Genomic DNA, 56,296 nt, shown 5'->3' on the forward strand with positions numbered 1-56,296 from the left:
GCCGCGCCGCGCGCCGCTCGCGCTGCGCCACCGGGTCCGGCGTCGGCACGGAGGCCAGCAGCTCGGCGGTGTAGTCCATGTGCCGATCTCGATGCCAACTGCCGAACCAACGGGCGCACTGCCGAACCAGGGCGGGCCAGCTGCCGATCCGACGGGCGCACCCCACCTCATCCTGGCCGCCGCAAAAGGTCAAGGATCGGTAAGGCCGAAGATTTTCCCAGGCAATTGCGCACATGACAGGAATTGGCAATTGTGAAGATCACTGCGCTCCGGTTGCTTTTGTAAGCGACAGGCAGTGTGATTGTGTTCACAGCAAGTATTCAGGGCGGCAGGGACCGTGCCCTGGGGGTCGAAAAGGCGCAAGCCTGATCGACGGCGAGCGACGTGCACGGTCAACCCCGTCCAGCTGGTGAGAGCGGAACCCGGCTTGAGGATGCTCCCGGATTCCGTACTCGATAGGCCGAGATCTCGCCACCGCAGTGGCCGGGCCCTCGCACTTCCGGATCGCGAACGGAAATTGCGAGGAGCCCGGCCGCACGGCGAATCGTTTCGCGGAATGCACGCCGGCCGGAAAAGAATCACCACACCCGGCATTCTCCAGGCGTTGAAACGCCGTCAGCCGCGATTCCCGCCGTTTGCACAGCAGCCCTCACCGCCACTGCGCCCGCGAGTACTGCGGCTGCACCCCCACGCCGGCGTCCACGGGAACCGTCCCGATCTTGTCGCGCAGCGTGTGCGCCGCCCGCAGCGGCCAGTAGGGGTCGCGCAGCGCCTCGCGGCCGATCATGACGGCGTCCGCCGAGCCCTCCACGAGGATCTGCTCGGCCTGGACCGGGTCGCTGATCAGCCCCACCGCGCTGACCGGCAGGCCCGACACCTCACGCACCCGGCGTGCGTGCGGCACCTGGTAGCCCGGCCCCACGGTGATGTGCGCCGGCGCCACACCCCCGGTCGAGACATCCACGAGGTCGGCACCGAGCGTGCCGAGCCGGCCCGCGACGGCGGCGACGTCGTCCACCTCGAGCCCGCCCTCCAGCCAGTCGGTCGCGGAGAGCCGGACCAGCACGGGCAGGTCCTCGGGCCACGCGGACCGCACCGCGCCCACCGTCTCCTCGACGAGCCGCGAGCGCGCCTCGGCCGACCCGCCGTACTCGTCGGTCCGCGAGTTGGCGACTGGCGACAGGAACTGGTGCAACAGGTACCCGTGCGCGGCGTGCACCTCGACCGTGTCGAAGCCGGCCTCGCGGGCCCGGCGCGCGGCCGCCGCGAAGTGCTCAGGGACGTCTGCGACCTGCTCGGGGGTCATCTCCTCGGGCGTCGCGAACCCCGGGTAGGGCGTGGCGGACGGCCCGACGGTCGGCCAGCCGCCGTCGGCCGCCGGGACGCTGCCCTGCTCCGGTGCCCACGGACGGAAGGTCGACGCCTTGCGCCCCGCGTGCGCGAGCTGGATGCCGATCCGCGCCCCGCGCGCGTGCACGAAGTCGACGATCCGCTTCCACCCGGCGGTCTGCACGTCGTTCCAGATGCCGGTGTCCTGCGGCGAGATGCGCCCCTCCGGCACGACGGCGGTCGCCTCGGTCATGACGAGCCCGAACCCGCCGGCGGCCCGGGCGCCGAGGTGCACGAGGTGCCAGTCGTTCGGGAGCCCGTCGTCCGCCGAGTACTCGCACATCGGCGCCAGCCAGGCGCGGTTCGGCAGGGCGAGGTCGCGCAGGGCGATCGGTTCGAGGAGGAGGCTCACGCCAGCCCCTAACGTGGCCGGTCTCCGGGCAATTCCGGGGCATCGGCACGACGTCTCAGGAAGTGACACCGGTTTGTGAGGGGGGTCACCGTCCGGGACTACACTCACCGACCAGAGACAACGTCAAGGCAGCCCCAAGCACCTGCCCGAACGAACGCGAAGACGCGCACCGGAGGTCACCGTGACAGACACCAACCCGACGTCGGGCTCGGCATCCAGCCCCAGCCTCGAGAACCTTCTGCACGAGACCCGGAGCTTCCCGCCCAGCGCGGAGTTCGCGGCTCAGGCGAACGCACAGGCCGACCTGTACGAGAAGGCGTCGGCCGACCGCCTGGAGTTCTGGTCCGGCCAGGCCCGGGAGCTCGTGACCTGGAAGACGCCGTTCACCGAGACCCTGGACTGGAGCGGAGCCCCCGTCGCGCGCTGGTTCGCCGACGGCACGTTGAACGCCGCGTACAACGCGGTGGACCGCCACGTCGAGGCCGGCCACGGCGACCGCGTCGCCATCCACTTCGAGGGCGAGCCGGGCGACACCCGCACGGTCACGTACGCCGACCTGCAGCAGGAGGTGTCCCGCGCGGCCAACGCGCTCACCGCCCTGGGCGTGCAGACCGGCGACCGCGTGGTCATCTACCTGCCGATGCTCGTCGAGTCGGTCGTCGCGATGCTGGCCTGCGCCCGCATCGGCGCCCCGCACTCCGTGGTCTTCGGCGGATTCTCCGCGGACGCCCTGCGCAGCCGGATCGCCGACGCCGAGGCCACGCTGGTCATCACGGCGGACGGCGGCTACCGCCGCGGCGCGCCGTCGGCCCTCAAGCCGGCCGTCGACGAAGCACTCGCCCCCAAGGAGGGCGCCGACCCGACGACGGTGCGGAAGGTGCTCGTCGTGCGGCGCACCGAGCAGGACGTGGACTGGGTCGAGGGCCGGGACGTGTGGTGGCACGAGGCCCTCGCCGAGGCGTCCGACCAGCACGAGCCGGTGGCCGTCGAGGCGGAGCACCCGCTGTTCATCCTGTACACCAGCGGCACCACCGGGAAGCCGAAGGGCATCCTGCACACCACCGGCGGCTACCTCACGCAGGCCGCGTACACGCACCGGAACGTGTTCGACCTCAAGCCGGAGACCGACGTCTACTGGTGCACCGCCGACGTCGGCTGGGTCACCGGCCACTCCTACGTGGTCTACGGCCCGCTCGTGAACGGCGCGACGCAGGTCCTGTACGAGGGCACGCCCGACACCCCGCACCGCGGCCGCTGGTGGGAGCTCATCGAGAAGTACAAGGTCTCGATCCTCTACACGGCGCCGACGGCGATCCGCACCTGCATGAAGTGGGGCGACGACATCCCGGGCGGGTTCGACCTCTCGTCCCTGCGCGTCCTCGGCTCGGTGGGCGAGCCCATCAACCCCGAGGCGTGGATGTGGTACCGCCGCGTTATCGGCGGCGACAAGGCCCCGATCGTCGACACCTGGTGGCAGACCGAGACCGGCGCCATCATGATCAGCCCGCTCCCGGGCGTGACCGCGACCAAGCCCGGCTCGGCGCAGGTGGCGCTGCCCGGCATCGCCGCGACCGTGGTCGACGACGAGGCGCAGCCCGTGCCCGACGGCGGTGGCGGCTACCTCGTGCTCACCGAGCCGTGGCCGTCCATGCTCCGCGGCATCTGGGGCGACCTGGAGCGCTACAAGGAGACGTACTGGTCGCGGTTCGAGGGCCTCTACTTCGCGGGCGACGGCGCCAAGAAGGACGAGGACGGCGACATCTGGCTGCTCGGGCGCGTGGACGACGTGATGAACGTGTCCGGCCACCGGCTGTCGACCACCGAGATCGAGTCGGCGCTCGTGTCGCACGAGATCGTGGCGGAGGCCGCCGTCGTCGGTGCCGCGGACGACACCACCGGCCAGGCCGTCGTCGCGTTCGTGATCCTGCGCGGCAGCCACGCCGGCCGGGCCTCGACGCCGGAGGGCGCTGCCGAGGTGCAGAAGGAGCTGCGCGACCACGTGGGCAAGGAGATCGGCCCCATCGCGAAGCCCAAGAAGATCCTCGTGGTGCCGGAGCTGCCCAAGACCCGGTCTGGCAAGATCATGCGCCGCCTGCTCCGCGACGTCGCCGAGGACCGGGCCGTGGGCGACGCCACGACGCTGGCCGACTCCTCCGTGATGGACCTGATCACGGCGGGCCTGGCGGCGCCGTCGGCGTCCGCGGAGGACTGAGCTACCGGAGGGCCGAGTCCCAGGAGGACCGGACCGGCAGCCGCCGAGGTGGGACGACCACCTCGGCGGCCGTCGCCGTCAGCCCTCGGTGCGCTCCGGCCCGACCTCGTGGAACGTGCGGTCGAAGTGCACCAGCGCGCGCCCCTCGACGGACCCGGAGGCGTGCACCCGGACCACCCGCCCCAGGAGCAGCAGGTGGTCGCCGGCCTCGACCTCGGTCCAGGTCTCGCACTCCAGCACGTGCCGCGCGTCCTCGACGAGGACCGGTACACCGCCCTCACCCGGTCGGACGGCGAGGCCGGCGAACTTGTCCGGCGCCTTGGAGGCGAAGACCGCAGCCACGTCCCGCGCGTCGTGCGCGAGCACGTGGACGGCGAACCGCCGCGCCGCCCGCAGCGGTCCGAGCGTGCGGCTGGAGTGCGCGACCCCGACGGCGACCAGCGGCGGGTCCAGGCTCACGCTCATCACCGCCGTGGTCGTCAGGCCCGCGGGCACTCCGCCCGCCGCCGTCGTCACCACGCACACGCCGCTCGCCAGCCCGGCCATCGCGTCCCGGAAACCGTCGGCGACGGGATCGAGAGGCGATGTTGATGACATCAACATCTCTCCATCCTCCGCGCTCGATGTTTCGCCGGGATCACTCCGGCGCGTGGGTTCTGTTACGGCTGCGGACGAGCCCCGAAACGCGCCGCAACGCCACCGTCCGAGGGCCCGTCTCCCCTAGCATTCGAGGCATGGACGTGCGTATCGACGAGGCCACCGACCCTCTCGATCGATCGGTCACCCGCCTGGGGCAGAAGATCCGCGGGCTGCGCCATGCCCAGGGCCTGACCCTCGTCCAGCTCGCCGAGGCGACGGGCCTCTCGCACTCGTTCCTCAGCCAGGTCGAGCGCGGCCGGGCACGGCTGAGCATGTCGTCGCTGTTCCGCGTCGCGGACCGGCTGGGCACCACCCAGCAGCTCCTGCTCACCGAGGGCACGGCGCCCGCCGCGGGCGGCACCCCCGTGGTGCGCCGGACCGACGACGCTTCGGCCGCCTCGGCGGGCGGCGGCACCGTCCGGGCCCTCGCGCCGGCCGGCGACCGCCCGTTCGACCCGATGGAGTACACCGGGACGTCCCGCGAGCCGGGTCCGTACTGGGCGCACGACGAGGACGAGTTCGCCTACGTCGTGGAGGGGCACGTGCTGCTCGACCTCGACGGGACGCTGGAGAGCGCCGGACCGGGCGACTCCGCCTTCTACCGCGGCGGCACCCGCCACCGCTGGGCCAGCGCCGACGGCGAGCCCTACCGCCTGCTGGTCGTCAAGCAGCGACTCCCGCGAGACGCCGGCTGAGCCCACGCGCGACGTCGCGCTCGTCCGCCGTCACGAGGCGGCCGTCGCGGACGACCACCCGCCCGCCGACCACGACGTGGCGCGGCCTGCGCCCGGGCGCGGCCCAGAGCAGGCCGGCGACCGGGTCGGCCACCCCGGCGTCGGCGACGCCGCTCACGTCCCAGACGCACAGGTCCCCGGCCGAGCCGGGTTCCAGCCGGCCGAGCTCGGGCCTGCCGAGCCCGTCCGCCGACCCCGCGCCGGCGGCGTCCAGCAGCTCGCGCGCCGTGAGCTGGCGGCCGACCAGGGCGGAGACCTGCATGGCCAGCCGCGCGTCCGCGAGCAGGTGGCCGGCGTCGTTGGACCCGCCGCCGCTCGTGCCGAGGCCCACGGTGATGCCGGCGGCGAGCAGCCGCGCCACCGGCGCGACGCCCCAGCCCATCGGCACGTCGCACCCCGGCGCGTGCGTCGCGGACGCGCCGGAGGCGGCGAGGCGGGCGATCTCGTCGTCGGTGACGTCGCACAGGTGCGCGACCGTGACGTCGGGGGCCAGCCAGCCCCACTCGTCCAGCAGGTCCAGCGGGCGCCGGCCATAGCGCTCCAGTGCCGCGACCACGTCCACCTGCTCGTTGGCCTGGGTGCGACGGCGCAGCCCGCGCCGCGCCGCCACCTCGCCCAGCAGCCGGAACGTCTGCTCGCCGTCGCTGTGCACGCCGGCCGGGCCGACCGCCACCTGGACGCGGCCGTCGGCCCGCACGCCACCGGGCGCGTCGCCCACCAGCGCCGCGGCGATCGCGTCGGCGCTCGACGCCGCCGCCTCGGCGTCGTCGCCCGCGGAGCCGCGGACCAGCACGAGGCGCGCCCCGAGCTCGTCGGCCGCCCCGGCCGCCGCCCGGGCGAGGTCCACCGTCTCGGCGGTGGAGAGCCCCGCGGGCCAGGTCAGATGATGGTCGGCGACGGTCGTGACGCCGCTGAGCAGCGCCTCGGCGAGCCCCGCGCGTGCGGCGAGACCCACCAGCTCCGCGTCCACCCGGGCACGCGCGTAGGCGGCGGCCATCAGGCCGAGCCACTCGCGCATCGGGACGCCGCGGGTGCCGGGCAGCGTCCGGAAGGCCGTCTGGAGCAGGTGGTGGTGCGCGTTCACGAGCCCGGGCGTGACGACGCACCCGGTGGCGTCGAGCTCCTCGACGCCGCCCGCGAGCCCGCCGGCCGCGGACCCAGGGGCCGGACCCACGCCCACCACCCGGCCGTCCGCGCCCACCACGACGTCGCCGCCCGGCTCGCCCTCGACGGCGCCCGGCCCGGTGCGCACCGCGAGCGCACCCCGCACGACCAGCCCCGGCGCCGTCCGCGGCCCGCCGCCGACCTCGCCGCCCGCCCCCGCAGCGCTCACCCGCGGTCCCGCGGCGTCAGCCCCGCGGCCCCGTCGGCCGGGGTGGTGAACCGGGACGCCTCGACGAAGGTGCGTGCGAGGTGCTCGACCGCGTGCTCGAAGAGCTCCTTGCCCGCCTCGGCGGTGGCGGTCGTCGGGTCGCCGATGTGGCCGTCCGGGCCGAAGTCGCTCGACAGCCAGCCGAACGACGTCGACCGGCCGAACCCGATCTGCTCGTACGCGAGCAGGTCCTCCGGCACGCGCCGCTCGGCGCGGTCCATCCGGACCAGCTCCGGGCGCAGGTGCAGCATGAGCGAGGTCTCGCCGTGGCCGCCGTGCACGCCCAGCCCGTGCTCGGCGCCGGACGCCGGGGCGCCGCCCTGGTCGCGCGGCGTCGCGACGTGCGCGAAGAAGGTGCGCAGCCCGAACCGGCGGCGCAGCTCACGGTTCGCGACCTGGCCGAGCGCGGAGTTGCCGCCGTGCCCGTTGACGAACAGCAGCCGGGTGATGCCTGAGGCCGCCACGGACCGTCCGACGTCCACCAGCACGCGCATGAGCGTGTCCCACGACAGCCAGATCGTGCCGGGGAACCCGGCGTGCTCGTCCGACTTGGTGTAGGCGAGCGGTTCGAGCAGCACGACGGACGCCGTACCGGACGCCGTCACCGCCGCGGCGGCGGCCGCCGCGGCCTCCGTCGCCGTGACCAGGTCGGTGGACACCGGGAGGTGCGGGCCGTGCTGCTCGATCGCGCCGAGGGGCAGCACCGCCACCGTGTCGTCGGGCAGCGCCTCGATCTCCGGCCAGGTCAGGTCGGCGAACCGCGGGGCCCGGGCCGCGCCCATCAGCGCACCCCGATGTTCACGCGGGTGTCGACCGGCGGAGCGTCCACGAGCTTGCCCGGGTTGAGCAGACCCTTCGGGTCGGTGGTGCGGGCCGTCTCGCGGGCGAGGTCGACGTGCCGGTCCACGTACCACTGGTGCGGGGAGTGCACGCCCAGGCCGAGCGCCTCCAGGCGCTCGATCCCGGCGAGCGCCTCGGCCTCCGAGACGTAGTCGGCGACCACCATGGCGAGCGGGGCGGTGCCCATGAGCTCCAGGTGCAGGTGGACGTCGCCGTCGTAGACGGCCCGGACCTCGTCCTCACGCTCCCAGTGCGCCCGGCCGCCGGTCTCCATGTGGAACCATGTGCGCTCGGGGTGCGCCTGCTGCAGGTGGTAGACCGGGTGGTTGTACGACATCGACGACAGCTTGTCGGTCTCCGCGTAGTCCGCGAGGCTCGCGACCACCGCGCCGCCCGCCGCCACGATCCGCGCCTCGACCTCGGCCACGGTCGAGGCCTCTGCGATGACGCGCAGGCTGTACCGCTCGGGGTCGAGCGGCACGGTGGCGGGCAGGCTCGGCACCAGCGCGGGCGGGTCCGCGGACGCGAGCCGCGGCAGCACCGGCAGGTCGAGCAGCGAGCGGTGCACGCCCGTGAGCGACGCCCAGTCGGCGAAGGCCGCGTAGACGGCGACCCAGTCGCGGGCGGGGTCGGTGGCGATCTCCAGCTCCACGATCACGCCGGTGACGCCGTAGACGTGCACGTACGGCATGACGTCGGGGCCGGTCACGGTGAACGTGGTGCCGCTGCCGTCCATCGGGGCGACGGTGAGCGAGAGCACGAACCCGTCGGAGGTGGACCCGTGCTCGATCGTCCCTGTGCCGGCCGAGCCGCCGCCCACGAAGCCGCCGATCGTCGTCCCCTTGGTGGACGGGTAGATCCAGATGTCCCGTCCGGCGGCCCGGGCCGCCACGTCGATCGCGCTGATCTTCGCGCCCGCGCCCGCCGTCACCGTGCCCGAGTCGTTGACCCGGATCGTGTCGAGGCCGCGCAGGTCGAGCACGAGCCCGCCGTCGAACGGCGTCGCCTGCCCGTAGTTGCCCGTCCCCGACCCGCGCGGGGTCACCGGCACGTCGTGCTCGTAGGCGATGCGCAGCACCTGCGCCACCTCGTCCGCGGTGGTCGGGCGCACCACGGCGTCGGGCAGGTACCGGCCCGCGGGGACCTTCTCCCGCAGGATCGGCGACATGCGCGACCAGTCGGACGACGCCTTGAGCAGCAGCTCCGCCTCGACGGAGACGAGCCCGGGCCCGAGCGTGCGGGCGATCTCGGCCGCGGCCAGCGCGGACCGCTCTGCGGTGTTCGGAGTGTGGTCGGTCATCGGTGCTCGTCAGCTCCCCATCGAGATGGTGTCGTCGGTGAACTCGTTGGTGTACAGCGACTCGGGCTCGATGTCCGGGGACTCGATCTGGCCTGCGTCCACGAGGATCGGCGCGAAGGTGTCGACGATCTCGGTCATGCGGTCGGGGTCGATCCTGCCGAACACCCCGGAGGCCGGGTCGTCCACCACGAGGTCGAGGTCCTTCTGGGCCTGCACGGAGAAGTCGGCCACGCCGAGCGAGTAGGTCCACCCGGTCTGGTACTGGTCGACGAGGTCGACGATCAGCTCGTTGGTGGCCTGCGGGTCGTCGAGGTAGTCGATCTGGGCCTGCTGCATGATCGGCACGAGCTTGGCGAGGCAGTCGGCGTTCTCCTCGACCTTGTCGGCGCGCACGGCGAGCGCCTCCGGGTAGACCGAGTAGCCGACGTCGGCGAGGAGCTGGTACCCGACCGGCTTGCCCCACTGCGGGATCTCGTTCTCGTAGATGTACGGCTCGGCCGTGGCGAACCCCTGCTGCAGCACGGCCGGGTCGGAGACGAAGCGCTGCGGTGTGCCCTCGTAGCTGAGGTCGATCTGCGCGTCGTCGATGATGCCCTGGGCGGCGAGCAGGCGGGGGAAGACGTCGCCGGAGGACACCACGGGGTCGCCGTCCGCGGCGGCATCCTCGATCGTCTCGGCGCCGTCGTGGCTCTCCGGGTCCCACATCACGATCTGCGGGCTGGTGGTGAGCATCGAGGCGACGGTGACCACCGGGTTGTCGGCCAGCGCGGTGATCTGGACGTCGGTGGTCACCGCGCCGAGCAGGATCGAGTCGTCGAGGTACATGAGCGACGGGACGGGCTGGAAGTTCACGTTCGGCCCGCCGGGACGCACCTCGATGTCCACCCCGGTGTCGACGCCCTGGGCCACCAGGGAGCCGGTGACCGACTTGGCGTCGGTGTCCACCGTGAGGTCCGAGCCGACGAGCGAGTACATCGCCCCGTGCTCCGCCTCGGGCTGCCAGTCCTGCTGCATGACGACGGTCGCGGGACACACGTCGGCGAGGTCGAGGGGTCCGCCGGCCTCCGCCGCCGGCGCGTCGACCTGGCCGGTGCCGCCCGCCTGCGCGTCGGCGGTGCCGGTGCCGCAGGCGGTCAGGGCGAGGAGCGGGAGGACGGACAGCGCGGCGAACGCGAGGCGTCGCGGTCGGGACAAGGGCATGAGGGACAAGGGCATGAGGACTCCTGAGGGGGGAGGGGGCGAGGGGGGGACGCGCGGCGCTCAGGCGACGCCGCGGCCGTACCAGCGGCCGATGACGGCCCGGTCCAGCGCTGCGAAGACGGAGAACATCGCGACCCCGAACAGCGCGGTGAGGATGATGGCCATGAACAGGGCGTCCATGTTCAGGCGCAGCGTGTAGGTGCGCAGCAGGCCGCCGATCCCCGGCGAGCCCTGCTGGAAGAAGAAGTCGCCGACGATGGCACCGATGACGCTCAGGCCCGCCGCGTTGCGCAGGCCGGTGAAGATCGACGGGAGCGCCGCGGGGAACTGGAGCTTGAGGAGCCGCTGCACGCGGGTGGCGCGGTTCAGCGTGAACAGGTCGTGCGCGGCGGGACCGGCGGACTGCAGCCCGAACAGCGTGTTCGCGATCATCGGGAAGAGCGCGATGATCACGCACACGACGATGCGGGCGCTGAAGCCGTAGCCCAGCCAGATCCCGATCAGGGGCGTGAGGGCCAGGATCGGGATGGTCTGCAGGATCACGGCGTACGGGTAGAGGATCTTCTCCGCCCAGCCGGCCTGCGCCATGACCACGGCGTACCCGATGCCCAGCACCACCGCGATCGCCAGCCCGCACAGCGCCACCCCGACGGTCTGCCAGAGGGCGTCGAACATGGGGTTCATGACGTTCGGGTTGCCGAGCGTGTTTCCGAGCACCTCGTGCAGCGGCGGCAGCAGGAAGCGCCGCTCGGGTGCGAGCACGAGGTAGGTGACGCCGTACCAGACGGCGACGATGCCGAGCACGGCCGCGAGCAGCGGCCATGCGGCGGTCCCGGCGGACAACAGCCTGCGTCGGGCGGTGGTCGGGCGGGCGGTGATCGGTCGGGCGGTGCTCATGAGTGCTCCTCGAGGGCCGCCGAGACCTCGCCGGTGAGCGCCGCGAACTCGGGCTCGTACCGGAGCCGGGGCGGGCGCGGGTAGGACCAGGGGACGGGGATGTCGGCCACCACGCGGCCGGGGCGGCCGCTCATCACGACCACCCGGGTGGAGAGGTAGACCGCCTCCGAGACGGAGTGCGTGATGAACAGCCCGGCGAAGCCCTTGAGCGCGAACAGGCTCTGCAGCTCGGTCTGCATCCGCAGGCGGGTGATCTCGTCGAGTGCCCCGAACGGCTCGTCGAACAGCGCGAGGTCGGGTTCGGCGACGAGCGCCCGGGCGATCGACACGCGCATCCGCATGCCGCCGGAGAGCTGCCGGGGGTGCTGCTTCTCGAAGCCGGTCAGGCCCACGAGGTCGAGCGCCTCCTGCGCCCCCTTGCGGCGGTCCGCCTTCGCGGCGCCCCGCAGCTCGCCCGCGAGCTCGACGTTGCGCAGCGCGCTGCGCCACTCCAGGAGCGTGGGCTCCTGGAACACGTACGACGTCGAGGTGGCGTTCACCTCGATGTCGCCGCCGGTCACCTCGTCGAGCCCCGAGGCGAGGCGCAGCAGGGTGGACTTGCCGCAGCCGGAGGGCCCGACGACGGAGACGAACTCCCCGGCGGCGACCGTCAGGCTCACCCCCTCGAGCGCCACGGTGCCGGTCGGGAACGCCTTGGCCACGTCGTCGAGCACGAGGGTGCGCGTCATGGACCGGGGTCGCGGGGTCGTCGTGCTCACTGTGCTCACTGGGGTCACCTCACGAGCTGGTCGGGTTGCGGGGCCTCGGCCGCCGGGATGGCGGCCGGTCCGAGGGCGAGGGCGGTCTGCACGCGGGTGTCGGCCACGACGCGGCCGCCGGCGACGACCACGCGCGCGAGGGTCGCGCCGGCCAGCACGTCGCCGAACGGCACGTCGGGCACCAGCACGAGGTCGGCACGGTCGCCGACAGACAGTCCCGCGGCCGGGAGGCCGAGCACGGTGCGGGCGCCAGACGTCACGGCGTCGAGCGCTTCCCGCGCGGACAGGTGCGCCGCGGTCATGAGCAGCGACGTCGTCTCGAAGGGGTCGGCGCTGCCCGCGGGGTTGAAGGGGTCGCGCAGGTTGTCGGCCCCCGCGGCCAGGGGGACCCCCGCGTCCAGGAGGGCACGCACGGCGGTCAGTCCCCGGGGCGCGAGGTGCGTGCTGTCGCGGCCCTGGAGGTAGAGGTTGGTGATCGGCAGCGTCACCACGCCCAGGCCGGCCCGGGCGACGAGGTCGACGACGGGGCCGAGGCGGTCCGGCGGCAGCGACCCGAGCCGCACGGCGTGGCTCGCGGTCACGCGCTGGGTCAGGCCGCGCGCGATCACCTCGCGGGCGAGCGCCTCGACGTCGAGCACGCCGTCGTCCGGCAGCGCCGTCTGCTCGTCGGCGTGCAGGTCCACGGGCAGACCGGTGCGCTCGGCCAGGTCGAGCACCCGGGTGATCTCCGCGCGCGGGTCGGGGGCCAGGTGCGGGCACCCGCCGAGCACGTCCACCCCGCGGGCGGCCGCCTCGGCGAAGACCTCGGTGGGGGTGTGCCACCCGCCGAGGAGGCAGACCTGGAGCGTCACCGACCCCGCGAGCTCCTCGCGGAGGGTGAGCAGCGCGTCGAGCATGCGCAGCGGGTCGCCCTCCGCGGGGGCGTCCACGTGGGTCCGGACCGTCGTGATGCCCCGGCTGACGTAGCGCCCCACGGCGGCCCGGGCACGGTCGAGCACGTCGGCGCCGTCGATGTGCGGGGCGATCTCCCGCCAGCGCTCGATCGCGCCCACCAGGTCCTCCCCCGTCCCGGCGGGGATGCGCGCGGCGGTCAGCGCCTTGTCGAGGTGCGCGTGCGGCTCGCACGCCGCGGGGAGCGCGAGCCAGCCCGTCGCGTCCAGCCGCCCCGTGTCGTCGCCCAGGTGCGGCAACCGGCCGGCGGGCGCCACGGAGGTGACCCGGCCGGCGTCGATCTCGACGTCGACGAGCTCGCCGTCGACGGTGCGCACGCCGCGCAGGGCGGTGACGTGGGCGCCGGCGAGCAGCGCGGCACCGTCGGGACCACCGACGGGGAGAGGCGCCGACCTCGTGGTGCCGTCGTGCACGGCATCTCCTCTCCGCCGGCCCGGCCGGACAAGAATGTTGATCAGAGGAACATTCGGAACGCTAGAGGCGGCCTGTTTCCGCCGCGTGTCCGGTGCGGCGCGGCCGTGTGAAACGTCACCCCGCCCCGTGGAGCAAGATGGGTCCATGCGAATCGCCGCCCCCATCGAGATCGGCCCGCTCGACGCCGACGCCCAGCAGGCCGTCCGAGACCTGGCCGCGGCCGCGGAGGCGCACGACGGCGTCGCGCCGCTGTCCGAACAGCCCCTGCTCAACCTCGGCACGGACGCGGAGTGGATCACGCACGTCGTGGCGCACACCACGGCGGGCAGCACGGTCGGCTACGTGCAGATCGACCGGTCGGGCGAGACCGCGAGCGCCGAGCTGGTGATCCATCCGGAGCACCGCAGGAACGGTCACGGCCGGGTGCTGCTGCGCACCGCGGAGCGCGACGCCACGCTGCCGTCACGCTCGGGCGAGCCCGGCCAGCACGGCAAGCAGCTGCGCGTGTGGGCGCACGGCGACCTGGAGCCCGCCCGCGAGTTCGCGCGGGCGGCGGGGCTGCGGCCGGTGCGTGAGCTGCTCTTCCTGGCCCGCCCGCTCGCCGGGGCGGACGGCGCCCCGGAGGTGCCCGCCGCCCCTGCCGGCTACCGCCTGCGCACCTTCCGCCCCGGGGCCGACGACGCCGCCTGGCTCCGCGTCAACGCGCGCGCCTTCGCCACCCACCCGGAGCAGGGCCGGATGTCGCTCGACGACCTGCGCACCCGGCAGGCCGAGCCGTGGTTCGACCCGGAGGGCTTCTTCCTCCTGGTGCCCGACGAGGCGCCCGGCGTGGACGACGCCGACCCGGTCGCGTTCCAGTGGACCAAGACGGAGCCGGGCCAGCCGGACGGCGCGCGCGACGGCGAGATCTACGCGCTGGGCGTCGACCCGGACCAGCAGGGCAAGGGGTTCGGCCGGCTGATGACCGAGGTGGGGCTGGTCCACCTCGCACGATCCGGGGCCACGCGCGCCGTGCTCTACGTCGAGGGCGACAACACGCCCGCCCTCGCCACGTACGAGCGCGCAGGCTTCGCGCGGGCCGCTGTACACGTGCAGTATGCCCGCCCGTGACGGACGCTCTCCGGGAGCGTCACCCACTGTGTACCGAACGGTGACACCATGAACGACATGAAGGACAGCGTCGCGAGCAGCTCCGCCAGGACCCGGGACAAGAACGGTCGATTCATGAAGCAGAGCCCCCGTACCGCAAGCGTGGAGCCGACCGACGGCGAGTCCGTCCCGGTTCCGGCCGCCAAGGTGACCGACGGCGTGCCCGCCGTCGCCGCCGGGGCCGCGCGGCCGACCGCGCTAAGGTCCGCCCTCGTCGAGAAGCCTGCGCAGAAGCCGGCCGCGCCGAGGCCGGCCCCGCCGAAGCCGGGCGAGCCGGAGGACATCCTGGCGCCGCACTCCCTGGACCCGAGCCTGGCCGCGCACATCGCGGAGCACATCGCGGAGAACCCCGGCGGGACGAGCCTGCTCGACCCGCTGCTCGGCGAGCCGCTGCCGGTCGACCGGTTCGCCGACCGGGAGCTGAGCTGGCTCGCGTTCAACCAGCGGGTGCTGGAGCTCGCGGAGGACCCGCGCATCCCGCTGCTGGAGCGCGTGCGGTTCCTGGCGATCTTCGCGTCCAACCTGGACGAGTTCTTCATGGTGCGCGTGGCCGGCCTGCAGCGCCGCATCGCCACGGGTATCGCGGTCACGAGCGCCTCGGGGCTCAGCCCCCGCCAGGCGCTGTCGGCGATCTCCGAGGGCGCGCACACCCTGATGGCCCGGCACGCGCGCGTGTTCGAGGACGAGGTGCAGCCGGCGCTGGCCGCCGAGGGCATCACGCTGGTGCACTGGGAGGAGCTGGACACCAAGGAGCAGGAGCGGCTGCACAAGTTCTTCCGCAAGCAGATCTTCCCGGTGCTCACCCCGCTGGCGGTGGACCCGGCGCACCCGTTCCCCTACATCTCGGGCCTCTCGCTCAACCTGGCCGTGGTGGTGGCCAACCCGGCCACGGGCAAGGAGCACTTCGCCCGCGTCAAGGTGCCGCCGCTGCTGCCGCGCTTCATCGCGGTCGACGCGTCGGGCAAGCCGCGCCGCCCCGGCACCAAGAAGGCCGACCCGCAGCGCGGCCCGCTCTCGTTCGTGCCGCTGGAGGAGGTCATCGCCCAGCACCTCGACTACCTGTTCCCCGGGATGGAGGTGCGGGACAGCCACACGTTCCGCGTCACCCGCAACGAGGACGTGGACGTCGAGGAGGACGACGCCGAGAACCTGCTCCAGGCGATGGAGAAGGAGCTCCTGCGGCGCCGGTTCGGCCCGCCGGTACGCCTGGAGATCGCCAAGGACATCAGCCCGCGCATCCGCGACCTGATCGTCCGGGAGCTGGGCGTCAAGGAGGAGGAGGTCTACGAGCTGCCCGCGCTCCTGGACCTCACCGGCCTCAACCTCATCGCGGACCTCGACCTGACCTCCCTGCACTACCCGCCGTTCGTGCCGTCCACGCACCGGCACCTCGCGGAGGTGGAGAGCTCCAAGCCCACCGACGTCTTCGCCGCGATCCGGCGCCGGGACATCCTGCTGCACCACCCGTACGACAGCTTCTCCACGAGCGTGCAGACGTTCCTGGAGCAGGCGGCGGCCGACCCGAACGTGCTGGCGATCAAGCAGACCCTGTACCGGACGTCGGGCGACTCTCCGATCGTGGACGCGCTGATCGACGCCGCCGAGGCCGGCAAGCAGGTGCTCGCCCTGGTCGAGATCAAGGCCCGGTTCGACGAGGAGGCCAACATCTCCTGGGCGCGCAAGCTCGAGGAGGCGGGCGTGCACGTGGTCTACGGGATCGTGGGCCTGAAGACGCACTGCAAGCTGTCGCTCGTGGTGCGCCAGGAGCCCGACGGCTCCCTGCTGCGCTACTGCCACGTGGGTACGGGCAACTACCACCCCAAGACGGCGCGCCTGTACACCGACCACGGCCTGCTGACCTGCGACCCCGACGTGGGCCAGGACCTGACCCGCCTGTTCAACCAGCTCTCCGGGTACGCGCCGAAGTCGACGTTCCACCGGCTGCTCGTGGCGCCCCGCGCGGTGCGCTCCGGCCTGGTCGAGCGCATCGAGCGCGAGGCGGCCGCCGCCCGCGCGGGCCACGAGGCGTGGGTCAAGATGAAGATCAACTCGGTGGTCGACGAGACGGTGATCGACGCCCTGTACCGCGCCTCCCAGGCCGGCGTGAAGGTCGACCTGGTCGTGCGCGGCATCTGCGCCGTCCGTGTGGGCGTGCCGGGCCTGAGCGAGAACATCCGGGTGCGGTCCATCCTGGGCCGCTTCCTGGAGCACTCGCGCATCTTCGCGTTCGCCAACTCGGTGGGCCCCGCCCTCGCCGAGGGCCCCGCGACGGGCCCGGAGGTGTACATCGGGTCGGCCGACCTGATGCACCGCAACCTCGACCGCCGCGTCGAGACCCTGATCCGGATCTCCGACCCGACCCACATCGGCGAGCTGCTCGGCCTGCTGGACGAGTCCATGGCGGACACGACGGCGTCCTGGCACCTGCTGCCGGACGGCCGGTGGGAGCGCCCCTCGTCGGGTTCGGAGGGCAACGGCCTCCGCGACCTGCAGGCGGTCCTGATCCAGCGGCAGCGGCGCCGGCTCGAGCCCGTCCGGTGACGGGCCGGAGGTCGGTGGTGGGTACCGAGCCGACGACGGCGACCTCGCCGCCGGCGGGGATGCACACTCCCGTGGTGATGACGGCGGGCGGGATCGTCTGGCGTCGTCGGGCCGGCAACGTACAGGTGCAGCTGGTGCACCGCCCCCGCTACGACGACTGGTCGTGGCCCAAGGGCAAGCTGGAGACCGGCGAGACCTTCCAGGGCGCGGCGATCCGCGAGGTCGCCGAGGAGACGGGCAAGGAGATCGTGCTCGGCCGCCCTCTTCCCGGCCTGCAGTACCTGACGCCGGAGGGCCGCGTGAAGCGGGTGCACTACTGGGCATCCCGCCGGGCCCGCAGGGGCCGGGACACCGCAGGGCTCGCGGCCCGTGTGCCGGTGGCCCCGGTCGACCGCGAGGAGGTCGACACGGTGGAGTGGCTGGACGCCGCCGACGCCGTGAGCCGCCTCACCCGCGCGTCCGACCGCGGGCCGCTGAACGCCCTGCTCGCCGCCGAGGCCGAGGGCGCGCTGGACACCCGCGTGCTCGTGATCGCGCGGCACGGCCGGGCGGTGTCGCGCACCTCCTGGCACGGCGGGGAGCGCGACCGTCCTCTCACCCCGCTCGGGCACGGGCAGGCCGCCGCACTGGTACCCGTGCTGGCCGCCTACGGCGTCGAGCACGTGATCAGCTCCCGCTGGGAGCGCTGCGCCACGACCATCGACCCGTACGTGCGGGCCGCCGGCCTGCGCCCGAGCTACAGCGAGTACCTCACGGAGGCGCAGCACGAGCGGTCGCCGTCGCGCGTCGCGGCGACCGTGGGCGAGCTGCTCGAGGAGGCCACCGAGTCGTCGCTGATCTGCACCCACCGGCCCGTGCTGCCCACCGTGCTGGACGTGCTCACCCAGCATGCGGAGGGTGCCGTGGCGGACGGCCTGCCCCGGCAGGACCCGTTCCTCGAACCCGGCGAGGTGCTCGTCGCGCACGTCGCCGACACGCCCTCGGGACCGCGCGTCGTGGCCACGGAGAAGGTAAGTCCGCAGGTCTGGTGACCAGATCGACCAGGATCGTGGTGGACACACGTTTCATTTCGGCGCACTATCGGTCTCCATGAGCAGCGACCAACGACCGCCGAGACGGCCGGCCATGCTGGACCCCCGGGACGCCGACGCGCTACCCGGCGAGACGGACCCTGCCCTGCGTGACGAGATCGCCCACGCGACGGCCAGGGCCCTCGTGGACCGCGCCCGCACCACCGAGGACCCTGCCGTGGTGGAGCGGCTCATCCACCTCGTCGAGAACGAGGGCCTGGACACCGTCGCGGGCCTGTGGGCCGACGCCGCCCCCGTCTCCCTGCCGGGCGCGCTCTGGCGCCTGTACGTGCTGCGCGAGTGGGTGCGGCGGGACATGCCTACCGTCATGCTCAGGTATCGACTCGGTGTGGACGCCGCCCCGGTCCAGGAGGCCGTCGCGGGCGTGCCGAGCCCGCCGGAACCCGGTGACCTGCAGATACTCGCCGACGCCGTGCTGTCCGGCGTGTTCACCGGAGACCTCGCCGTCGCGCTCGAACGGGCGGGCGCGTTCTGCCGGATCCTCTCGACCGGCGCGGCCTTCGACGCGGACTCCCGCGAGGTCGCCGACCCCACCGGCGCCACCCGGATGACCCGGGGCGCCAGCTCGCTGCTGCGCACCGCGGAAGAGCTGGAAAGAGCCGGTGACCTGTGGAGAACCGGCTCCCTGGAGTAGGCCCGCACGCTGTCAAGCCCTCCGCGCGGGCGCGCCCTGTGACGTCCGACCCCCTTGGCAGATCCGCGTACGGGACTACGATGGTCCATGCGACGCCGGGCTGCGGTAGCCCCGGGCTCCACCTCAAGCCGCTACGAGCGGCCCCGCGCCGAGAGGCGCTCCCGGTTCGGCGTCGCCCAACTCTTCCCCCACATCCCGGCCTCCCGCGCCCTCCGTGGCGCCCCGGCACCGGCGCTGTGCCGTGTGTCACGAGTTGCCAAAGCATGACCTTGCAAATTGGCGATAGTCGGCAACAGCCCTACGCTGAGCAGGTTCCAGAGCCCTCAGAACGGGAGCCCTCGTGCGCCTTACTCCGCGCGACACCACGTACTTCGACCTTCTCGCCGCCCTGGCCCAGCATCTTGTCCGGGGCTCGTCCCTGTTGGCGGAGCTGCTCGGTGCGGACAGGGCGGGCCGCGAAAAGCTGGCCGACGAGATGCACGACGTCGAGCACCTCGCCGACGACGCCACGCACTCGATCATGCGGCGTCTCAACCAGACCTTCGTGACGCCGTTCGACCGTGAGGACATCTCCAGCCTGGCCTCGGCCCTGGACGACTGCATGGACGAGATGGACGAGGCCGCCGACCTCATCGTCCTCTACAAGGTCGAGGGCCTGCCGGACCGCGTCTCCGACCAGGTCCAGGTGCTGCAGCGGTGCGCGGAGCTGACGGCCGAGGCGATGCCGCGCCTGCGCTCGATGGACAAGCTCGCCGACTACTGGGTCGAGGTGAACCGCCTGGAGAACCAGGCGGACAAGCTGCACCGCAAGCTCATCGCCCAGCTCTTCGACGACCTGGCGGGCGACCCCGTCCAGCTCATGAAGCTGAAGGAGATCGTGGAGGTTCTCGAGAACGCCGCGGACAGCTTCGAGAAGGTGGCGAACATGGTCGAGACCATCGCTCTCAAGGAGTCCTGAGTTGGAGGTCGCCCTCGTCGTCCTCGTGGTCGCGCTCGCCCTGAGCTTCGACTACACGAACGGCTTCCACGACGCCGCGAACGCGATCGCCACGTCGGTCTCGACCCGGGCGCTGACGCCGCGCGTCGCCCTCCTCATGGCGGCGACCATGAACTTCGCGGGCGCCCTGCTGGGCACCGAGGTCGCGGAGACCATCGCCACCTCGATCGTCGACCTCACGGGGGCGAGCACGCACGCGGAGCTCGCCGTGGTGCTGTGCGCCCTGCTCGGCGCGATCACCTGGAACCTCATCACCTGGTGGTTCGGGCTGCCGTCGTCGTCCACGCACGCCCTCATCGGCGGGCTGGTCGGGGCCGGGCTCGCGGGCGGCATGAGCGTCTACTGGTCCGCGATCGTGGACAAGGTCGTGCTCCCGATGGTCATCTCGCCCCTGGTGGGCTTCGGCCTGGCCTTCGCCGTGATGATCGCCGTGCTGTGGATCTTCCGCAACGCCGCGCCGGCCAAGACCCACCGGCGCTTCCGCATCGCGCAGACGGCCTCGGCCGCCGCGATGGCACTGGGCCACGGCCTGCAGGACGCGCAGAAGACCATGGGCGTCATCTACCTGGCGCTGCTCACCGTGGGCTGGGCCAACCCGGACAGCGGCATCCCCCTGTGGGTCAAGCTGTGCGCTGCAGCGGCCATCTCCGCGGGGACGTACTCGGGCGGCTGGCGCATCATGCGCACGCTCGGCCGCAAGATCATCGAGCTCGACCCGGCCCGGGGCTTCGTGGCCGAGTCGGTCTCGGCGCTCGTGCTGTACGTCAACGCGTTCGTGCTGCACGCCCCGGTCTCCACCACGCACACGATCACCTCCGCGATCATGGGCGTGGGCGCCACCCGCAGGCTCTCCGCCGTGCGCTGGGGCGTGGCCCAGAACATCGCCGTCGCCTGGGTCCTCACCATCCCCGCCGCCGCCCTCGTGGCCGCGCTGGCGACGTGGGCGCTCTGGCCGTTCCTGACCTGACCAGACCCCCGGGCGAGCTCTCCGCGCGCGACTGGCCCGGGGGGCGACTTAGCATCGCAGCATGAGCACTGGTCACACCGTCCCGAACGCCTCCGCGCAATCGGCCCACCGCAAGGCGACGGCACTCGCCTTCGCCGCAGCGGTGGGCGGCTTCCTGTTCGGCTTCGACAGCTCCGTGATCAACGGCGCCGTGAACGCCATCGAGGGCCAGTTCTCGCTCGACCCCACGATCACCGGGCTCGTGGTGGCCGTCGCGCTGCTCGGCTGCGCGCTCGGCGCCTGGGCCGGCGGACGCCTCGCCGACCGCTGGGGCCGCACCAACGTCATGGTGCTCGGCGCGGTCCTGTTCTTCGTGTCGTCGATCCTCTCCGCCATCGCGTTCTCCGCCTGGGACCTCGCCGTCTGGCGGTTCATGGCCGGCGTGGGCATCGGCATCGCGTCGGTGATCGCGCCCGCGTACATCGCGGAGATCGCACCCGCCGCGATGCGGGGCCGCCTCGGCTCGCTGCAGCAGCTCGCGATCACCGTCGGTATCTTCGCGGCCCTGCTCTCCGACCAGATCCTCGCCGAGTCGGCCGGCGGCGCCGCGAACGTCCTGTGGCTCGGCTGGGAGGCCTGGCGCTGGATGTTCCTCGTCGCCGTGGTCCCGGCCGCCGTCTACGGCATCCTCGCCCTGCGCATCCCCGAGTCGCCGCGGTACCTCGCCGCGAAGGGGCGCGACGACGAGGCGCGGGCCGTCCTGGCCAGCGTCCTCGGGCCCGACGAGGACGTCGACGACCGCCTCGCGCAGATCCACCGCAGCATCGTGATCGACGAGACCAACGCCGCCGAGGGCTCGCTCCGGGGCAGCGCGCTGGGCCTCAAGCCGATCGTCTGGGTGGGCATCCTCCTGTCGGTGTTCCAGCAGTTCGTCGGCATCAACGTGATCTTCTACTACTCGAGCACGCTGTGGCAGGCCGTCGGTTTCGACGAGAGCCAGGCGTTCCTGGTCTCCACCATCACCTCGATCACGAACGTCGCCGTCACGTTCATCGCCATCGCGCTCATCGACAAGGTGGGCCGCCGTCCCCTGCTGCTCATCGGCTCGGCCGGCATGACCGTCTCGCTCGGCCTGATGGCCCTCGCGTTCACGCAGGCGACCGGCTCGGGCGAGGACATCTCGCTGAGCGGCCCGTGGGGCGTCATCGCCCTGATCTGCGCCAACGCGTTCGTCGTCTTCTTCGGCGCCTCGTGGGGCCCGCTCGTGTGGGTGCTGCTCGGCGAGATGTTCCCCAACCGCATCCGCGCCGCCGCCCTCGGCGTCGCGGCGGCCATGCAGTGGATCGCCAACTTCGCCATCACCCTGACGTTCCCGCCGCTGCTGTCCGCGTTCGGCGCCAGCGTGCCGTACCTGATGTACGCGGCCTTCGCGGCGCTGAGCTTCTTCTTCGTGTTCAGCAAGGTGCCCGAGACCAAGGGCATGGAGCTCGAGGACATGGGCGACGAGTCGCGCGCCGGGGCCTGACCCCGGCACACCGCACCAGCCGCGCACCAGCCGCGGCCACGGCGCCGCTCCCCACCCGGGGAGCGGCGCCGTTTCCATGTGCGCGGGCGGTGGACGGGCCGTGTCGCGCAGGTCACACCGCCGCCGTCGACCCCCCGGCCCGGAGACCCTTGCATTCGGCAACCATCCGGATATAGTTGCTTTAAGCAATCAAACGCGAGGCACCCATGACTTCCCACAGCAGCCGGACGCCGTCCGGCACCGAAGCCCCCGCCGTCGCCCTGATCACCGCGCTCCAGAGCCTGTCCCGCGCCCAGCGGGAGGCGGCGGCACGTATCGCCCACGAGCTCGACTGGCCCAGGGCCGGCGTCGCCGTGCTGCACCTGCTCGCCAAGTGCGGCCCGGTCTCCCTGTCCGACATCGCCGCGCGCCAGCGCGTCGACCTGTCGGTCGCGAGCCGCCAGGTCAGCACCCTGGCCGACGCCGGATACGTCGTCCGGACCGTCGACGACGAGGACCGCCGGGTCCGCACCGTCGAGCTGACCGATGCGGGCCGGGCTCTCGCAGCCGAGGCCACGGAGCAGTACAAGAAGCTCATCGACCGGGCGTTCGCCGCCTGGTCGCCCGAGGACCTCGACCAGGCGACCCGCACGCTGGACCGCCTCGTCGACACCATCAGTGCGGACATCCCGGACCGAAAGACGCCCCAGAACCAGCAGGAGTGTGCATGACCAGCCCCAACACCACGACCACGGTGGCCGAGCCCGACCACCTCCAGGGCGAACCACCCGCCATGACGCACACCGAGGTTCTCCGGGCGCTGTCCGGGATCCTCCTCGGCATGTTCGTGTCGGTCCTCGCGATGTCCGTCGTCTCGTCGTCCCTGCCGAAGATCATCACCGACCTCGAGGGCGGCCAGTCGGCCTTCACCTGGGTCGTGACGGCGACCCTGCTGACCTCGACGATCTCGACCCCGATCTGGGGCAAGCTCGCCGACCTCACCAACCGCAAGACCCTGATCCAGATCGCACTGGTCATCTCGGTGCTGTCGGCGGCCGCCGCCGGCTTCTCGCAGGACGTCGGCCAGCTCATCACGTTCCGTGCCTTCCAGGGCATCGGCGCGGGCGGCCTGCAGTCCCTGGCCGCCGTGCTCATCGCGGACATCATCAGCCCGCGCCAGCGCGGCCGGTACATGGGCCTCATGGGCTCGATCATGGGTATCGGCATGGTCGGCGGCCCGATCCTCGGCGGCTTCCTCACCGACGCCATCAGCTGGCGCTGGAACTTCTTCGTGGGCCTGCCGTTCGCGATCGCCTCGATCATCGTGCTGCAGATGACGCTCAAGCTCCCCAAGCGCCCCCGTGGCTCGGCCCGGATCGACGTCATCGGCGCCACGCTCATCTCGGTCGGCATCGCCACCCTGCTGCTGTGGATCACCTTCGCGGGCAGCAAGTTCGACTGGATGTCGTGGCAGACCGTGGCGATGGTCGGCGGCTCCCTGGTGATCCTCGCGATCGCGGTGCTCGTGGAGCTGCGGGTCAAGAACCCGCTCATCCCCATGTACCTCTTCAAGAACCGCACGCTGGTGCTCGCCGTCATCGGATCGGTCGCCGTGGGCGTCGCGATGTTCGGCTCGTCGGTGTTCCTGAGCCAGTACATGCAGCTCTCGCGCGGCAAGACGCCCACCGAGTCCGGCCTCTACACGATCCCGATGGTGGTCGGCCTGTTCCTGTCGTCCACGATCAGCGGGCAGCTCATCTCCAAGACCGGCCGGTACAAGCCGTTCATGGTCGCCGGCGGCGTGCTCCTGACGGGCGGCCTGCTGCTCCTGTCGACGCTCGACTACCACACCTCGTTCGTGCTGGTGTCGATCTACCTGTTCGTGCTCGGCGCGGGCGTCGGCATGCTCATGCAGAACATGGTGCTGGCCACGCAGAACACGCTGCACATCAAGGACTCGGGCTCGGGCACGTCCACCGTGACGTTCTTCCGCTCGCTCGGCGGCGCCATCGGCGTCTCCGCGCTCGGCGCGATCCTGGGGCACAGCGTGAAGGAGAACCTGAAGGAGGGCGTCACCGCGATCGCACCCGAGCTCGCCAAGCAGGGGATCGACCCGTCGGCGCTGTCCTCCGGCGGCGGCACGCTGCCCGATCTCTCGACGCTCCCGGCCCTGCTGGTCGAGGTCGTCGAGAAGGCCTACGCGAACGGCATCGCGGACATCTTCCTCGCCGCCGTCCCGCTCGCCCTGATCGCGCTGCTCTGCGTCTCCCTCATCAAGGAGGTGCCGCTGGGTCACCGGTCGGGCATCGACCAGCTCAAGGACCTCGACCCCGTCGAGGCGTAGGGCGATCAAGTGGGGGATTTCGTACCCCTGGGCTGTGATCCGAGCGCTTGACCCGTCATCATGGGCGCATGCTCTCGAGTAACGGCAGGTCCAGCACGGACACGTCCGAAGACGGTGCCGCCACCGGCAGGGGGGCCGGCGGCGGCACCGTCGACGACACGGGGACCGGGCCGGGGCCGTACGAGAGCCTGGAACGCGAGATCCGGCTGCTGATCCGCCGGGCGCAGTCCAACGGGGCGTCCATCGCCCAGCGGGTGCACCCCGAGCTCGACGCCAGCGCGTACCCGCTCCTGGCGCACATCGCCGAGCGGCCCGGCACCCGGGGCTCGGACCTGGCGGCCTACTTCGGCGTCGGGCGGGCCACGGTCTCGCGGCAGCTCAGCCGCCTGGTCGAGCTCGGCCTCGTGGAACGCACCGTCGACCCCGACGACAGCCGCGGCCAGCGCATCACCCTGACCCCCGACGGCAGCGCCCGCTTCGAGCAGGCACGTACCAGCCGGGTCGCCATGCTGGAGGGCGCGCTCACGACCTGGGAGACCGACGACGTCGCCCAGCTCGCCCGGCTCCTCAACCGCTACTCGGCGGACATCGTGGCGTGGAAGGCGAGCGTGCGCTGACGCGCTCTCCGGCGTCAGCGCACTCCGGGATCAGCTCTCCTCGAACGTGAGGCTCACCGAGTTCATGCAGAACCGGTCGCCCGTCGGGGTCTGCGGCGCGTCGTCGAACACGTGCCCCAGGTGGGAGCCGCAGGTGGCGCAGCGCACCTCGGTGCGCACCATGCCCAGCGAACGGTCCTCGATCAGCTCGACGGAGTCGCCGGCGAGCGGGCTGTAGAACGACGGCCAGCCGCAGTGCGAGTCGAACTTGGTGTCCGAGCGGAACAGCTCGGCGTCACACGCGCGACACCGGTAGACGCCGGTGCGCTTCTCGTCCAGCAGCTCGCCCGTCCAGGCCCGCTCCGTGCCCGCCTGGCGCAGCACCGCGTACTCCTGGGACGAGAGCTGCTCGCGCCACTCCTGGTCGGACTTCGAAATCTTGTACGTCATCTCAACACCTCCGCACAGAGCAACTTCCCGCTCGCCGCCGGTGTTCCAGCGGTGACGAACACGTAAGGCCTCCCGACCGGTCGACCGGTCGGAAGGCCCCACGAGTCCTGCTGTGGCCGCGTCAGCTCGCGGCGGACGCGTTCGCGTTGCCCGCGCCGCGGCCACGGCCGCCCCGCCGACGACGGCGGGGGGCGGCGCCGTCCGGCCGCGGGAAGTGGTCGGCCGCGGTACGCCCGCCGCCCGACGCCGGACGCGCGGCCCCGCGCTGCCCTGCCGCCTGGCCGGCGCCGCCGGTGCCCTGACCGCGCGACTGGCCCTGCCGGCCGCCGCCCTGCGCACCGCCCTGGCCGGAGCCCTGACGCCCGCCCTGGGCACCGCCCTGACCCGAGCCGCCCTGACCGGAGCGCGAGCGCCCACCCTGCCGCCGCGGCTGGCCCTGGCGGGCCGGCTGCTGCTGCGGGGCCGGCGGCACGTACTCGACGTACGGCGCGACCTCGCCGACCAGGCGGGTCACGGTGGCGTCGCCGGGGGCGACGTCCTGCGGGCGGGCGGTGATCTTCGCCTTGCGGGTCAGGTCACGCACGTCCCCGCGCTCCTCGGGGAGCATGAGGGTCACGACGTCGCCGCCGGACCCGGCGCGCGCCGTGCGGCCGGAGCGGTGCAGGTACGCCTTGTGCTCGGCCGGCGGGTCCACGTGCACCACGAGCTCGACGTCGTCGACGTGGATACCGCGGGCGGCGATGTCGGTCGCGACCAGCACCTTCACCTCGCCGGACGAGAACGCGGCGAGGTTGCGCTCGCGCGCGCCCTGGCCGAGGTTGCCGTGCAGGTCGACGGCGGGCACGCCCGCGGCGGTGAGCTGCTTGGCGAGCTTCTTGGCCTGGTGCTTGGTACGCGTGAACAGGACCCGGCGGCCGGTGCCCTGCGCGAGCTGCTGCACCACGTTCTTCTTCGCGTCCTTGTCGGCCACGGCGAGGATGTGGTGTGTCATCTGCGGCGGCGGCGCCGCGGCGTCGTCCACGGAGTGCGTGACCGGCTGGTGCAGGTAGCGCTTGACCAGCACGTCCACGCCGTTGTCGAGCGTGGCCGAGAACAGCAGGCGCTGCGTGCGCGGGCCCGTCCTGTCGAGGATCCGCTTCACGCCGGGCAGGAAGCCGAGGTCGGCCATGTGGTCGGCCTCGTCGAGCACGGTGATCTCGACGTCGTCGAGCGTGAGGTGACGCTGGCCGAGCAGGTCCTCGAGGCGGCCGGGGCAGGCGATGACGATGTCGACGCCCGCGTTCAGCGCGGTGACCTGACGCGACTGCGCCACGCCGCCGAAGATCGTGGTGGTCTTCAGACCGAGGGCCTGCGCCAGGGGCGCGACCGACTCGTCGATCTGGTTGGCGAGCTCACGCGTCGGAGCCAGGACCAGCGCACGGGGCCGGCCGGCCACCCGGCGCGGCTGGCCCGACGCGGCGGACCGGGCGCCGGACGTCGCGAGACGCGTCACGACCGGCAGCGCGAACGCGAGGGTCTTGCCGGAGCCGGTGCGGCCGCGGCCGAGCACGTCGCGGCCGGCGAGGGAGTCCGGCAGGGACGCCGTCTGGATGGGGAACGGCGAGGTGATGCCGCGGTCCGTCAGGACCTGCACCACGGGTGCGGGCAGACCGAGGTCGGCAAAGGTAGTCAAAGGAGTTGGGCCTCTCGGGCTCGGTGGCGGCGCGTACCGCGCCGGTGGTCCGCCGTGCTCACACCGGCGGGCGGGTTGCTCACCCGGGCCGGGGCCACGACGTCGGGCGGCCGATGCCGCCCACGACCGAACATTCTCGCACGTTCGCCGGCTCGTGACTGCGGCGCACGTCACGTTCCGTGTGGTTCTATGTGGCGCATGAATTCCGCACCGACCAGCCCCGCCGGCCCGCTCGCCACCATCGGCGACGTGCTCGGCACCATCTGGACGAACGCGGTCACCCCGGTCGACCCGCCGGCCGACCTGATGGTCCTGGCCATGGCGGCGATCGCGCTGGTCGTCGTGATCTTCCGGCCCCTGTGGCACCTCGCACGGCACGTGATCACCATCGCGCACGAGGCGTCGCACGGGCTGGGCGCCCTGCTGACGGGCCGCAAGCTGGAGGGCATCCGGCTGCACTCCGACACCTCCGGCCTCACCGTGTCGCGCGGCAAGCCCCGCGGGCCGGGCATGGTCATCACGGCGTTCGCGGGCTACGTGGGCCCGGGCCTCATCGGCCTCGGGGCGGCCTGGCTGCTCAAGCTCGGCTACGCCGTGGGCCTGCTGTGGCTGCTGGTGGCGCTGCTCGCGCTGCTGCTCCTGCAGATCCGCAACTGGTTCGGCCTGTGGTCCATCCTCGTGAGCGGCACCGCGCTCGTGTTCGTCACCTGGTTCCTGGCGCCCGAGGTGCAGAGCGCCGTGGCCTACGCCGTGACCTGGTTCCTGCTGCTCGGCGCGGTACGCCCGGTGTTCGAGCTCCAGGTGCAGCGCTCCCGGGGGCAGGCCCGGACGTCCGACGCCGACATGCTCGCCCGCCTGACCGGCGTCGGCGGCCTCTTCTGGGTGATGCTGTTCCTGCTCGTCACCCTGGGCGCGCTGGTGCTCGGCGGTTCGTGGATCCTCGGCGTGGCACTCTGACCCGTCCCCCGCGCACCGACGCCGGCGGGCGTCGTCGCACGGCGAAGGCCCCCGGGAACCACCTGGCAGGTGGTTCCCGGGGGCCTTCGGCGTTCGGCGCCCAACTCGGGGCGCCGGAAGGTCACGCCGTGGGCGTGAGCACGAATCCCGGACCCTCGGCGCGCGGGTCGGCGTCCAGGGTCAGCGTGTCCAGGGCAGGTGCGGCCTGCGCCTCGACGAACACGTTGGTGGAACCCGAGGCGTCGACGACCTGGTCGTCGGGCTGCGGGGCCGGAACCAGCGCGAGCTCGAAGTTCCCCGGCTGGTCGGAGGCCTGCGCGATGCGCAGACCGCCCTCGACCGGCACTCCGGCCTGCTGAGCAAGGTCCTGGACGGCGGTACGAGCGTTGTCAGTCACGGTGAGCACGATGAGCTCCTCACATTGGTTCTCGTGGTCCTGACCACCGAACCAAGCCCTCCCTCTCACCGCAAGCGTGAGACGCATTTAACCCGATATCTCCCACTGGGTGGGACAGCGTGTGACAGCCGCCGACAGAAGACGTAGGGTGCCCCGCTCGGAGGGCCGCACCACCATCAGGGAGCTGACCGGTAGGCTTTCTACTCGCGCCGCCCGGTCGCCGGGCACGCGGGCCTCTAGCTCAACTGGCAGAGCAGCGGACTTTTAATCCGCGGGTTCCGGGTTCGATCCCCGGGGGGCCCACCTCTCTCACCTGCGCACTCACCGTCCCCAGGACTCCCGCCCTGCGGTCCGCCCAGCGGATACGTAGCATCGAGGCGGACGCATCATGCGCAACGTGGCCCGCATTCTCACCGCGCTGGCCGTCCTGCTGGCGGGCGTCGCACCGACACCGGCAGCAGCGGCCGCTCGGTGCTCGCTGCCCGACGGCGGCAGCGGCGTCCACGTCTGGATCAAGTCTCCGACCACGCGCGCGCCCGACGGCTCACCCGCCGGCCGGACCAGACCCGCGGGAACCCGGCTGTGCCGGACCGTCACCTCCGGCGCGCAGGTCGTCTACGTCGAGGGCGCCACCGGACTGATCCTGGCCACCCGGCGCGCACCCGTGACCGGCGGTCCCTCCGGCTCCGCCGGGCGCGCGCACGGGGACGCCGCCAGGCAGCTCGCCGCCAGGTACGGGGTCGCCCTCCAGCTCTCGGCGACGGACGAGGGCGGCAGGCGCGGCTATGTCACCGCGACCAGGGCGCTGCTCACCGGGAGCTACACCCCGGGCGGCACGCTGGCCCCCGGCAAGGGGCTGATCCGGCTCGGCAACGGAGCCGACGACATGTCCGTGGCCGGCAGCGGGAACAACTGGTTCCGCAGGTACCTGCTGAACCAAGCCCGCCACGAGATCGCGCACGCGGAGATCGAGCAGCGCTGCGGCACCACCAGGCCGCCCGTCGCCGGAGCTCCCGGCGCCGTCCGCGCCTCCACCGGGAAGCCCGTGCACGAGCACGTCACCGAGGCGTACGCCCACCTGTACCTGCGGGCGACCACGCGCAGCCCCGGCGGATACGGCTACTCGACGGTCTGGGACGCGCCGCGGGCGAGGGCGATCCACGCGGGCCGCTGCTCCTGAGGCCGCTCCCACCGACTGCGACCGACAACACCAGATGCCATCCCTGCGCAAGATGTTTCCGGTGATACGCCTCCGCCACGCGAAAACCTCGCCCACGCACCTCCACCGAACGCTCTTACGCCGCGCCTACCCTGACCTGTACCGTAGTCGCCCACCCGATCGCCGAGGGGCCCACATGGCACAGCTAGACCGTCGCACCTTTCTGGCAGGCGCCGCCGTCGTCGCATTCGACCCGGCCGACTCCCGGTGGCTGAGCAGCCTCCCGGAGAACTCCACCGCGATTCAGCTCCCCCACCTCGACGGCGAGCTCGTCACCGACGAGGACGCACTCACCGAGGCCGCCACCGACTACGGGCACCTGAAGAACCACCGCCCCCGGGCCGTGCTGCGCCCCGGTTCGGTCGACGACGTCGTGACCCTGGTCCGGTTCGCCAACGAGCACGGGCTCGTCGTCGCCGTGCGCGGCCAGGGCCACTCGACGTTCGGTCAGGCGCAGGCCGACTGCGGCGTCGTGATCGACTCGCGCACCCTGGCAGCGATCCACGAGATCACACCCGACCGGGCCGTCGTCGACGCCGGGGTCCAGTGGCTCGACCTGGTCCGCGCCACGCTCGCCGTCGGCGTCGCACCCCCGGTGAGCACGGACTACCTGGGCCTCTCGGTGGGCGGGACGCTCTGCGTCGGCGGGATCGGCGGCGCCTCGCAGCACTTCGGGATGCTCGTGGACAACACGGTCGAGCTCCAGGTGGTCACGGGCGAGGGCCGCCTGGTCACCTGCTCCGCGGAACAGGAGCCGGAGCTCTTCGAGGCCGTGCTCGGTGGGCTGGGCCAGTTCGCCGTCATCGTGCGCGCCACGGTGCGTCTGGAGACCGCGCCCGCGATGGCGCGCGTCTACACGCTGACCTACCCCCGGATCACCGACCTGACGGCGGCCCAGCGGACCGCCCTCGCCGACGGCCGCTTCGACTACCTGGAGGGCCAGCTCGTCCCTACGGACGACGACGGCTTCGCCTTCGTCCTGGAGGGCGGCGCCTGGTACACGACCGAGCCGCCCGACGACGCTGCCCTGCTGGCCGGCATCGAACCCCCCGGCGTCGACCTCGTGGACGTGCCGTACTTCGAGTGGCTGAACCGGCTCTACGAGACCGTGGAGCAGATCGAGGCGCTCCGGCTGCCGGGACCGTGGCTCAACGCGTTCCTCCCGGACGCCGCCACCGACGAGATCGTCACGGAGCTCCTGACCACCCTCACCCCGGCCGACGCCGGCGGGGCCCTGCTCTACCCGGCCCGGCGGTCGCTCATCACCCGGCCGCAGGTGAGGGTCCCGGACGGCGAGGTCTTCTTCCTGCTCGCGCTCCTGCGCGCGGTCAGCCCGCCGGACGACGCCGAGGCCGAGCGACTGATCGCCGACAACGACGCGCTGTACGCCCGCGTCCTCGCCGCCGGCGGCACCCAGTACCCGGTCAACGCCCTGCGCCTGACGCCGGCCGACTGGCGCACCCACTACGGCGACCGCTGGCCCACCGTGCTGCGCGCCAAGGACCGCTACGACCCCCGCGGCGTGCTCACGCCGGGGCAGGGCATCTTCGAGCCGGTCAGCAGAGCTTCTCGTACTCCTTGAGCCCCTCGACGGTCGAGGCGACGTCGAGCTCGGTCTGGTCCTCCGTGCCGTCGTCGAGCGCCTTCTGGAGCTGGAGGAACGGGACCCGCATCTTCTCGACCGGGCCCTGGAACTCCTCGGGCACGCGCTCCTCGAGCCGCCCGAGCTCCAGCGCCATGGCGTGCATCTGGTCCGCCGATGCGGCGTCGAGCCCGTCGCTCGCGCCAACGAGCGCGATGCCGATGCGCTCCTCGAGCGTCTTGTCGCCCTTGACGTACATGGCGGAGCAGGCCTCGTTCGCGTCCAGGGGTGCGTCCGGGTCGGAGCTCGTGGTCGCGCTCGGGCTGCCCGACGGCGTGGCGCTCGCCCCGCCGTCGGCCTCGGACCCGGCGCCGTCGGCCGAGCAGCCGGTCAGAAGAAGGAGCAGCGTCGCGGTGGCGACGACGAGCGGTGCGGGACGGACCATGGCGCACATGAAACCACCAGGTCCTGGGAATCCGCGCATCCGGCGGGTTTCGCCGGGGTGACCGACGCGGCGCCCCCGGGGCCGGGCGGTGAACGCTCCTGGAACTCTCCTCGAATTCGCCCGACGGCGCCGGACGGACCTCCGCCAGCGGCTACCGTGGCGAGCAGAGCCGCAGATCCGGAGGTCAGCATGGCCGCTCGTCCCGCAGTCATCGCCCACCGTGGGTACTCCGCGGTGGCCCCGCAGAACACCCTCGCCGCCATCGAGGCCGCCTGCCACGCGGGCGTCGACTACGTCGAGATCGATCTCCAGCCCACCGCCGACGGCGTGGGCGCGGTGATCCACGACGAGACGGTCGACGCCACCACGGACGGCACCGGCAAGGTCGCCGCCCTCACCGCGCGGGAGGTGCTCGCGCTCGACGCCGGAGGCTACTTCGCCCCCGCCTTCTCGGGGCAGCGCGTCCCCACGCTCGACGACGTGCTCGCCGTGCTCGCCCGCCACCCCCGCACGGACCTGCTGCTGGAGCTCAAGGGCGCCTGGAACGCGGAACAGGTCGTGCGGGTCGTGGCGATCATCGACGCCGCCGGGTTCGACCGCCGCGTCCTCGTGCAGAGCTTCTGGCCCGGCACGGTGGCCACGGTGCGCGACGTCGCGCCGCACCTGCCGGGCGGTCTGCTCGTCTCCTTCGACCCGCCCGGCCTGCTGCGCCTGTGCGAGCGGCTGAACGTCGTCGCCTGCAACCCCTCCGTCGCCACGATCGCGGGCAGCCCGCGACTGGTGCCCCGCCTGCACGCGGCGGGACTGCGGGTCATGTCCTGGACGGCGAACGACCCGGAGGCGTGGACCACGCTCGTGACCGCCGACTCCGGGATCGGCGTCGACGGCGTGATCACCGACCGGCCCGAGCGGCTCACGGGCTGGCTCGCGGGCCGGGCCGACCAGGCCGCCGCCGCGCTGCCCGTGCCGGGCCGCGGCGGGATCCGGCTGCGTCGCCGCGGGCACGCCCCGGCGCCGCGACTGTCCGTGGGCCACGCGTAACCCAGGGGATCAGGTGCGGTGCAGCCAGCCGTGGAGCCGGCGGGTCACCCACGGCAGCACCCAGTACGCCATGATCGGCGTCAGGATCAGCGTCGAGATCAGCACCTTGAGCACGAGGTGCACGTCGCCCCACCCGGGCACCAGATAGGTGAACAGGGCCGTGAACACCAGGTTCACGGGGAAGAACCCGAGCCAGATGCTCGTGGCCTGCTTCCACCGCGGCGGCACGACGACAGCGGCGACGTCGGCCGGCTCGTCCACCCGTGTCGGGTCCTCGAACCAGCCCTCGATCCCCGTCCGCTGCTGGTAGCGCAGCTCCTCGACGAGCCCGGTGCCCTGCGCGAGCCAGTCCCGGCGCTCGGCGGACTGCTCCCAGGCGGCGAGCCGCTCGGCGTCGGCGAAGCGGTAGAGCATGTGCCAGTCGCGGGATCCCTCCGCGGCGCGGATCCAGCCTGATCCGAGGAACCCGTCCCAACGGTTGGCGAGGTTGACACCCGACTGCACCCAGCGGGTGACCTCCGGGACGTGGTCGGGGTGGACGATGCGGTGGATGGACACGGTCACGGGTTGTCCGGCGGGGGTGGGCACGGATCCGTTCGCGGCCTGATCGTGATGGGCCATGCCCGAAGTCTGATACACGGCCTCGAACGCCTCAATGTGAGCGCGCACACCCCGGGTTGTCCAGCCTTCACGGCTGGGTCACCGTCTCTGCTCGATTTTTGTGAGGCATGCCTCCCCCAAGGGGGTTACATGACTCTCGGACAGTCGTTCAACATTAAACGTCGTCGCGAGGAACGCATCCCCTGGGCCTTCGGGCCGTCGTTCTCCGCGGCGATCGCCATGGCCTGCGCGACCCCCTTGCGCGCCGTGGCCTGTCAGCAGCTTGAGCATTCTTCGCCGTCCCCCCGAGGGAAACTCCCCTCACGGTGTCGTCCGTGCCCAGCCGCAGAACGGAAGCCAGCGTGCCCCAGACGCCGAACCCCGTCGCGCACCGCACCATGTGCCTTGCCCTTGCCCCCGAGCACCGGGAGCGCCCTTGAGGCCCGGAGACCACGCCCTCGTCCTCCGTCGTACGCGACGGCCGGGCGCCCAGGGTGCCCACGCCGCCGTCCCCGCGGCGGGACACAGCGCGCTATCCGGCCGGATGCTGCGCCGCTCGTCCTTCGCGGTCGCGGCAGCGCTCACCACGGTCGCACTGAGCACCACCGCGGCGGTCAGCTTCACCGGGAGCGACGACGCCGCGAACAGCTCGACGACGGCCGCAGAGCCGGCCGTGCAGCCCGCGGCGGTCGCCATCACCAGCGCCGTCGTGACCGATCCCGACGTCCGGTCCGCCTCCGAGAAGGCGGACGCCGTCCTGACGGACGCCGACTACGTGACCCGCGAGGGCGACCTCACCGTCAAGGACCGCAAGAAGCTCCAGGCGGCCACCAAGGAGCTGCGGACCATGCTGGACCGGGCCCGCGACGCCGCCGTCACCGCCACCGGGCTGCGACAGAACACCGCCGCCTCCCGGAGCACCGAGCGCGCGTCGCTCGCCGAGCGTGCGGCCGACGTGTCGGCCGCCGCCGGGAGCGGGACCGCCGACGGCGACGCTCGGGGCACCGCGGCGGACGCCACCGATCCGACGAACCTGGCCGTCGCGGCCGCGGGCGTCACCCCGCTCGGCGGGCAGCAGGCCGAGAGCCTTCCGATCCTCGACACCCCGCTCGCGGACGCGGTCGTGAGCACCGCGGCGGCGAAGGAGTCGGAGCAGGCGGAGAACTCCGCCGACGCCGAGGACGCCAAGGCCACCGCGGAGAGCGCGGCGGCGGCAGCGCCGTCGGCCGACCGGATCGAGAAGGTGACGACGTCGCTCCAGCGGCTCATCACCAAGACCGACGGCGACGCCGTCGTGTCGGTCAAGCCGGGCCCCACGCCCGAGGAGATCGCCGCCGCGAAGAAGGCCGCCGAGGAGCGGCGCGAGGCCCGCGCCGAGCGCAAGGCCGAGCGCAAGGCCGAGGCAGCCCGTGAGAAGGCTGCGGCGCGCGCCAAGGAGATGGCCAAGGCCGCGAAGAGCTACGGCAACGGGCAGATCCCGTCGAGCGTGCTCTGCGGGCTGAGCTTCGCCTCGGGCGAGCAGCTGCGGTGCGACGCCGCGGTGGCTCTCGAGGACCTCAACCGCGCGTTCCGCGGCACGTTCGGCCGGAACCTGGACCTGACGGACGGCTACCGCTCCTACGGGGAGCAGGTGGCGGTCGCCGCCTCCCGGGGCGCCCTGGCCGCCGTGCCCGGCACGTCGAACCACGGCCTGGGCCAGGCCGTGGACCTGTCCGGCGGCATCGAGTCGTTCGGCAGCGCCGAGCACGCCTGGATGGTCGCCAACGCCGGGAAGTACGGCTGGAAGCACCCGGGCTGGGCGCAGGCCGGCGGCAGCAAGCCGGAGGCCTGGCACTGGGAGTACGGCACGAAGTACTGAGCCGCACGCCCGTGCCCGGTCCCGTACCGGGAAGCCCGACCACGAACCCCGGGTCGCGAAGCCTCGCTTCGCGACCCGGGGTTCGTCGGTTCCGGGTTCGTCGGCTCCCGGTGCGTCCGCGTCCGCCCGGGCTCAGTCCCAGCCGAGCTCGTGCAGGCGGTCGTCGTCGATGCCGAAGTGGTGGGCGATCTCGTGAACCACGGTCACCGCCACCTCCTCGACCACGTCCTCGCGCGTCTCGCAGATCGCGAGGGTCGGGTTCCGGAAGATGGTGATGCGGTCCGGCAGCGCCCCCGCGGCCCACATGTGGTCGCGCTCCGTGAGCGGCACACCCTCGTAGAGCCCCAGCAGCTCGGGATCCTCCGCGGGCGCGTCGTCCTCGACGAGCACCACCACGTTGTCCATCTGCGCCGCGAGGTCGGGCGGCACGAGGTCCAGCCCCTCGCTGACGGCCGTCTCGAAGTCCTCCCGCGTCATCTCCACCACGCACCCATCATCCCCGACGCGCGACACGTCCCGGACGCGACTCCCGACGTGCGGCGGGGCAGCCGAGCGCCTGTAGACTTGCCCGGTCTTGGCCCCCATCGTCTAGCGGCCTAGGACCCCGCCCTTTCACGGCGGTAGCACGGGTTCGAATCCCGTTGGGGGTACGGAGCGGCTCGCAAGAGCCGGTTTCGACTGCTGTGAGGCAGGTCATCTCCACCGAGCAAGGATCTGATTTCAGGTTCTGGCCCGCGGTGGGTTAGGGTACTCACGGCTCGAAACAAGCCCCCCGATCGCGGGTAGCGATCATGGCCCTGTAGCGCAGTTGGTTAGCGCGCCGCCCTGTCACGGCGGAGGTCGCGGGTTCAAGTCCCGTCAGGGTCGCGCGAGAGGCGCCCGGATTGTCGGTCTCGACTGTCCGGGCGTTCGCGCTAAGGCTCTGTAGCTCAGTTGGTAGAGCGTTCGACTGAAAATCGAAAGGTCACCGGATCGACGCCGGTCGGAGCCACAGCGAAAACCCCCGGAACCATTGCGGTCCGGGGGTTCTTCATTTCCTCCGAGCGATCAGCCGGGACGACCGGTCAGCCAATCGGTCGGCGAACTCGGCCACCCTGGCGAGCGCGACCGGGTACGGGTGTCCGTGGCGGCCCCGACTCTGGTTGGTCCGGCGGACTGGTAGTTTCCCGCCCATGGCTTCGCACACTCTCGACATTCCCGGCACTGCCGGACACGTCGAACTCGTTCCCGACATGTGGTGGGGACGTAGCTACCTGACCGTCGACGGCAACAAGGCGCCGAGCGCCGGCAAACGTGCCTTCACGCTGCAGGGCACGGACGGCCGCCCCGTGGTCGCGACCCTTGGCCGCACCGCCCTGTTCGCGGCGGTGCCGCCCGTCGAGGTGAACGGCGAGAGGTACCTCGCGGTCGATCCGCCTCCCGTCGTCGTGCGGGTCATCGGCATGCTGCCGATCCTCCTCGTCACGTTCGGTGGGCTCCTGGGCGCTCTGGTCGCGGTGATCGCGATCATCGTCAACTTCAGGGTCGCAGGGAGCCGCCTCCCGACGGGTGCGAAGGCTGGAGTCATGATCGCCGTGACCGCCGCCGCCTACGTGATCTGGCTGCTGAGCGCGGGCATCATCGCGGCGAGTCTCTGATCGCCCTGGGACCATCTCGACGGGCCGCACTTCTTCGGGAGTGCGGCCCACCGGCGTTTCCGGGGACTCGGGCACGGGTTCCCGGTAACCGCCTCTTCCCATCGCGCCACAAACATCGCTCGCCGGCGCCCCGAGATAATTCCTTCCAGCAATTGCGCATTGGCGAGTGATCCCCTTCATGCCTTTTACTGGAAGCCACGCCGCGCCAGGAATTGCCCCATGAGCTCTTGGCCTGTTGAGTTGTCTTCAGCGGCGCAGGCCGAAACCGGCGGCACGGGAGGGCAGATGATCGACGACGTGAAGATCGACGGCCAGGCAGGAACGGCAGGCAGCGGCCCGGAGAGCACGCCAGGACCCGAGAAGCCGGTCTCGCTGGGCAAGCTGGTCGAGCAGGTCTCCGAGCAGGCCTCACGCCTCGTCCGTGCCGAGATCCAGCTGGCCAAGGCAGAGCTCACCGAGAAGGCCAAGAAGTCCGGCATCGGCATCGGGCTGCTCGTCGTGGCGCTCCTGATCCTTGCCTACGCCGTTGGCGTGCTGCTCCTGGCGGCCGTGTACGGCCTGGGCACGGTCTGGCCGCTCTGGCTGTCGGCACTCGTCATCGGCGGCTTCATGGTGCTCGTCGTGATCATCCTTGCGCTCGTGGGTGCCCAGCTGCTGAAGAAGGCCACCAACCCACCCGAGAGCGTCCAGCGCGTCAAGGACGACATCACGTCGATCAAGGAGGGGATGCAGCGATGAGCACTCCGACACCGCCGCCCACGCCCAGCAGCCGCGAGCTCGAGGCCGAGGTGCTCCGCACCCGCGCGGACCTCGCCGCGTCCATCGACGAGCTGACCACCCGCCTCAGCCCGGGGTACCAGGCGTCACGGATCGCGCAAGAGGCCAAGCAGGCCGCGAGTGACGCCGGGGCCATGGCGGCCGGGGCGTTCGGGCACAAGAACAGCGAGCACAACAACGGCCCGGCGCAAGATCCGCGCCGGGCCCGCAACGCCAAGGTTGTGATCGGTGCCGCGATCGGGCTCGTGGCCATCGGCACCGCTGTGGTCGTGACCGCTGTGCTCAGGCGCGCGCGGGGCTGAGCTGGGGGGCAGCACCCGGCGCGCCTTCGTCCTACCTGCCGACCAATCCGTCAACGACGCCCGACTAGTTGTCGGTGTCGCCCGAGCTGTCCGCTGCCGCACCGAGCAGCGCCCGAACCTCGGACTCCTTGTAGCGGCGGTGACCGCCAAGTGTCCGGATCGACGAGAGCTTTCCCGCTTTTGCCCAACGCGTTACTGTCTTGGGGTCAACACGGAACAAGCTCGCTACCTCGGCAGGCGTGAGCAGGACCTCGGATTCTCCGTGGATGGACATCCCCGCACCTCCTCCGGAACGGTGCCGGCCTGGCCGTACCAGGCGGTTGACGACACCCGCTCTTGCACCATTGTTAGCAGCAAACGGGATTTAGGCGACTTGGGGACGGGGTTTATTCCCTCACTTTCTCCCCCACTCGCCACGCGCGCCCGTTTCGGGCGAGTCTCGGACACGTGCGACACGCCGACGCCGACATTTCGCCGCTCCTCGGGGCGGCACGCGGACCGCCCCGAGGGCACGTTCGAACGACGCCCCGACGCCCGCCAGGACTCGGCAAAGCGCCGGACCGGACCCTTGGGGCACCCGGCCCGGATCGCCCGGGAGAGGCCGGCCCGGGGGTACACCCGGCGCACCATCGGCCTCGATATCCCCATGACATGGTCAAGAGATAGCAGGTGGACGAGTTCGGGCGAGTCGGCAAGGGGCCGGAACGACTCCAATGTCACATCGGCGGATGGGACGAATCACGTCCACGGACTGGAAGAAACGCCGTACCAGCATGTAACGTTGGAACCTGGACAGACGAAACGCTACGGGGCCGCACGTCCATGCACGGTGCCGCCCCGCTCCTACGTTGAGGGGGGTCGGAGCCATGGGCCGCGGCCGTCAGAAGGCTAAGCAGACCAAGGTTGCTCGCGAGCTGAAGTACTACAGCCCGGACACCAATTATCACGCCCTCGAGCAGGAGCTCAGCGGAGACTCCCGCACGGATGTCGCGACACAGTCGCGGTGGGAATCCTCGGAGGACGAGGAGTACGACAACAGGTACTCCGACTGGGCAGACCAGGACGGCAACACGCGCTGAGGGTGCCGGCGCGTTTGCGCCGGCCCCAGGCCCGGCCCTCGGTCAGGTCCGCCCACCGCCTCAGCGGTAGTCGTTCACCAGCCTGACCGCGCCGCCGGACACACCCTTCGTCCCCGCGACCAGGTCTTCCTGTGCCGCCGAGGCGTCAAGGGTCGCCACGCTGCCCAGCGTCCATGCCGGCACGCCCAGCGCGGCCAGCCGCGCCAGTGCCGCGTCCGCGCCGTCGGCGCCCACCACGGCCACCATGCCGACACCCAGGTTCAGGGTGTTCTCCAGGTCGCGCCGCGGCACGTCGCCGAGGCTGCGCACCATCTGGAACACCGCGGGAACGTCCCAGGACGCGCGGTCGACCGTCGCCACGAGCCCCGCGGGGAGCACCCGCGCCAGGTTCGCCGCGAGGCCGCCGCCCGTCACGTGCGTGAACGCGTGCACCTGCGCCGCCTCGTCGGCGGCCAGCGCCAGGCAGTCCGAGGCGTAGACGCGCGTGGGCTCCAGCAGCTCCTCACCCAGGGCGCGCCCCAGGTCGTCCACGTGCCGGTCCAGCGCCCAGCCCGCGTGCTTGATCACGGCGCGCACCAGGGAGTACCCGTTGGAGTGCAGGCCGCTGGAGGCCAGCGCGATCAGCACGTCGCCGGGCTGCACCCGGTCCGGGCCCAGCACCTTGTCGGCCTCCACGATGCCCGTGGCTGCGCCGGCGACGTCGTACTCGTCCGGGTCCAGGAGGCCCGGGTGCTCGGCCGTCTCGCCGCCCACCAGGGCCGTGTCGGCCACCTCGCACGCCTGCGCGATGCCGCGCACGATGTCGGCGATGCGCTCCGGCACCACCTTGCCCGTGGCGATGTAGTCGGTCATGAAGAGCGGCTTGGCACCCATCACGACGATGTCGTCCACGACCATGCCCACCAGGTCGAACCCGATGGTGTCGTGCTTGTCCATGGCCTGCGCGATCGCGACCTTGGTGCCGACGCCGTCGGTGGACGTCGCCAGCAGCGGCGCACGGTACCCCTTGAAGGCCGACAGGTCGTAGAGGCCGGCGAAGCCGCCCACCCCGCCGAGCACGGCCGGGCCCTGCGTGCGCCGCACGGCGTCCTTCATGAGCTCGACGGCCTTGTCGCCCGCCTCGGTGTCCACGCCTGCGGCGGCGTACGTCAGGCCTTCGGAAGTCACGGGTGCTCCTGCGTCGTTCGGGTGGTGTACGTGGGTCACGGGTGGTCGAGCGCGGTCGAGCCGCCGGTGCTCACGGTGAGCTGCTTGAGCCCGTCCTCGGGCTGGCCGAGCGGCAGCTCCGCCTGCTCCAGGAGGTGCTTGCCCAGCTGGTCGTCCGGGGGCAGCTCGATCGGGTACTTGCCCGTGAAGCAGGCGGCGCAGAGCTGCGAGCTGGGCTGCTCGGTCGCGGCGATCATGCCCTCGGTGGTGATGTAGCCGAGGCTGTCGGCGCCGAGCGACTGGCCGATCTCCTCGACCGCCAGACCGTTCGCGATGAGCTCCGCGCGCGACGCGAAGTCGATGCCGTAGAAGCAGGGCCACTTGACCGGCGGCGACGAGATGCGCACGTGCACCTCGGCCGCGCCCGCCTCCCGCAGCATGCGGATCAGGGCGCGCTGGGTGTTGCCGCGCACGATCGAGTCGTCCACCACCACCAGGCGCTTGCCCTTGATGACCTCGCGCAGCGGGTTGAGCTTCAGGCGGATGCCGAGCTGCCGCAGCGTGTCGGACGGCTGGATGAACGTGCGGCCGACGTAGGCGTTCTTGGTGAGGCCCTGGCCGAACGGGATGCCGGACTCCGCGGCGTAGCCGACGGCGGCCGGCGTGCCGGACTCCGGCGTCGGGATCACGAGGTCGGCGTCGACCGGGTGCTCACGCGCCAGGGTGCGGCCCATCTCGACGCGCGCGGCGTGCACCGAGCGCCCGTTGATCGTGTTGTCCGGGCGGGCCAGGTACACGTACTCGAAGACGCATGCGGCACGCTCGGCCTGGGCGAAGCGCACGGAGCGCATGCCGTCGGCGTCGATGCAGATGAGCTCGCCCGGCTCGACGTCGCGCACGTAGGAGGCGCCCACGATGTCGAGGGCCGGGGTCTCGCTGGCCACCACCCAGCCGCGGTCGAGGCGGCCGAGCACGAGCGGGCGCACGCCCTGCGGGTCGCGCGCCGCGTACAGGGTGTTCTCGTCCATGAAGACCAGGGAGAAGGCCCCGCGGAGCCGCGGCAGCACCTCGAGGGCCGTGGCCTCGAGCGTGTGGTCGGCGTCGCCCGCGAAGAGCGCGGTGATCAGGGCCGTGTCCGTGGTGTTGCCGCGGGCGAGCTCGCCGCGGCGCTGCGCGCCGTAGCGCTCGGCCACGAGGTTGACGAGCTCGGCCGAGTTGGTCAGGTTGCCGTTGTGGCCGAGTGCCACCGTGCCCGACGCCGTCGCGCCGAGTGTCGGCTGGGCGTTCTCCCAGGTCACGCCACCGGTGGTGGAGTACCGGCAGTGCCCGACGGCGATGTGGCCGGTCAGTGCGTTCAGGGCTGTCTCGTCGAAGACCTGGGAGACGAGTCCCATGTCCTTGTAGACGAGGATCTGCTCACCGTTGCTGGTGGCGATGCCCGCGGACTCCTGTCCGCGGTGCTGCAGGGCGTACAGACCGAAGTACGCGAGCTTGGCGACCTCCTCACCGGGTGCCCAGACCCCGAAGACGCCGCATGCGTCCTGGGGGCCCTTCTCGCCGGGCATGAGGTCGTGGTTGAGTCGGCCATCTCCGCGCAGAGGCATGATCCGAGTATCCCATGCGGCCGGATGTCCGTGACCGGCCTCGCATGTGACCTCCGCGTCAGCGGCCGCGCAGGCTCCGGCGGTCCGCGATCACCGCGAACAGGCCGGCCAGCAGGGTGGTCACCATCGTGACGAACGCGGTCAGCACCGTGACGTAGACGCCGGGCTTCATCAGCCCGGAGCCCGAGGGCGAGCTGACCAGGTAGAACGACAGGAGCAGACCGAGCACGACGCCGACCAGCGCGCCGGTCAGGAAGAAGGCCTTGTACCGCGGGGCACGACGCACGGTCGCCGGGTCGACGACGTCGCGCACCTCCACGTCGTCGGCGGAGTCGCTGGCTGCCTGGGTCTCACTCACGCAACCCAGGGTACGCGTCCCGGACCCGCCGGCCGCCATGGCCACAAGGGAAAAGGCCGCCGGCCGGGTGTACCGAGACCTGGGTCTCGGCACACCCGGCCGGCGGCGGGCACGCTCCGGTCAGCCGATCAGCTTCCAGGGGCTGTGCTTCCCGACGCCCGGGATCTGGAGGATCGTCGGCCGGGTCGCCTCGTACACCTTGCCCCGGAAGGACACGGTGTCACCCCACCAGTAGAGCTTCCACGGCACCCACGCCGGAGCCTCCGGCTCCTCGGGCTCCGCGGCCTCGACGGTGATCGGCAGCCGGGCAGTGGTGCCCGACGGCGACGCCTGCACCACGAGCTGGTACTGCCCGGCGGCGGTGTTCGCCGGGACGGTGACCGACGTCGACGTCGCGCCGTTCGCCACCGTGCCGGTGCCGAGGGAGACGCCGTCCGCCGGCGCGCCGCCCGTCGGGACCAGGAACGTCTCGACGCCCGTGTTCTGCGGGGCGCCGAGCGAGGTCAGGTCCAGGCCGGACAGGCCGACCGTCGTCGCGGTGCCCGCCTCGACCGTGCCCGGCAGGGTCGAGGCGACCGTGCGGGTGCGGGCGAAGCTCGGCGTGACCGGGGCGGCGTCCTTGAGGTACGTGATCCAGGCGTCACGGTCCACGAGGCCCGAGTCCCGACCGTCCGTGCCCTCGGTGAAGGCCCGGAAGTTGTCTCCGCCCGAGATCAGGAACGAGAACGTCGCGATGCGGTACTCCGCGGCGGGGTCCACGGGAACGCCGTCGATCGTGATCGACGAGACGTTGTCGCCCGGCGTCGCGTTCGGGTCGGCCGTGGTCGTGGTGTACGACACGTTGTCGGACAGCCCCAGCGCCAGGTACGGGCGCGACGGCCGGTTGCCGTTGGCGTCCGTCTGCCACTGCTCCTCGAGCAGGGTGTCGAGCTGCGCACCGGTCAGCGTGATCGTCCACAGGTTGTTGACGAACGGCAGCACCGCGTTGGCCTCGGCGTAGGTGATGATCCCGTCCTCGCCGAAGTAGAGCTCGTTGCGCAGGCCACCGGGGTTCACGACGCCGATGTCGGCGCCGCCCCGCTCGTCCGCGGCGAGCGAGTCGCGCAGCGAGTTCGCCACGAGGTTGCCGAGCGCCGACTCCGACGCGCGGTCGTCCCGGTTGCCGCCGGTGTAGACGCCGTTCGCGTACGAGCCGCCCGAGAAGGCCGTCGTGACGTCGGCGGTCACCTTGCCGACCGGCTGCGCGCCGATCTCCTCGGCCTCGGCGAGCGCGGCGTCGACGATCGCGTCGACCTCGGCGACCGCCGGGTACGTCTCGATCAGCTCGGCGGCCGGGGTGGCCGTGCGCGCCACGTTCTCGACGGTGTAGTCGGTCACGTCGAACGACTCGGTATCCACCGTGAGCGAGACGTGGCCGAGGAACTCGCCGTAGTTGCCGGTCTGGATGATCGGCCGGGTCTCCCCCTCCGCGCCCGGGACCGGGGCGTCCCACGCGTACTGCTTGTGCGTGTGGCCGGTGAAGATGGCCGCGACGCGCGGGTCGGTGTCCTGCACCAGCGCGGCGAACGGACCGCCGGCGGCGATCTCCTCCTCCAGCGTGGCGCCGTCGGGCGTGCCCGCGCTCGCGCCGTCGTGCGCGAGGGCCACGACCACGTCCGCCTCGCCGTTCGCGGCGTCGCCGTCGAGCAGCTCGTCGGTGACGCGGTTCAGCGCCTCGACCGGGTCGCCGAACTCCAGGCCCTCGATGCCCGAGGGCGTGACCAGCGTGGGGGTCTCCTCGGTGACCACGCCGACGAAGCCGACGTCGACGCCGTTGACCGGGACCACCTGGTACTCGGGCAGGGCGGGCTCCCCCGTGGCCTCGTCGTAGACGTTGGCGCCGAGGTAGTCCCAGTCGGCGGCGTCGGTGACGCGGCCGGTGAGGTCGGACATGCCCTGGTCGAACTCGTGGTTGCCGACCGCGGAGGTCTTCAGGCCCAGCGCGTTCAGCACGTCGATCGTCGGCTGGTCCTGCTGCAGCGCCGAGGCGAACAGCGAGGCGCCGATGTTGTCGCCCGCCGAGACGAACGCGGTGCCCTCGGGGTTCTGGGCCCGCAGCTCCTCCACGGTGCCCGCGAAGTTCACGGTGTTGCCGTCGATGCGGCCGTGGAAGTCGTTGATGGCCACGAGGTCCAGGTCCACCGAGCCCGGCTCGGTGGTGGTGTCACCCAGGTCCAGGCCCACCAGGACCGGGTCGTGGTCGGACGACCGGAAGGGCGTCTCGTCGTAGAGGATCGTCGCGTTGTAGTTGTAGCGGCTGTACTCGTTCGCCACCGGCTCGTACGCGTTGATGTTCCAGATGTCCGTGCCCGACACGGCCTCGGCCGCGGCCGGGGAGGCCAGCACGTGGTCGAGCGAGCCGACCATGCCGTCGAAGTTGTACGAGTACTCGCCCGTGGTGGGGCCGAGGTCGGTGTAGCCGGCCTCGGTGAGGACCTCGATCGGGTCCTCCTGCTCGTACGAGTTGAAGTCACCGACCAGCAGGACCTTGTCGGTCCCGGCAGCGGCGGCCCGCTCCTCGGCGAACGTCACGAGGGACGTCGCCTGCCGGGTGCGGGACTCGTTCGACGCGCCCTGGCCGTCGCCCTGGTCGGCGTCGCCGGGCCACGGGCCGGCCGAACCCTTCGACTTGAAGTGGTTGGCGACCACCACGACGTCGTCACCGGCGTCGGCGGCGCCGTCCGCGGGCTGGAACGTCTGGGCCAGGGGCTGACGGGCGTTCTGGAACGCCTCGTCGCCGATCAGGATCGTCGAGTCGCCGACCGGCTCCGCGGTGGCGGTCCGGTAGATGAAGGCGTTGCGAATGACGTCCTCGGCCTCGGGCACCGCGGCCGGGGAGGCCACGTAGGCCCACGTGCCGGCGCCCTCGGCGGCGTTCAGCGCGTCCACCAGGTCGCCCAGGGCCTGGTCGCGGGGACCACCCAGCGCGGCGGTGTTCTCAATCTCCAGCAGCGCGACGACGTCCGCGCCGAGCGTCGAGATCGCCGCGACGATCTTGGTCTGCTGTCGCTGCAGGTCCTCCTCCTCGGCGGCGCCGCGGGCGTCGCAGCCGCCCGAGACGGTCACCGGGTCGCCGTCGCGGTCCGTGTAGTAGGTGCAGCCCGTGAGCTCGTCACCCGTGGTGCTGAAGTAGTTCAGCACGTTGAACGTCGCGACCTCGAGGTCGCCGCCCACCTCGGCGGGTGCCTCCTCGCGCGTGTTCTCGAAGGTCGCGGGCTGCACGGCGTCGGCGACGTCCGGGGTCAGCTGCGACGTCGGCTGGAAGCCCCACGCGTCGAACCGGTAGTCCAGCACGACCGGGCGGGTGAACGTGACGGCCGCGCCCACCCGCAGCGGTGCGCCGCCGGTCAGGTAGGGCAGCGGCTTCGACTTGTTCGCGGTCGAGTTGTAGTTCGTGGACGAGCCGTCGTCGAGCAGCACCGCGCGCGCCGCGTTGTCCGCGACCTGCGCGTCGTACTCCGCCGAGCCGGGCCGCCCCGCCGTGGTGGGCTGCACCAGCGGGCTGTCGCCCGCCGCCAGCCCGACCGTGCCGTAGTAGTTGGTGTCGTAGTTGTCCGTCACCGTGAACTCGCCCTGCGGCGCGAGGAGCATGCCCTCGAGTGCCTCGCGGCCTGCCGCGGTGGCGGGCCAGGCGGTCACGGTCGGCTCGACCGTGGCGGGCTCGTCCAGGACGGTCCAACCGCCCGACGACGGCGTGAGCTCCGTGAGGCCGTTGAACTCCGACACGACGCCGGTGACCTCCACGTGGTCGCCCGCGGAGAGGTCGGCGGCGGCCGCTGCCGAGAACACGAAGACGGCGTCCGACGCACCGGGCGTCGGGTCCGCGCCGCCGCCGGTACCGGCGGTCTGCAGGTACAGGCCGTTGAAGCCGCCGGTCGGGTAGACGGCGGTCACGACGCCCTGCGTCGTGACCGTGTCGCCGACCAGCGGGCTGGCGTCACCGGTGCCCTGGATCCCGGCGATCGGGGTGACCTCGCCGGGCTCGGTCGGCTCCGACGGGGTGGGGCTGGGCTCGGGCTCCGAACCCTCGCCGTTGGTGGGGGTCACCTCGGTGCTGAACACGAAGTCCGCCGAGTTGTCGCCCGCGTCGCCCGTGCGCTCCAGCGACCCGACCACGCCCGTGCCCTGGCCGGCCGGGCCCTGGGCGGTCTCGAACGTGTCGGCGGTGCCGTAGCCGAGCAGGTCGACGACGCCCGCGGCGCCCTCGGCCGGCACAGCGCCCTTGGCGGGCGTGACGGCGGTGGCCTGCGACGCCAGCGCGATGACGCCGGCCGTGCCGCTCGGGTTGAGGCTGCCGACGGCGTCGGGCGTGGGGAGGGGCTCACCGTTGGCGGCGTTCGAGCCGCCCTGCACCAGGTAGTGGCCGCCGGCGGCGATGGTGCCGCTCAGCGCCGTGATCCCCGAGAAGGACGCGCCGGTCGCGGACTTGTACTGGACCGACCAGCCGTCGACGCTGACCGGCTCGTCGGTCGGGTTGTACAGCTCCACGAACTTGTTCCGGTACGGCTGGCCGGAGCTGCCGCCCACGAGGTACGCCTCGCTGATGACGACGTGCCCGGAGTCCGGACCGTCCGCGGTGGCCGCGGGCGCGGCGACAGCCGCCGTCGCGGGCACGGTGAGCGCTGCGGAGAGTGCCACTGCGACGGCGGCTCTCCCACGGGGTCGGGGGTGCGGTCGCGGGGACCGCAGCGTGCTGGGACTCACGCTGACTCCTTCTGCAATAGCCGACCGATGGCCGGGGTGGAGTGCACTGCTGCTGGACGACGTGCTCGGCGGCATCGCCGCGGCCGGGCGCGCATCAGTTGCGCAGGCGGTCCGGCACGAGCGGCACCAACCAATCACTGCCTCGTGAACCGGCGGTTACGGTCGGACACCCGCCGGGAAAACTGAGGTCCCGGCACCGGGTGAACCTGCCCGCAGCCGAGCCACGAGATCGACGCCGAGGCTAGCGGGTGTCACCGACATCGGGGCCCGGTACACGCCGCCGGCGCCCGGTTCACCCGGGTACGGCCGGAGGCTCTGGCTCGCCGCCCGACCCGGACGCCGCCCGGCGCCCGGCCGTCAGCGGCAGCAGGTGCGAGATGTCGGAGCGGTCGCCCGAGGCGCGCACCCGCCCGTCCGCGACGACGTCCGCCCAGGTGAGGGCGCCCGTGGCCAGGCCGAGCCAGGTCTCCGGGTCGGTCTCGACCACGTTCGGCGGGGTGCCGCGCGTGTGCCGCGGCCCGGCCACGGCCTGCACCGCGCCCGCGGGCGGCACGCGTACCTCGACGGAGTTCCCGGGCGCGACGGCGGCGAGCTCCTCCAGCGTGAACCGCACGGCCGTGGTGACGTCCCGGCGCTCCGCCTCGCCCCGGGCCCAGACGGCGACGGCGGCGCGCCCGGCCACCGGGTCGGTCCGGCGCCGCGGCGGCACTACCGCACCGCCAGGAAGTCGCCGAGCCGCGTCCAGCCGGACTGCTCGAGGCTCGTGAAGTCGGTGCCGGGCACGACGAACATGGCCTTGCTCGTGCCGTTCGACACCTCGGTACCCGTCGGGTTGGGCGTCATGGTGCAGCTCGACACGCCCTCGCCCGCGGCGTCGTCGACCAGGACGAGACAGGTGGAGGCGCCTTCGTTCGACCGTGCGGCGTAGAAGGTGGCGTCGTCGTCCGCGGCCAGGCGGCGCATGGTGCCGCCGTCCACCGCGACGTCGTCGAGCACCGTGTCGGGCAGGACGTCCTCGGCGCGCTGCTCCTCGTCGAACAGCGCCTCCAGCTCCTGCACCCCGTCCGACGACGTGCAGGCGGTCAGCAGGGCCGCGCCGAACGCGACGACGGCACCCGCCCGCCAGGCGGCACCAGGAACAGCATTGGTCATGGAGTCAGTATTGCCGACCGTCGCCTCAGTACCGGTACACGTCGGGCGTCGGGCCCTCGACCGCGAGCAGGTCCGCCGCCACCACCATCGGCAGCTCACGCGAGGACACGGACGGGAACCGCGCCACCTGCACGACGCGCGGCAGACCACCCGTCCGCACCGCCGGCACGGGCTGCGACAGCGGCCCGGCGGCCGGCGCGTGCCGCGGCCAGGGTTCCGACAGCGGCATCTCGTCCCGGACCTGGGGCCGCACCGGCCGGGTGATCGGCGGGTAGTCCGCGCGCCGCACGCGGCGGGGGACCTCGGACACCGTCGGCCGGAACGCGGGCGGCTGGGGCTGCGGTGCGGGCGCGGGCCGGGGCTGCGGCGTCGGACGCGGCCTCGGGACCGGGCGGGGCTGCGGGCTGGGGCTGGGCTCCGGCTGCTGCCACGGCTCGGTGCCCGACACCGGCTCGGTGCCCACCACCGGCTCCGACCAGCGCCGGCGCTCGGCCCGCGACCGGAGCTGGGGCGCGGGACGGGGCGGCGGATCGGGCCGGAGCCGCGGTTCGAGCGACGGCTGAGGTTCGGACAGCGGCTGGCGCGCGTGCAGGGGCTGGGGCGCGAGCAGGGGCTTGGGCGCGAGCAGGGGCTCGGGCCGGCCCCACGGCTCGGGCTGGTGCTGCGAGCGCAGCACCGGGCCCGCGTGCTGCCCCTGCGCCGGGTGCGGTTCCGCCTGGGCGCGGGGCTCCGGTGCCCGAGGCGCCACGGCCGCCTCGGGCACGGGGGCCGGCCCGTCGGCCGGCGCCGCGAACGGCGTCGGCGCGGCGGCGTGGCCGCTCGTGCCCGCCGAGGCGCGCCGGGCCGCGCGCCGTCCACCCCGCTCGGGCGCTCCGGCCGCTCCCCCGGCCCGGTGCTCCGGACGCCCGGCGGCGTCCGCCGCCCGGCCCGCCAGCGGACCACCGAGAGTGAACGTCACGCGCCGCTCGGCGACGTCGGCCTCGGCGAGCTGGACCCGCACCTCGTCGCCCAGGGGCAGCGCGGGACCCACCACACGCGCGCGGACGGCCGGGTCGCGCAGCACGACCTCGCCCCGCTGCAGCTCCTTGTCCGGCTCGTCGACGTCGACCACCACGCCGTCGAACTCCTCGCCCAGACGGTCCGCGAGGAGCGAGGCCTCGACGATGTCCACGCACTCGCGCTCGAACGACGAGGCGCGGCGGCCGGTCTCGGCCATGACGCCGGGCAGGGCCGGCAGCGCCTCCAGCACCCACGGGGGCACGGGCCGGCCCGCGGAGACGGCGAGGCAGATCTCGGTCGCGTACCGGTCCACGAGGCGGCGCAGCGGCGCCGTGACGTGCGCGTAGTCGGCGGCGATGGCGGCGTGCCGGGTGTTCTCGGGCGTCGGCACGACGACGCCGTCGGGCCCTGGCATGCCGAAGGCGACGTACCCGGCCCCGCGGAAGAGCGTGGTCGCCTCGTTGAGGAACGCCGCGTGCTCGGGGATGCGCGAGACGAGCGTGGGGACGAGGCGCGCGTACGGGAGGTCGTCCGGCCAGTCGATGCCGAGCGCACGTGCGGTGCGGTGCAGCCGGGCCAGGTCGCGCGGGTCGGCCTCGGGGAGGGTACGCAGGATGCCCACGCCCGCCTCGCGCATGAGGTGCGCGGCGGCGATGCCCGTGAGCAGCGAGATCTGCGCGTTCCAGTCCTCGACCGGGAGGTTCCGCCGGAACGACAGCGTGTAGGTGCCGTCCTCGCGCCGCTCCACCTCCTGCTCGGGAACCGACAGCGAGACGCCGCCGCGCGCGAGCTCCAGCGACTGGCGCAGGCGGCCCACGTCGGCCAGGAGCTGCAGCGACTCGCTCGCCGTGCCCGCGTCGAGGGTCGACTGCACCTCGGCGTACGTGAGCCGCTCCCGGCTGCGCACGTACGCGCGCTCCAGCGCGGCGCCCTTGATGATGCCGCGCGCGTCGAGGGTCACCGTCCACAGCACGGCGGGCCGGTCCTCCTCGGGCAGCAGGCTCGCCGCGCCCTCGGACAGGACCTTCGGGTGGAGCGGCGTGCGGGCGTCCGGCCCGTAGACGGTCATGCCCCGGCGGTGCACCTCCGCGTCGATCGCGCCGCCCGGGACCACGAACGCGCCCAGGTCCGCGATGGCGTAGTGCACCACGTAGCCCTCGCCGGACTGCTCCACGTGGACCGCCTGGTCCAGGTCCTTGGAGCCGGGCGGGTCGATCGTGACGAACGCGATGTCGCGGTGGTCGGTCCGGCCCGCGGAGACGTCGTGCCCGGCGGCCGCGAGAGCCTCCTCGAGCACGTCCTGCGGGAACATCGCGGGCAGGCCGACCTCGGCGCGAAGAGCCGCGAGGGCACCACTCACTTCGTCGGTAGCGGCGGGCGCGAGGCGCATCTGACGGGTCGGCACAACTGCGAACATAAGCCGGTTCCGCGCTCCCCGCGCGGTGTCGCTGTGCTATTCGACGACGACGGTCGCCACCAGCGCCCGGTGGTCGGTCCCGGGGACCTGCATGGACACCACGTCGGAGACGGGCATGTCCTTCTCCACCACCACGTGGTCCAGCGCGAACAGCGCCGGCACCCGGCTGCCCTCCGGCCAGGTCACGGTCGGACCCGCACCCCACTCGCGGGTCGCGTCCAGGAAGCGCGAGCCGAGCAGGCCGCGGAACGTCACGTGGTCGTACGTGGCGTTGAAGTCGCCGGCCAGGATCTGCGGCGTCGGGTCCTCGTGGGCCTTCTCCGTGAGCTCGACGAGCTCGGTGCGCCACGTGGTGACGTCCGCCGGCATCGGCGGGTAGGGGTGCACCACGGTGACGCGGACGTCGGTGCCGCCGACGTCGACCAGGGCCGACGGCATGGAGAAGGTGGTGCCGCTCATCTGCTGCACCTCGGTCAGCTCGGTGGTCGACCAGAGCCCGCTGCCCGCGGGGCTGTCCTCGGCGGGGACGGTGAAGCTGTGCGCCAGCAGCTCGTCGAGGCCGGCGTCGGCGAGGGCCCGCTCGAAGTCGGGCGTGAGCTCCTGGACCGAGAGCACCTCGACGTTCTGGGACTTCACGAGCCCCACCACGGTCTTGGCGTCGGCCTGCCCGTACAGGGCGTTCACCGTCATGACGCGCAGCGTGCCCGCATCGTCCGGGTCGGCCGCCGTGGACGTCTCCGGCGGCACGAAGAAGGGCACCATCCAGTACAGGAAGCCCGCGAACGAGACCCCGAGCAGCGCGGTCAGCACCCAGCGCCGCGAGAACAGCGCGACGATCAGCAGCGGCAGCGCCGCGAGCGTGACCCACGGCGAGAAGGCGACGAGCTGGGGCAGGGGGACCACGTTGTCGAACGGGAGCACCCTGGCGAGCGCCACGAGGAGCAGGGGGATCGCGATGATCCAGAGCACGACGGTGATGAGGCCACGGACAAAACGCACTCCCGGACCCTACCGGCTGCCCGGAGGGGCTCTGACCAGGCGCTGAGATCTGGTGGTCGCGCCGAGGTCTGGTGGTCCGCCACCAGATCTCGGCGCGACCACCAGATCTCGACTGTTCGGCCCCGGCGTCAGCCGAAGATGCGCGGGAGGGTTTCCTCGTGGGCCGTGCGGGCCTCCGACAGCGGGAGCTCGAAGTGACCCTCGACCACCACGGCGTCGCCGCCGGTGGTGCCGAGCCGGAGCACCGGCACGCCGGCGTCCTCGGCCAGGTGGGTCAGCTCGCCCTCGTGCTCCGGGTCGACGGCGACGACCACGCGGCCGGTCGACTCCGAGAACAGCGCCACGAACGGGTCCACCTTGTCGCGACCCGTCACGCCCTCGAGCGCCACCGACGCGCCCACGCCGAACCGCAGCGAGGCCTCGATCAGCGTCTGGACGAGGCCGCCCTCGGACAGGTCGTGCGCGGCGGCGGCGAGGCCGGTACGCCGCGCCTCGACGAGCGCCGAGGCCAGCGCCTTCTCGGCGGCCAGGTCCACCTGCGGGGGCACACCACCGAGGTGCGAGTGCACGACGTCGGCCCAGGCCGAGCCGTCGAGCTCGTCCCGCGTGGTGCCGAGCAGGAGGAGCGACAGCCCCTCGGTCTGCCAGCCGGACGAGAGCGCGGTGCTCACGTCGTCGAGCACGCCGAGCACGCCGACCACGGGGGTGGGGTGGATCGACGAGTCGATCTGGCCCGGCTCACCCGTGCCGTTGTAGAGCGAGACGTTGCCGCCGGTGACCGGGACCCCGAGCTCCTGGCAGGCGTCCGCGAGGCCCTCGATCGCCTCGACGAGCTGCCACATCGAGTCCGGGTGCTCCGGCGAGCCGAAGTTCAGGCAGTCCGTCACCGCGAGCGGCGCGGCGCCGGTCGTGGCCACGTTCCGGTAGGCCTCGGCGAGCGCCAGCGCCGCACCCGCGCGCGGGTCGAGCTTGCCGTACCGGCCGTTCGCGTCGGTCGCGAGCGCGACGCCGAGGCCCGTGGTCTCGTCGACGCGCACGACGCCGCCGTCGTCGGGCTGGGCGAGCGCCGTGTTGCCCTGGACGAAGCGGTCGTACTGGTTGGTGACCCACGCCTTGGAGGCGAGGTTGGGCGAGGCCAGCAGCCTCAGCGCGGTCTCCCGCAGCTCCACGCCGGACGCCGGGCGGGCGAGGCCCGCCGCCGTCGTCGTGTCGGCCTGGAGGCCGTCCTGCCAGGCCGGACGGGCGTAGGGCCGGTGATACACGGGCCCCTCGTGCGCCACGGTCTTGGGGTCGACGTCCACGATCCGCTGGCCGTGGTGGTCGATCGTGAGGCGGCCGGAGTCGTTGACCTCGCCGATGACGGCGGTCTCGACCTCCCACTTGCCGGTGATCGCGAGGAAGGCGTCGAGCTGGTCGGGCCGGACGACGGCCATCATGCGCTCCTGCGACTCCGACATGAGGATCTCGCCGGCGTTCAGCGTGGGGTCGCGCAGCAGCACGTCGTCGAGGTCCACGTGCATGCCGCCGTCACCGTTGGAGGCGAGCTCCGAAGTGGCGCAGGAGATGCCCGCGGCGCCGAGGTCCTGGATGCCCTCCACGACCTTGGCCGAGAACAGCTCCAGGCAGCACTCGATGAGCACCTTCTCCATGAAGGGGTCGCCCACCTGGACGCTCGGGCGCTTGGCGGGGACGCCGTCCTCGAACGTCTCGGACGCGAGGATCGAGGCGCCGCCGATGCCGTCGCCGCCCGTGCGGGCGCCGAACAGCACGACCTTGTTGCCGAGGCCGGTCGCGTTGGCGAGGTGGATGTCCTCGTGGCGCAGCACGCCGAGGCAGAGCGCGTTGACGAGCGGGTTCCCCTGGTACGAGCCGTCGAAGACGAGCTCGCCGCCGATGTTCGGCAGGCCGAGGGAGTTGCCGTAGCCGCCCACGCCCGAGACGACGCCGTGCACGACGCGTGCGGTGTCGGGGTGGTCGACGGCGCCGAAGCGGAGCTGGTCCATGACGGCGACGGGGCGCGCGCCCATCGAGATGATGTCGCGGACGATGCCGCCCACACCGGTCGCGGCGCCCTGGTAGGGCTCGACGAACGACGGGTGGTTGTGCGACTCGACCTTGAAGGTGACGGCCCAGCCGTCGCCGATGTCGACGACGCCGGCGTTCTCACCGATGCCGACGAGGAGGTGCTCCTTCATCTCGTCGGTCACCTTCTCGCCGAACTTGCTCAGGTGCACCTTCGACGACTTGTAGGAGCAGTGCTCGCTCCACATCACGGAGTACATCGCGAGCTCGGCCGCGGTGGGGCGGCGGCCCAGGATGTCCTTGATGCGCTGGTACTCGTCCTCCTTGAGTCCGAGCTCGCCGTACGGCTGCACCTCGTCAGGGGTGGCTGCGGCGGCCTCGACCGTGTCCAGTCTCGGAACGGCGGGAGTCGGGCGGGAGGGTGCCTGGGACGCGGGCGCGGTCATGTAGTTCCTCGCGTGCGGGGTAGGTTTCTGGGCGCCGGAGCGCCCCGCCAGTCTACGACGTGGGCCCGCCATCACGTGTCAGACGTACAGGTCCCTCGTGTGACCTGTACGTCTGACACGGCGCTCAGGGGGTCAGCCCTGGTCGTAGACCCGCACGTAGTCGACGACCATCTGCTGCGGGAACTGCGTGGTGCCGTCGGGGTAGCCGGGCCAGTTGCCGCCCACCGCGACGTTCAGCAGCATGAAGAACGGCTGGTCGAACACCCACTGGTTGCCGCCCGTGTCCGCCGTGGTGCGGGTCTGGTAGACGTTCCCGTCCACCGACCAGGTGATGCGGCCGGGCGCGCGGTCCACCGCGAACGTGTGGAAGTCGTCGGCGAAGGACCAGCCCTGCGGGTGCGTGTACGCCGCGCCGATCCCGGCGCCGCCGGAATAGCCCGGTCCGTGGATGGTGCCGTGCACCATGTGCGGCTCATAGCCGACGTTCTCCATGATGTCGATCTCGCCGGAGTTCGGCCACGGCACCCCGGAGTCGATCTGGCCGCCGAGCATCCAGAAGGCGGGCCAGATGCCCTGCCCGCGGGGGATCTTGATCCGGGCCTCGACGCGGCCGTAGGTGGGCTCGACCTTGCCCGCGGTGGTCAGGCGCGCCGACGTGTAACCGCCGTTCCCGTCCTGGCGGGCCGTGATGACGAGGTTCCCGTTGCCGTCGAGCGCCGAGTTGTCCCGCGAGCTCGTGTAGGTCTGCAGCTCGTTGTTGCCCCAGCCGCCCCCGCCCGTCTCCAGGTTCCAGTTGGCCGGGTTGGGGGCGCCACCCGCGGCCCCGTCGAACTCGTCCGACCAGGTCAGGGCACCCACGGCGGCGGGCGCGGCGTCCCGCGCGGACGGGGCTGGACCGCCGTCGGGCGCCTTCTGCGTCGCCGCCGAGGCGACGAGCGAGGCGGACAGGACCAGGGTCAGGGCGGCGGTCGCCGTGACGGTACTGCGGATGGTGCGGTGTCTGGTGGTACGCATCGGTCGCTCCTTCGCGAACATGTGTCTCCCGTTGCCCGCGACGCTACTTTTCACCCGCTCCGTGGAACAAGATCGTGAAAGTACGTAGTCACGACGCGGCCACCGTTCAGCACCACTGAACAATCAGCCAGTGATACGCGATGGACGCACCGGGTCGGGGCGGCCGACGATGACGCCATGCCCCTGCGCCACTCGCTCCTCGCCGTGCTCGTCATGATCATCTGGGGCACCAACTTCCTCGCGATCGACGTCGGCGTCGACGACGTACCGCCCGTGCTCTTCCTCGCGATCCGCTTCGTGGTGGTGCTGGTCCCCGCGATCTTCCTGGTCCCCCGCCCCGCGGTGCCCATGAAGGACGTGCTGGTGGTCGGCCTGTTCCTCAGCCTCGGCCAGTTCGCGCTGATGTACACCGCCATCTGGCTCGACATGCCGCCCGGCCTCGCCTCGCTCGTGCTCCAGGCGCAGGTGGTCCTCACGGTCCTGTTCGCGAGCGTCGCCCTCCGCGAGCGCCCGACGCCGCCCCAGCTCGTGGGCGTGCTGCTCGGCGCGGTGGGGCTGGTGATCGTGGGGCTCGGCCGGTCGGCCGCGACGCCGGGCCTCGCGTTCCTGCTCACGCTCGGGGCCGCGGCGTCGTGGGCCACGGGCAACGTGATCGTCCGGCGCCTGGGCGCGGCGACGCAGGCGACCGGCGACCGGCCGACACCGCTGGCCGGTCTGTCGATGACGGTGTGGTCGGCGCTGGTGGTCCCCGTGCCGATGTTCGCGCTCGCGCTGGTGCTGGACGGGCCTGCCGCCGTCGGGTACTCGCTGACGCACCCGACGTGGGCCGCCGTGCTGTCCACGCTCTACACGGCGTGGCTCGCGAGCCTGGTGGGCTACGGCATCTGGAACACGCTGCTGGCGCGGCACCGGGCGAGCGCGGTGGTGCCGTTCACCATGCTCGTGCCGGTGTTCGGCATGACGGCGGCCTGGCTGGCGCAGGGCGAGGTGCCGAACACGGCCGAGGTCGGCGGCGGGGTGCTGCTCCTGCTCGGCGTGGCGATCACGTCGGGGCTGCTGCGGTGGCCGGGCAGGCCGCCGCACGGCGCGGGCGCCTAGCCGCTACAGGTCGAGCGTGTAGCAGAGCAGGTCCACGCCGGGCACGGGGGTCCAGTCCCGGGCGGGGTCGCGCACGAAGCCGAGGCGCTCGTAGAGCCGGTGCGAGCCGTGCGCGACGGTGTTGGTGGAGAGCACGACGCGTCGCGTCCCGGTGGCGTGGCCGCCCGCGGCCCGGGCGAGACACTCCCGCATCAGCGCGGTCCCCGCGCCCCGGCCCTGCGCGTCCGGCGCGACGCCGAGCATGCGGATCTCCGCCTCGCCGTCCCGTGCGATGTCGGCCATGGGGCCGCCGTGCGGCACGTACGTCACCGCGCCGACGACGACGTCGTCGTCGAGGGCGACGATGACGTCGGACGCCGCCGCCCGGCCGGCGACGTCGTGCAGGACGTTCCGGTAGAAGACGGAGTCCGGGGCCTCGAGCT

The 56,296-nt window shown here is 72.5% G+C and carries 50 protein-coding genes and 4 tRNA genes (1 of these 54 cut by a window edge); 26 read left to right on the forward strand and 28 right to left on the reverse strand.

The annotated features are described in order from the left end of the window. A partial coding sequence (locus AB0I29_RS24380; RefSeq protein WP_357486545.1) for a hypothetical protein occupies positions 1-235 on the reverse strand: 235 nt, incomplete at its 3' end. Between the two features lie 414 nt (positions 236-649). Next, positions 650-1,741 (reverse strand): NADH:flavin oxidoreductase/NADH oxidase, encoded by a 1,092-nt coding sequence (locus tag AB0I29_RS24385; protein WP_357486547.1) that lies wholly within the window; start codon positions 1,739-1,741, stop codon positions 650-652. Between the two features lie 181 nt (positions 1,742-1,922). Here AB0I29_RS24385 and acs point away from each other — a divergent pair, with 181 nt between their 5' ends. Further along, a complete protein-coding gene (gene acs, locus AB0I29_RS24390) occupies positions 1,923-3,953 on the forward strand; it encodes an acetate--CoA ligase (protein WP_357486549.1) in 2,031 nt (676 codons plus the stop codon). 78 nt (positions 3,954-4,031) lie between these two features. Here the strand turns inward: acs and AB0I29_RS24395 are convergent, their stop codons facing one another. Continuing rightward, entirely contained in the window at positions 4,032-4,550 is a 519-nt protein-coding gene (locus AB0I29_RS24395; RefSeq protein ID WP_285107572.1) for a flavin reductase family protein, read from the reverse strand. A gap of 137 nt (positions 4,551-4,687) precedes the next feature. Between AB0I29_RS24395 and AB0I29_RS24400 the strand changes: the two genes are divergently transcribed. Beyond that, positions 4,688-5,287: an XRE family transcriptional regulator gene (locus AB0I29_RS24400; protein WP_285107570.1), complete on the forward strand. Its 600-nt coding sequence runs from the start codon at positions 4,688-4,690 to the stop codon at positions 5,285-5,287. Here the strand turns inward: AB0I29_RS24400 and AB0I29_RS24405 are convergent. Genes AB0I29_RS24405 through AB0I29_RS24435 form a run of 7 tightly spaced genes read right to left on the reverse strand, consistent with a single transcriptional unit; the run spans position 5,256 to position 13,057 of the window. Continuing rightward, on the reverse strand, positions 5,256-6,659 hold the full coding sequence (locus AB0I29_RS24405) for an amidohydrolase family protein (RefSeq protein WP_357486552.1): 1,404 nt from the start codon (positions 6,657-6,659) through the stop codon (positions 5,256-5,258). The two genes, AB0I29_RS24400 and AB0I29_RS24405, sit on opposite strands and share 32 nt — an antisense overlap. Further along, positions 6,656-7,480 (reverse strand): creatininase family protein, encoded by an 825-nt coding sequence (locus AB0I29_RS24410; RefSeq protein ID WP_285107567.1) that lies wholly within the window; start codon positions 7,478-7,480, stop codon positions 6,656-6,658. The genes AB0I29_RS24405 and AB0I29_RS24410 overlap by 4 nt, the downstream gene beginning before the upstream one ends. Then, the gene (locus AB0I29_RS24415; RefSeq protein ID WP_357486554.1) at positions 7,480-8,838 is read right to left on the reverse strand and encodes an FAD-binding oxidoreductase; all 1,359 of its coding nucleotides are present in this window, start codon (positions 8,836-8,838) and stop codon (positions 7,480-7,482) included. The genes AB0I29_RS24410 and AB0I29_RS24415 overlap by 1 nt, the downstream gene beginning before the upstream one ends. Before the next feature lie 9 nt (positions 8,839-8,847). After that, a complete protein-coding gene (locus tag AB0I29_RS24420) occupies positions 8,848-10,053 on the reverse strand; it encodes a hypothetical protein (RefSeq protein WP_357486556.1) in 1,206 nt (401 codons plus the stop codon). Between the two features lie 45 nt (positions 10,054-10,098). Continuing rightward, entirely contained in the window at positions 10,099-10,935 is an 837-nt protein-coding gene (locus AB0I29_RS24425) for an ABC transporter permease (protein ID WP_357486558.1), read from the reverse strand. Further along, the gene (locus tag AB0I29_RS24430; RefSeq protein WP_357486560.1) at positions 10,932-11,702 is read right to left on the reverse strand and encodes an ABC transporter ATP-binding protein; all 771 of its coding nucleotides are present in this window, start codon (positions 11,700-11,702) and stop codon (positions 10,932-10,934) included. The genes AB0I29_RS24425 and AB0I29_RS24430 overlap by 4 nt, the downstream gene beginning before the upstream one ends. A gap of 5 nt (positions 11,703-11,707) precedes the next feature. Next, a complete protein-coding gene (locus tag AB0I29_RS24435) occupies positions 11,708-13,057 on the reverse strand; it encodes an amidohydrolase family protein (protein WP_357486562.1) in 1,350 nt (449 codons plus the stop codon). A 145-nt stretch (positions 13,058-13,202) separates the two neighbouring features. On the opposite strand from AB0I29_RS24435, the gene mshD reads away from it, so the two are divergent. The 10 genes from mshD (at position 13,203) to AB0I29_RS24485 (ending at position 24,881) form a co-directional block, all read left to right on the forward strand. Further along, positions 13,203-14,168 carry a mycothiol synthase gene (gene mshD / locus AB0I29_RS24440; protein WP_357486564.1) on the forward strand — a complete coding sequence of 322 codons (966 nt, stop codon included), beginning with the start codon at positions 13,203-13,205 and terminating at the stop codon, positions 14,166-14,168. Positions 14,169-14,225: 57 nt separating this feature from the next. Next, on the forward strand, positions 14,226-16,748 hold the full coding sequence (locus AB0I29_RS24445) for an RNA degradosome polyphosphate kinase (RefSeq protein ID WP_285107704.1): 2,523 nt from the start codon (positions 14,226-14,228) through the stop codon (positions 16,746-16,748). A gap of 14 nt (positions 16,749-16,762) precedes the next feature. Beyond that, entirely contained in the window at positions 16,763-17,779 is a 1,017-nt protein-coding gene (locus tag AB0I29_RS24450; protein ID WP_357486566.1) for an NUDIX hydrolase, read from the forward strand. Between the two features lie 94 nt (positions 17,780-17,873). Then, on the forward strand, positions 17,874-18,473 hold the full coding sequence (locus AB0I29_RS24455) for a hypothetical protein (RefSeq protein ID WP_285107551.1): 600 nt from the start codon (positions 17,874-17,876) through the stop codon (positions 18,471-18,473). Positions 18,474-18,813: 340 nt separating this feature from the next. Beyond that, positions 18,814-19,431: a DUF47 family protein gene (locus AB0I29_RS24460; protein ID WP_285107549.1), complete on the forward strand. Its 618-nt coding sequence runs from the start codon at positions 18,814-18,816 to the stop codon at positions 19,429-19,431. Position 19,432: 1 nt separating this feature from the next. Next, positions 19,433-20,437, forward strand: a complete 1,005-nt coding sequence (locus tag AB0I29_RS24465; RefSeq protein ID WP_357486569.1) for an inorganic phosphate transporter — start codon at positions 19,433-19,435, stop codon at positions 20,435-20,437. A 61-nt stretch (positions 20,438-20,498) separates the two neighbouring features. Beyond that, positions 20,499-21,941, forward strand: coding sequence for a sugar porter family MFS transporter (locus tag AB0I29_RS24470; protein ID WP_285107546.1), 1,443 nt, complete (start codon positions 20,499-20,501; stop codon positions 21,939-21,941). 206 nt (positions 21,942-22,147) lie between these two features. Continuing rightward, positions 22,148-22,651 carry a MarR family transcriptional regulator gene (locus AB0I29_RS24475; RefSeq protein ID WP_285107544.1) on the forward strand — a complete coding sequence of 168 codons (504 nt, stop codon included), beginning with the start codon at positions 22,148-22,150 and terminating at the stop codon, positions 22,649-22,651. Beyond that, complete coding sequence (locus tag AB0I29_RS24480) at positions 22,648-24,264, forward strand: MDR family MFS transporter (protein ID WP_357486572.1); 1,617 nt, start codon at positions 22,648-22,650, stop codon at positions 24,262-24,264. The genes AB0I29_RS24475 and AB0I29_RS24480 overlap by 4 nt, the downstream gene beginning before the upstream one ends. Before the next feature lie 68 nt (positions 24,265-24,332). Further along, positions 24,333-24,881, forward strand: a complete 549-nt coding sequence (locus AB0I29_RS24485) for a MarR family winged helix-turn-helix transcriptional regulator (protein ID WP_285107540.1) — start codon at positions 24,333-24,335, stop codon at positions 24,879-24,881. A gap of 30 nt (positions 24,882-24,911) precedes the next feature. Here the strand turns inward: AB0I29_RS24485 and msrB are convergent, their stop codons facing one another. Next, the gene (msrB, locus tag AB0I29_RS24490; RefSeq protein WP_108495362.1) at positions 24,912-25,310 is read right to left on the reverse strand and encodes a peptide-methionine (R)-S-oxide reductase MsrB; all 399 of its coding nucleotides are present in this window, start codon (positions 25,308-25,310) and stop codon (positions 24,912-24,914) included. Between the two features lie 121 nt (positions 25,311-25,431). Then, positions 25,432-26,982 carry a DEAD/DEAH box helicase gene (locus tag AB0I29_RS24495; RefSeq protein WP_357486575.1) on the reverse strand — a complete coding sequence of 517 codons (1,551 nt, stop codon included), beginning with the start codon at positions 26,980-26,982 and terminating at the stop codon, positions 25,432-25,434. A 198-nt stretch (positions 26,983-27,180) separates the two neighbouring features. Here AB0I29_RS24495 and AB0I29_RS24500 point away from each other — a divergent pair, with 198 nt between their 5' ends. After that, the gene (locus tag AB0I29_RS24500; RefSeq protein WP_350224620.1) at positions 27,181-27,939 is read left to right on the forward strand and encodes a M50 family metallopeptidase; all 759 of its coding nucleotides are present in this window, start codon (positions 27,181-27,183) and stop codon (positions 27,937-27,939) included. A gap of 121 nt (positions 27,940-28,060) precedes the next feature. Here AB0I29_RS24500 and AB0I29_RS24505 read toward each other — a convergent pair whose 3' ends face one another. Beyond that, positions 28,061-28,345, reverse strand: a complete 285-nt coding sequence (locus AB0I29_RS24505; RefSeq protein ID WP_285108667.1) for an iron-sulfur cluster biosynthesis family protein — start codon at positions 28,343-28,345, stop codon at positions 28,061-28,063. A 221-nt stretch (positions 28,346-28,566) separates the two neighbouring features. Here AB0I29_RS24505 and AB0I29_RS24510 point away from each other — a divergent pair. The 3 genes from AB0I29_RS24510 (at position 28,567) to AB0I29_RS24520 (ending at position 31,137) form a co-directional block, all read left to right on the forward strand. Beyond that, a tRNA-Lys gene (locus tag AB0I29_RS24510) sits at positions 28,567-28,639 on the forward strand. 94 nt (positions 28,640-28,733) lie between these two features. Further along, positions 28,734-29,516 carry a hypothetical protein gene (locus tag AB0I29_RS24515; protein WP_357486576.1) on the forward strand — a complete coding sequence of 261 codons (783 nt, stop codon included), beginning with the start codon at positions 28,734-28,736 and terminating at the stop codon, positions 29,514-29,516. Between the two features lie 175 nt (positions 29,517-29,691). Continuing rightward, positions 29,692-31,137, forward strand: a complete 1,446-nt coding sequence (locus AB0I29_RS24520) for an FAD-binding protein (RefSeq protein WP_357486578.1) — start codon at positions 29,692-29,694, stop codon at positions 31,135-31,137. Here AB0I29_RS24520 and AB0I29_RS24525 read toward each other — a convergent pair. Then, a complete protein-coding gene (locus AB0I29_RS24525) occupies positions 31,112-31,582 on the reverse strand; it encodes a hypothetical protein (RefSeq protein ID WP_357486580.1) in 471 nt (156 codons plus the stop codon). The two genes, AB0I29_RS24520 and AB0I29_RS24525, sit on opposite strands and share 26 nt — an antisense overlap. 189 nt (positions 31,583-31,771) lie before the next feature. Here AB0I29_RS24525 and AB0I29_RS24530 point away from each other — a divergent pair, with 189 nt between their 5' ends. Next, the gene (locus AB0I29_RS24530) at positions 31,772-32,623 is read left to right on the forward strand and encodes a glycerophosphodiester phosphodiesterase (RefSeq protein WP_357486582.1); all 852 of its coding nucleotides are present in this window, start codon (positions 31,772-31,774) and stop codon (positions 32,621-32,623) included. Between the two features lie 9 nt (positions 32,624-32,632). Here the strand turns inward: AB0I29_RS24530 and AB0I29_RS24535 are convergent, their stop codons facing one another. Then, the gene (locus AB0I29_RS24535; protein ID WP_357486584.1) at positions 32,633-33,244 is read right to left on the reverse strand and encodes an antibiotic biosynthesis monooxygenase; all 612 of its coding nucleotides are present in this window, start codon (positions 33,242-33,244) and stop codon (positions 32,633-32,635) included. A 415-nt stretch (positions 33,245-33,659) separates the two neighbouring features. On the opposite strand from AB0I29_RS24535, the gene AB0I29_RS24540 reads away from it, so the two are divergent. After that, positions 33,660-35,081 carry a M15 family metallopeptidase gene (locus AB0I29_RS24540; RefSeq protein WP_357486586.1) on the forward strand — a complete coding sequence of 474 codons (1,422 nt, stop codon included), beginning with the start codon at positions 33,660-33,662 and terminating at the stop codon, positions 35,079-35,081. 132 nt (positions 35,082-35,213) lie between these two features. Here AB0I29_RS24540 and AB0I29_RS24545 read toward each other — a convergent pair whose 3' ends face one another. Beyond that, entirely contained in the window at positions 35,214-35,558 is a 345-nt protein-coding gene (locus AB0I29_RS24545) for a metallopeptidase family protein (protein WP_285108696.1), read from the reverse strand. 100 nt (positions 35,559-35,658) lie between these two features. On the opposite strand from AB0I29_RS24545, the gene AB0I29_RS24550 reads away from it, so the two are divergent. The 6 genes from AB0I29_RS24550 to AB0I29_RS24575 all read left to right on the forward strand — a co-directional run bounded on the left by AB0I29_RS24550 (position 35,659) and on the right by AB0I29_RS24575 (position 37,797). Further along, a tRNA-Glu gene (locus AB0I29_RS24550) sits at positions 35,659-35,731 on the forward strand. A gap of 143 nt (positions 35,732-35,874) precedes the next feature. After that, positions 35,875-35,948 (forward strand) — tRNA-Asp (locus tag AB0I29_RS24555). Positions 35,949-35,999: 51 nt separating this feature from the next. Then, positions 36,000-36,072: transfer RNA gene (locus AB0I29_RS24560), tRNA-Phe, on the forward strand. A 181-nt stretch (positions 36,073-36,253) separates the two neighbouring features. After that, positions 36,254-36,718, forward strand: a complete 465-nt coding sequence (locus AB0I29_RS24565) for a hypothetical protein (protein ID WP_357486588.1) — start codon at positions 36,254-36,256, stop codon at positions 36,716-36,718. A gap of 285 nt (positions 36,719-37,003) precedes the next feature. Then, a complete protein-coding gene (locus AB0I29_RS24570) occupies positions 37,004-37,456 on the forward strand; it encodes a phage holin family protein (RefSeq protein ID WP_285108680.1) in 453 nt (150 codons plus the stop codon). Continuing rightward, complete coding sequence (locus AB0I29_RS24575) at positions 37,453-37,797, forward strand: DUF3618 domain-containing protein (RefSeq protein WP_357486590.1); 345 nt, start codon at positions 37,453-37,455, stop codon at positions 37,795-37,797. Before AB0I29_RS24570 ends, AB0I29_RS24575 begins: the two co-directional genes overlap by 4 nt. A 64-nt stretch (positions 37,798-37,861) precedes the next feature. Here the strand turns inward: AB0I29_RS24575 and AB0I29_RS24580 are convergent, their stop codons facing one another. Continuing rightward, the gene (locus AB0I29_RS24580) at positions 37,862-38,071 is read right to left on the reverse strand and encodes a BldC family transcriptional regulator (RefSeq protein WP_026365760.1); all 210 of its coding nucleotides are present in this window, start codon (positions 38,069-38,071) and stop codon (positions 37,862-37,864) included. A 592-nt stretch (positions 38,072-38,663) separates the two neighbouring features. Here AB0I29_RS24580 and AB0I29_RS24585 point away from each other — a divergent pair. Then, on the forward strand, positions 38,664-38,876 hold the full coding sequence (locus AB0I29_RS24585) for a DUF3073 domain-containing protein (RefSeq protein ID WP_182620269.1): 213 nt from the start codon (positions 38,664-38,666) through the stop codon (positions 38,874-38,876). A gap of 60 nt (positions 38,877-38,936) precedes the next feature. Here the strand turns inward: AB0I29_RS24585 and purM are convergent, their stop codons facing one another. From purM to AB0I29_RS24635, 10 genes are all read right to left on the reverse strand, one after another. Next, positions 38,937-40,043 carry a phosphoribosylformylglycinamidine cyclo-ligase gene (gene purM / locus AB0I29_RS24590; RefSeq protein ID WP_285108683.1) on the reverse strand — a complete coding sequence of 369 codons (1,107 nt, stop codon included), beginning with the start codon at positions 40,041-40,043 and terminating at the stop codon, positions 38,937-38,939. A gap of 35 nt (positions 40,044-40,078) precedes the next feature. Then, positions 40,079-41,626 (reverse strand): amidophosphoribosyltransferase, encoded by a 1,548-nt coding sequence (purF, locus tag AB0I29_RS24595; protein WP_285108684.1) that lies wholly within the window; start codon positions 41,624-41,626, stop codon positions 40,079-40,081. A gap of 58 nt (positions 41,627-41,684) precedes the next feature. Next, positions 41,685-41,984, reverse strand: a complete 300-nt coding sequence (locus tag AB0I29_RS24600; RefSeq protein WP_285108686.1) for a hypothetical protein — start codon at positions 41,982-41,984, stop codon at positions 41,685-41,687. A 120-nt stretch (positions 41,985-42,104) separates the two neighbouring features. After that, positions 42,105-46,661, reverse strand: a complete 4,557-nt coding sequence (locus tag AB0I29_RS24605; RefSeq protein ID WP_357486594.1) for an ExeM/NucH family extracellular endonuclease — start codon at positions 46,659-46,661, stop codon at positions 42,105-42,107. 358 nt (positions 46,662-47,019) lie between these two features. Next, positions 47,020-47,436 (reverse strand): sterol carrier family protein, encoded by a 417-nt coding sequence (locus tag AB0I29_RS24610; RefSeq protein WP_285108691.1) that lies wholly within the window; start codon positions 47,434-47,436, stop codon positions 47,020-47,022. Continuing rightward, the gene (locus tag AB0I29_RS24615; RefSeq protein ID WP_357486597.1) at positions 47,436-47,879 is read right to left on the reverse strand and encodes a hypothetical protein; all 444 of its coding nucleotides are present in this window, start codon (positions 47,877-47,879) and stop codon (positions 47,436-47,438) included. The genes AB0I29_RS24610 and AB0I29_RS24615 overlap by 1 nt, the downstream gene beginning before the upstream one ends. Positions 47,880-47,904: 25 nt before the next feature. After that, positions 47,905-50,283, reverse strand: coding sequence for an RNB domain-containing ribonuclease (locus AB0I29_RS24620; RefSeq protein ID WP_357486599.1), 2,379 nt, complete (start codon positions 50,281-50,283; stop codon positions 47,905-47,907). 48 nt (positions 50,284-50,331) lie between these two features. After that, the gene (locus AB0I29_RS24625) at positions 50,332-51,294 is read right to left on the reverse strand and encodes an endonuclease/exonuclease/phosphatase family protein (RefSeq protein ID WP_285101922.1); all 963 of its coding nucleotides are present in this window, start codon (positions 51,292-51,294) and stop codon (positions 50,332-50,334) included. Positions 51,295-51,422: 128 nt separating this feature from the next. Further along, positions 51,423-53,762: a phosphoribosylformylglycinamidine synthase subunit PurL gene (gene purL / locus AB0I29_RS24630; protein ID WP_285101921.1), complete on the reverse strand. Its 2,340-nt coding sequence runs from the start codon at positions 53,760-53,762 to the stop codon at positions 51,423-51,425. A gap of 132 nt (positions 53,763-53,894) precedes the next feature. Further along, positions 53,895-54,776, reverse strand: coding sequence for a glycoside hydrolase family 16 protein (locus tag AB0I29_RS24635; protein ID WP_285101919.1), 882 nt, complete (start codon positions 54,774-54,776; stop codon positions 53,895-53,897). Positions 54,777-54,953: 177 nt separating this feature from the next. Between AB0I29_RS24635 and AB0I29_RS24640 the strand changes: the two genes are divergently transcribed. Beyond that, on the forward strand, positions 54,954-55,874 hold the full coding sequence (locus tag AB0I29_RS24640; protein ID WP_285101918.1) for an EamA family transporter: 921 nt from the start codon (positions 54,954-54,956) through the stop codon (positions 55,872-55,874). 3 nt (positions 55,875-55,877) lie between these two features. Here AB0I29_RS24640 and AB0I29_RS24645 read toward each other — a convergent pair whose 3' ends face one another. Continuing rightward, a protein-coding gene (locus AB0I29_RS24645; protein WP_285101916.1) for a GNAT family N-acetyltransferase crosses the window boundary here: on the reverse strand, positions 55,878-56,296 show its 3' portion. It continues 85 nt past the right edge of the window; the window shows 419 of its 504 coding nt (coding positions 86-504); its start codon lies off the right edge, out of view; it ends in the stop codon at positions 55,878-55,880.

The organism is Promicromonospora sp. NPDC050262, assembly GCF_040655935.1.
In the GTDB taxonomy this organism is placed as follows: Bacteria; Actinomycetota; Actinomycetes; order Actinomycetales; family Cellulomonadaceae; genus Promicromonospora.

Excerpts from the sequence above, each read along its gene's own strand:
- purF (WP_285108684.1), bottom strand. The coding sequence starts at position 41,626 with ATGCCTCTGCGCGGAGATGGCCGACTCAACCACGACCTCATGCCCGGC.
- AB0I29_RS24615 (WP_357486597.1), bottom strand. The coding sequence starts at position 47,879 with ATGACCAATGCTGTTCCTGGTGCCGCCTGGCGGGCGGGTGCCGTCGTC.
- AB0I29_RS24640 (WP_285101918.1), top strand. The coding sequence starts at position 54,954 with ATGCCCCTGCGCCACTCGCTCCTCGCCGTGCTCGTCATGATCATCTGG.
- AB0I29_RS24525 (WP_357486580.1), bottom strand. The coding sequence starts at position 31,582 with ATGGTCCGTCCCGCACCGCTCGTCGTCGCCACCGCGACGCTGCTCCTT.
- AB0I29_RS24415 (WP_357486554.1), bottom strand. The coding sequence starts at position 8,838 with ATGACCGACCACACTCCGAACACCGCAGAGCGGTCCGCGCTGGCCGCG.
- AB0I29_RS24570 (WP_285108680.1), top strand. The coding sequence starts at position 37,004 with ATGATCGACGACGTGAAGATCGACGGCCAGGCAGGAACGGCAGGCAGC.
- mshD (WP_357486564.1), top strand. The coding sequence starts at position 13,203 with ATGCGAATCGCCGCCCCCATCGAGATCGGCCCGCTCGACGCCGACGCC.
- AB0I29_RS24520 (WP_357486578.1), top strand. The coding sequence starts at position 29,692 with ATGGCACAGCTAGACCGTCGCACCTTTCTGGCAGGCGCCGCCGTCGTC.
- AB0I29_RS24410 (WP_285107567.1), bottom strand. The coding sequence starts at position 7,480 with ATGGGCGCGGCCCGGGCCCCGCGGTTCGCCGACCTGACCTGGCCGGAG.
- AB0I29_RS24485 (WP_285107540.1), top strand. The coding sequence starts at position 24,333 with ATGCTCTCGAGTAACGGCAGGTCCAGCACGGACACGTCCGAAGACGGT.
- AB0I29_RS24580 (WP_026365760.1), bottom strand. The coding sequence starts at position 38,071 with ATGTCCATCCACGGAGAATCCGAGGTCCTGCTCACGCCTGCCGAGGTA.
- AB0I29_RS24635 (WP_285101919.1), bottom strand. The coding sequence starts at position 54,776 with ATGCGTACCACCAGACACCGCACCATCCGCAGTACCGTCACGGCGACC.
- AB0I29_RS24455 (WP_285107551.1), top strand. The coding sequence starts at position 17,874 with ATGCTGGACCCCCGGGACGCCGACGCGCTACCCGGCGAGACGGACCCT.
- AB0I29_RS24470 (WP_285107546.1), top strand. The coding sequence starts at position 20,499 with ATGAGCACTGGTCACACCGTCCCGAACGCCTCCGCGCAATCGGCCCAC.
- AB0I29_RS24530 (WP_357486582.1), top strand. The coding sequence starts at position 31,772 with ATGGCCGCTCGTCCCGCAGTCATCGCCCACCGTGGGTACTCCGCGGTG.
- AB0I29_RS24535 (WP_357486584.1), bottom strand. The coding sequence starts at position 33,244 with ATGGCCCATCACGATCAGGCCGCGAACGGATCCGTGCCCACCCCCGCC.
- AB0I29_RS24565 (WP_357486588.1), top strand. The coding sequence starts at position 36,254 with ATGGCTTCGCACACTCTCGACATTCCCGGCACTGCCGGACACGTCGAA.
- AB0I29_RS24420 (WP_357486556.1), bottom strand. The coding sequence starts at position 10,053 with ATGCCCTTGTCCCTCATGCCCTTGTCCCGACCGCGACGCCTCGCGTTC.
- AB0I29_RS24585 (WP_182620269.1), top strand. The coding sequence starts at position 38,664 with ATGGGCCGCGGCCGTCAGAAGGCTAAGCAGACCAAGGTTGCTCGCGAG.
- msrB (WP_108495362.1), bottom strand. The coding sequence starts at position 25,310 with ATGACGTACAAGATTTCGAAGTCCGACCAGGAGTGGCGCGAGCAGCTC.
- AB0I29_RS24545 (WP_285108696.1), bottom strand. The coding sequence starts at position 35,558 with ATGACGCGGGAGGACTTCGAGACGGCCGTCAGCGAGGGGCTGGACCTC.
- AB0I29_RS24575 (WP_357486590.1), top strand. The coding sequence starts at position 37,453 with ATGAGCACTCCGACACCGCCGCCCACGCCCAGCAGCCGCGAGCTCGAG.
- AB0I29_RS24425 (WP_357486558.1), bottom strand. The coding sequence starts at position 10,935 with ATGAGCACCGCCCGACCGATCACCGCCCGCCCGACCACCGCCCGACGC.
- AB0I29_RS24395 (WP_285107572.1), bottom strand. The coding sequence starts at position 4,550 with ATGTCATCAACATCGCCTCTCGATCCCGTCGCCGACGGTTTCCGGGAC.
- AB0I29_RS24500 (WP_350224620.1), top strand. The coding sequence starts at position 27,181 with ATGAATTCCGCACCGACCAGCCCCGCCGGCCCGCTCGCCACCATCGGC.
- AB0I29_RS24480 (WP_357486572.1), top strand. The coding sequence starts at position 22,648 with ATGACCAGCCCCAACACCACGACCACGGTGGCCGAGCCCGACCACCTC.
- purL (WP_285101921.1), bottom strand. The coding sequence starts at position 53,762 with ATGACCGCGCCCGCGTCCCAGGCACCCTCCCGCCCGACTCCCGCCGTT.
- AB0I29_RS24475 (WP_285107544.1), top strand. The coding sequence starts at position 22,148 with ATGACTTCCCACAGCAGCCGGACGCCGTCCGGCACCGAAGCCCCCGCC.
- AB0I29_RS24400 (WP_285107570.1), top strand. The coding sequence starts at position 4,688 with ATGGACGTGCGTATCGACGAGGCCACCGACCCTCTCGATCGATCGGTC.
- AB0I29_RS24445 (WP_285107704.1), top strand. The coding sequence starts at position 14,226 with ATGAAGGACAGCGTCGCGAGCAGCTCCGCCAGGACCCGGGACAAGAAC.